Annotated in this window: 58 protein-coding genes, 1 rRNA gene and 2 riboswitches (1 of these 61 running past the window's edge); of the genes, 58 read left to right on the top strand and 1 reads right to left on the bottom strand. The window is 48.5% G+C overall.

What is annotated here, in order from left to right:
- From holB to rsmI, 5 genes are all read left to right on the top strand, one after another.
- Positions 1-639: the 3' portion of a DNA polymerase III subunit delta' gene (holB, locus tag BP95_RS0114695; protein ID WP_021255896.1), read on the top strand. 342 nt of this gene lie to the left of the window's left edge; the window shows 639 of its 981 coding nt (coding positions 343-981); its start codon lies beyond the left edge, outside the window; its stop codon occupies positions 637-639.
- On the top strand, positions 640-1,440 hold the full coding sequence (locus tag BP95_RS0114690; protein WP_021255897.1) for a PSP1 domain-containing protein: 801 nt from the start codon (positions 640-642) through the stop codon (positions 1,438-1,440).
- A gap of 33 nt (positions 1,441-1,473) precedes the next feature.
- Positions 1,474-1,857 carry a DNA replication initiation control protein YabA gene (gene yabA, locus BP95_RS0114685; RefSeq protein ID WP_021255898.1) on the top strand — a complete coding sequence of 128 codons (384 nt, stop codon included), beginning with the start codon at positions 1,474-1,476 and terminating at the stop codon, positions 1,855-1,857.
- 164 nt (positions 1,858-2,021) lie between these two features.
- Complete coding sequence (locus tag BP95_RS0114680) at positions 2,022-2,795, top strand: tRNA1(Val) (adenine(37)-N6)-methyltransferase (protein ID WP_028532550.1); 774 nt, start codon at positions 2,022-2,024, stop codon at positions 2,793-2,795.
- Position 2,796: 1 nt separating this feature from the next.
- Entirely contained in the window at positions 2,797-3,690 is an 894-nt protein-coding gene (rsmI, locus tag BP95_RS0114675) for a 16S rRNA (cytidine(1402)-2'-O)-methyltransferase (RefSeq protein WP_028532549.1), read from the top strand.
- A gap of 175 nt (positions 3,691-3,865) precedes the next feature.
- Here the strand turns inward: rsmI and BP95_RS0114670 are convergent, their stop codons facing one another.
- Positions 3,866-4,120, bottom strand: a complete 255-nt coding sequence (locus BP95_RS0114670) for an AbrB/MazE/SpoVT family DNA-binding domain-containing protein (protein WP_005545514.1) — start codon at positions 4,118-4,120, stop codon at positions 3,866-3,868.
- 307 nt (positions 4,121-4,427) lie between these two features.
- On the opposite strand from BP95_RS0114670, the gene BP95_RS0114665 reads away from it, so the two are divergent.
- The 53 genes from BP95_RS0114665 to BP95_RS0114410 form a co-directional block, all read left to right on the top strand.
- Positions 4,428-5,711, top strand: a complete 1,284-nt coding sequence (locus tag BP95_RS0114665; protein ID WP_021255901.1) for an HD domain-containing protein — start codon at positions 4,428-4,430, stop codon at positions 5,709-5,711.
- Positions 5,712-5,746: 35 nt separating this feature from the next.
- A complete protein-coding gene (locus tag BP95_RS0114660) occupies positions 5,747-6,514 on the top strand; it encodes a TatD family hydrolase (protein ID WP_028532548.1) in 768 nt (255 codons plus the stop codon).
- A gap of 193 nt (positions 6,515-6,707) precedes the next feature.
- Positions 6,708-6,911, top strand: a riboswitch (cyclic di-AMP (ydaO/yuaA leader).
- A 318-nt stretch (positions 6,912-7,229) separates the two neighbouring features.
- A complete protein-coding gene (locus BP95_RS0114655) occupies positions 7,230-8,357 on the top strand; it encodes a 3D domain-containing protein (protein WP_021255248.1) in 1,128 nt (375 codons plus the stop codon).
- Between the two features lie 166 nt (positions 8,358-8,523).
- The gene (gene rnmV, locus BP95_RS0114650; protein ID WP_028532547.1) at positions 8,524-9,090 is read left to right on the top strand and encodes a ribonuclease M5; all 567 of its coding nucleotides are present in this window, start codon (positions 8,524-8,526) and stop codon (positions 9,088-9,090) included.
- 5 nt (positions 9,091-9,095) lie between these two features.
- On the top strand, positions 9,096-10,007 hold the full coding sequence (gene rsmA, locus BP95_RS0114645; RefSeq protein ID WP_021255246.1) for a 16S rRNA (adenine(1518)-N(6)/adenine(1519)-N(6))-dimethyltransferase RsmA: 912 nt from the start codon (positions 9,096-9,098) through the stop codon (positions 10,005-10,007).
- 72 nt (positions 10,008-10,079) lie between these two features.
- Positions 10,080-10,985: a sporulation peptidase YabG gene (gene yabG, locus BP95_RS0114640; RefSeq protein ID WP_021255245.1), complete on the top strand. Its 906-nt coding sequence runs from the start codon at positions 10,080-10,082 to the stop codon at positions 10,983-10,985.
- A 158-nt stretch (positions 10,986-11,143) separates the two neighbouring features.
- Positions 11,144-11,419: a biofilm formation stimulator Veg gene (gene veg, locus BP95_RS0114635; protein ID WP_021255244.1), complete on the top strand. Its 276-nt coding sequence runs from the start codon at positions 11,144-11,146 to the stop codon at positions 11,417-11,419.
- Between the two features lie 215 nt (positions 11,420-11,634).
- Entirely contained in the window at positions 11,635-11,811 is a 177-nt protein-coding gene (locus BP95_RS0114630) for a small acid-soluble spore protein (alpha/beta-type sasp) (RefSeq protein WP_021255243.1), read from the top strand.
- 166 nt (positions 11,812-11,977) lie between these two features.
- Positions 11,978-12,832, top strand: a complete 855-nt coding sequence (gene ispE, locus BP95_RS0114625; RefSeq protein WP_021255242.1) for a 4-(cytidine 5'-diphospho)-2-C-methyl-D-erythritol kinase — start codon at positions 11,978-11,980, stop codon at positions 12,830-12,832.
- 149 nt (positions 12,833-12,981) lie between these two features.
- Positions 12,982-13,812, top strand: a complete 831-nt coding sequence (gene purR / locus BP95_RS0114620; protein WP_021255241.1) for a pur operon repressor — start codon at positions 12,982-12,984, stop codon at positions 13,810-13,812.
- A 37-nt stretch (positions 13,813-13,849) separates the two neighbouring features.
- Positions 13,850-14,233: a RidA family protein gene (locus tag BP95_RS0114615; protein ID WP_021255240.1), complete on the top strand. Its 384-nt coding sequence runs from the start codon at positions 13,850-13,852 to the stop codon at positions 14,231-14,233.
- Between the two features lie 137 nt (positions 14,234-14,370).
- Entirely contained in the window at positions 14,371-14,655 is a 285-nt protein-coding gene (spoVG, locus tag BP95_RS0114610; RefSeq protein WP_005545528.1) for a septation regulator SpoVG, read from the top strand.
- A 123-nt stretch (positions 14,656-14,778) separates the two neighbouring features.
- Positions 14,779-16,173 carry a bifunctional UDP-N-acetylglucosamine diphosphorylase/glucosamine-1-phosphate N-acetyltransferase GlmU gene (gene glmU, locus BP95_RS0114605; RefSeq protein ID WP_021255239.1) on the top strand — a complete coding sequence of 465 codons (1,395 nt, stop codon included), beginning with the start codon at positions 14,779-14,781 and terminating at the stop codon, positions 16,171-16,173.
- A 151-nt stretch (positions 16,174-16,324) separates the two neighbouring features.
- On the top strand, positions 16,325-17,278 hold the full coding sequence (locus tag BP95_RS0114600) for a ribose-phosphate diphosphokinase (protein WP_005545532.1): 954 nt from the start codon (positions 16,325-16,327) through the stop codon (positions 17,276-17,278).
- 171 nt (positions 17,279-17,449) lie between these two features.
- Positions 17,450-18,010: an aminoacyl-tRNA hydrolase gene (gene pth / locus BP95_RS0114595; RefSeq protein WP_021255238.1), complete on the top strand. Its 561-nt coding sequence runs from the start codon at positions 17,450-17,452 to the stop codon at positions 18,008-18,010.
- An 87-nt stretch (positions 18,011-18,097) separates the two neighbouring features.
- A complete protein-coding gene (locus tag BP95_RS0114590; RefSeq protein WP_021255237.1) occupies positions 18,098-18,328 on the top strand; it encodes an anti-sigma-F factor Fin in 231 nt (76 codons plus the stop codon).
- A 135-nt stretch (positions 18,329-18,463) separates the two neighbouring features.
- Positions 18,464-21,994: a transcription-repair coupling factor gene (gene mfd / locus BP95_RS0114585; protein ID WP_028532545.1), complete on the top strand. Its 3,531-nt coding sequence runs from the start codon at positions 18,464-18,466 to the stop codon at positions 21,992-21,994.
- Entirely contained in the window at positions 21,981-23,045 is a 1,065-nt protein-coding gene (locus BP95_RS0114580) for a peptidylprolyl isomerase (protein ID WP_021255235.1), read from the top strand. Before mfd ends, BP95_RS0114580 begins: the two co-directional genes overlap by 14 nt.
- Before the next feature lie 624 nt (positions 23,046-23,669).
- Entirely contained in the window at positions 23,670-24,212 is a 543-nt protein-coding gene (spoVT, locus tag BP95_RS0114575) for a stage V sporulation protein T (RefSeq protein ID WP_021255234.1), read from the top strand.
- 300 nt (positions 24,213-24,512) lie between these two features.
- Entirely contained in the window at positions 24,513-26,150 is a 1,638-nt protein-coding gene (locus BP95_RS0114570) for a putative polysaccharide biosynthesis protein (RefSeq protein WP_028532544.1), read from the top strand.
- A 63-nt stretch (positions 26,151-26,213) separates the two neighbouring features.
- A complete protein-coding gene (mazG, locus tag BP95_RS0114565; RefSeq protein WP_028532543.1) occupies positions 26,214-27,734 on the top strand; it encodes a bifunctional methyltransferase/pyrophosphohydrolase YabN in 1,521 nt (506 codons plus the stop codon).
- A 187-nt stretch (positions 27,735-27,921) separates the two neighbouring features.
- Positions 27,922-28,194: an HU family DNA-binding protein gene (locus BP95_RS0114560; protein ID WP_021255231.1), complete on the top strand. Its 273-nt coding sequence runs from the start codon at positions 27,922-27,924 to the stop codon at positions 28,192-28,194.
- Positions 28,194-28,472 carry an RNA-binding S4 domain-containing protein gene (locus BP95_RS0114555; protein ID WP_005545548.1) on the top strand — a complete coding sequence of 93 codons (279 nt, stop codon included), beginning with the start codon at positions 28,194-28,196 and terminating at the stop codon, positions 28,470-28,472. Before BP95_RS0114560 ends, BP95_RS0114555 begins: the two co-directional genes overlap by 1 nt.
- Before the next feature lie 255 nt (positions 28,473-28,727).
- A riboswitch (PreQ1 riboswitch) is annotated at positions 28,728-28,771 on the top strand.
- Between the two features lie 164 nt (positions 28,772-28,935).
- On the top strand, positions 28,936-29,703 hold the full coding sequence (gene queC, locus BP95_RS30415; protein WP_036667098.1) for a 7-cyano-7-deazaguanine synthase QueC: 768 nt from the start codon (positions 28,936-28,938) through the stop codon (positions 29,701-29,703).
- The gene (gene queD, locus BP95_RS0114545; protein WP_028532542.1) at positions 29,700-30,188 is read left to right on the top strand and encodes a 6-carboxytetrahydropterin synthase QueD; all 489 of its coding nucleotides are present in this window, start codon (positions 29,700-29,702) and stop codon (positions 30,186-30,188) included. The genes queC and queD overlap by 4 nt, the downstream gene beginning before the upstream one ends.
- Positions 30,185-30,910, top strand: coding sequence for a 7-carboxy-7-deazaguanine synthase QueE (queE, locus tag BP95_RS0114540; protein ID WP_021255228.1), 726 nt, complete (start codon positions 30,185-30,187; stop codon positions 30,908-30,910). The genes queD and queE overlap by 4 nt, the downstream gene beginning before the upstream one ends.
- 122 nt (positions 30,911-31,032) lie before the next feature.
- Positions 31,033-31,524: a preQ(1) synthase gene (queF, locus tag BP95_RS0114535; protein WP_028532541.1), complete on the top strand. Its 492-nt coding sequence runs from the start codon at positions 31,033-31,035 to the stop codon at positions 31,522-31,524.
- A 158-nt stretch (positions 31,525-31,682) separates the two neighbouring features.
- Complete coding sequence (gene yabP, locus BP95_RS0114530; protein ID WP_021255187.1) at positions 31,683-31,970, top strand: sporulation protein YabP; 288 nt, start codon at positions 31,683-31,685, stop codon at positions 31,968-31,970.
- On the top strand, positions 31,967-32,611 hold the full coding sequence (yabQ, locus tag BP95_RS0114525; RefSeq protein ID WP_028532540.1) for a spore cortex biosynthesis protein YabQ: 645 nt from the start codon (positions 31,967-31,969) through the stop codon (positions 32,609-32,611). The genes yabP and yabQ overlap by 4 nt, the downstream gene beginning before the upstream one ends.
- A gap of 44 nt (positions 32,612-32,655) precedes the next feature.
- Positions 32,656-32,988 (top strand): FtsB family cell division protein, encoded by a 333-nt coding sequence (locus tag BP95_RS30410; RefSeq protein ID WP_021255189.1) that lies wholly within the window; start codon positions 32,656-32,658, stop codon positions 32,986-32,988.
- Between the two features lie 129 nt (positions 32,989-33,117).
- Positions 33,118-33,591 (top strand): S1 domain-containing RNA-binding protein, encoded by a 474-nt coding sequence (locus tag BP95_RS0114515; protein WP_021255190.1) that lies wholly within the window; start codon positions 33,118-33,120, stop codon positions 33,589-33,591.
- Between the two features lie 445 nt (positions 33,592-34,036).
- The gene (gene spoIIE, locus BP95_RS0114510; RefSeq protein WP_419181959.1) at positions 34,037-36,559 is read left to right on the top strand and encodes a stage II sporulation protein E; all 2,523 of its coding nucleotides are present in this window, start codon (positions 34,037-34,039) and stop codon (positions 36,557-36,559) included.
- A gap of 150 nt (positions 36,560-36,709) precedes the next feature.
- Positions 36,710-37,477, top strand: coding sequence for a vWA domain-containing protein (locus tag BP95_RS0114505; protein WP_028532538.1), 768 nt, complete (start codon positions 36,710-36,712; stop codon positions 37,475-37,477).
- Positions 37,431-38,498 (top strand): protein kinase domain-containing protein, encoded by a 1,068-nt coding sequence (locus BP95_RS0114500; RefSeq protein WP_081677014.1) that lies wholly within the window; start codon positions 37,431-37,433, stop codon positions 38,496-38,498. The genes BP95_RS0114505 and BP95_RS0114500 overlap by 47 nt, the downstream gene beginning before the upstream one ends.
- Before the next feature lie 305 nt (positions 38,499-38,803).
- A complete protein-coding gene (tilS, locus tag BP95_RS0114495) occupies positions 38,804-40,396 on the top strand; it encodes a tRNA lysidine(34) synthetase TilS (RefSeq protein WP_021255194.1) in 1,593 nt (530 codons plus the stop codon).
- 90 nt (positions 40,397-40,486) lie between these two features.
- A complete protein-coding gene (gene hpt, locus BP95_RS0114490) occupies positions 40,487-41,032 on the top strand; it encodes a hypoxanthine phosphoribosyltransferase (RefSeq protein WP_021255195.1) in 546 nt (181 codons plus the stop codon).
- Between the two features lie 91 nt (positions 41,033-41,123).
- The gene (gene ftsH / locus BP95_RS0114485) at positions 41,124-43,277 is read left to right on the top strand and encodes an ATP-dependent zinc metalloprotease FtsH (protein WP_028532536.1); all 2,154 of its coding nucleotides are present in this window, start codon (positions 41,124-41,126) and stop codon (positions 43,275-43,277) included.
- A 508-nt stretch (positions 43,278-43,785) separates the two neighbouring features.
- Positions 43,786-44,556, top strand: a complete 771-nt coding sequence (locus tag BP95_RS0114480; protein WP_021255197.1) for a type III pantothenate kinase — start codon at positions 43,786-43,788, stop codon at positions 44,554-44,556.
- 64 nt (positions 44,557-44,620) lie between these two features.
- Positions 44,621-45,553, top strand: coding sequence for an Hsp33 family molecular chaperone HslO (gene hslO, locus BP95_RS0114475; RefSeq protein ID WP_021255198.1), 933 nt, complete (start codon positions 44,621-44,623; stop codon positions 45,551-45,553).
- Between the two features lie 57 nt (positions 45,554-45,610).
- Complete coding sequence (locus BP95_RS0114470; protein WP_021255199.1) at positions 45,611-46,552, top strand: SurA N-terminal domain-containing protein; 942 nt, start codon at positions 45,611-45,613, stop codon at positions 46,550-46,552.
- Between the two features lie 204 nt (positions 46,553-46,756).
- Positions 46,757-47,695, top strand: coding sequence for a cysteine synthase A (cysK, locus tag BP95_RS0114465; protein ID WP_021255200.1), 939 nt, complete (start codon positions 46,757-46,759; stop codon positions 47,693-47,695).
- Between the two features lie 230 nt (positions 47,696-47,925).
- Positions 47,926-49,569: an anthranilate synthase component I family protein gene (locus tag BP95_RS0114460; RefSeq protein ID WP_021255201.1), complete on the top strand. Its 1,644-nt coding sequence runs from the start codon at positions 47,926-47,928 to the stop codon at positions 49,567-49,569.
- Between the two features lie 49 nt (positions 49,570-49,618).
- On the top strand, positions 49,619-50,194 hold the full coding sequence (gene pabA, locus BP95_RS0114455) for an aminodeoxychorismate/anthranilate synthase component II (protein WP_021255202.1): 576 nt from the start codon (positions 49,619-49,621) through the stop codon (positions 50,192-50,194).
- Positions 50,194-51,078, top strand: coding sequence for an aminotransferase class IV (locus BP95_RS0114450; protein ID WP_021255203.1), 885 nt, complete (start codon positions 50,194-50,196; stop codon positions 51,076-51,078). The genes pabA and BP95_RS0114450 overlap by 1 nt, the downstream gene beginning before the upstream one ends.
- Before the next feature lie 124 nt (positions 51,079-51,202).
- Positions 51,203-52,069, top strand: coding sequence for a dihydropteroate synthase (gene folP, locus BP95_RS0114445; RefSeq protein WP_028532534.1), 867 nt, complete (start codon positions 51,203-51,205; stop codon positions 52,067-52,069).
- Between the two features lie 44 nt (positions 52,070-52,113).
- Positions 52,114-52,527: a dihydroneopterin aldolase gene (gene folB, locus BP95_RS0114440; RefSeq protein WP_028532533.1), complete on the top strand. Its 414-nt coding sequence runs from the start codon at positions 52,114-52,116 to the stop codon at positions 52,525-52,527.
- A 54-nt stretch (positions 52,528-52,581) separates the two neighbouring features.
- On the top strand, positions 52,582-53,142 hold the full coding sequence (gene folK, locus BP95_RS0114435) for a 2-amino-4-hydroxy-6-hydroxymethyldihydropteridine diphosphokinase (RefSeq protein ID WP_028532532.1): 561 nt from the start codon (positions 52,582-52,584) through the stop codon (positions 53,140-53,142).
- Positions 53,100-53,300, top strand: a complete 201-nt coding sequence (locus BP95_RS0114430) for a helix-turn-helix domain-containing protein (RefSeq protein ID WP_021255207.1) — start codon at positions 53,100-53,102, stop codon at positions 53,298-53,300. Before folK ends, BP95_RS0114430 begins: the two co-directional genes overlap by 43 nt.
- 89 nt (positions 53,301-53,389) lie before the next feature.
- Positions 53,390-54,391 (top strand): tRNA dihydrouridine synthase DusB, encoded by a 1,002-nt coding sequence (gene dusB / locus BP95_RS0114425; protein ID WP_021255208.1) that lies wholly within the window; start codon positions 53,390-53,392, stop codon positions 54,389-54,391.
- 301 nt (positions 54,392-54,692) lie between these two features.
- A complete protein-coding gene (gene greA / locus BP95_RS0114420) occupies positions 54,693-55,169 on the top strand; it encodes a transcription elongation factor GreA (RefSeq protein WP_021255209.1) in 477 nt (158 codons plus the stop codon).
- A 226-nt stretch (positions 55,170-55,395) separates the two neighbouring features.
- Complete coding sequence (lysS, locus tag BP95_RS0114415) at positions 55,396-56,901, top strand: lysine--tRNA ligase (RefSeq protein WP_028532531.1); 1,506 nt, start codon at positions 55,396-55,398, stop codon at positions 56,899-56,901.
- Between the two features lie 110 nt (positions 56,902-57,011).
- Entirely contained in the window at positions 57,012-57,134 is a 123-nt protein-coding gene (locus BP95_RS34265) for a hypothetical protein (protein WP_269321455.1), read from the top strand.
- Positions 57,135-57,589: 455 nt separating this feature from the next.
- Positions 57,590-57,671 (top strand): 16S ribosomal RNA (locus BP95_RS0114410); the annotation flags it as partial.

The raw sequence follows: 57,671 nt of genomic DNA, 5'->3' as shown, positions 1-57,671 counted from the left end.
CAGGCGGAGAAGATGACCGTGCAAGCGGCCAACAGCCTGCTTAAATTTTTGGAGGAGCCAACAAGTCCTGCAGTGGCTATTCTGATTACAGAGAATGGACAAGCGATGCTGCCAACCATTCAATCCCGTTCACAGATGGTGCCATTTACACCGCAGGATCCGAACCTTATCTGTCAAACGTTAGTAGCAGAGGGTAGTCCTGCTATATTAGCTCGTGCAGCTGTCTATCTTGTAAACGGCCTAGAAGCTGGGCGTGAGCTATGTGGACAGAATTGGTTTGCAGAAGTGAGAAACGTAATGTTACAATTAGGAAAGGAGTGCGAAGCAAGACTTCCTTCCGCACTTCTAACCGCACAGCAGAAGTTGTTTAAGACCGAGCTTGCTGAACATACGGACATGTTGTTCCGTTTGTTCCATCTCTGGTTTCGAGATATGTTGAATTACCAATACAACCGGCAGGAGAGTCTCGTCTTTATCGATCAGCTTGATACAATCAGCAAGCTGGCCTGGACGAAGTCGGCTGAAGGATGGATTCGGTGCATGGATGCGGCGACGGAGGCGCAGAAGCGGGTGCGCGCCAATGTAAGCCCGCAACTTGCTTGCGAGCAGTTTCTGGTTGGAATCCAAGGAGGTACTTGATTGTATAATGTAGTCGGCGTCCGTTTTAAGAGAGCGGGCAAAATATACTATTTCGACCCGGTCGAATGGCCGGTCCAGAGGGACCAGCATGTGATCGTCGAAACGGCGCGCGGCATTGAGTACGGCAAAGTCGTGATTGGTCCGAAGACCGTCGGTGAGAACGATGTGGTGCTTCCCTTGAAGAAAGTCATTCGCATCGCTAATGAAGCTGACGCTACATTGGTGGATGCGAACCGGCAAGCTGCGAAGGATGCGTTCGCAACCTGTATGGACAAGATTAAGGCGCATCAATTGAAGATGAAGCTTGTAGATGTTGAATATACGTTTGATCGGAACAAAATCATCTTTTACTTTACGGCAGAAGGGCGCGTGGACTTCCGCGAGCTGGTGAAAGACTTGGCCAGCGTATTCCGGACACGGATTGAGCTCCGGCAGATTGGTGTACGGGACGAGGCGAAAATGCTTGGCGGCATTGGGCCTTGCGGGCGCGTGTTATGCTGTTCCTCATGGTTAGGTGATTTTGAACCGGTATCTATTAAAATGGCAAAAGACCAGAACTTATCGCTGAATCCTACGAAAATATCCGGTTTGTGCGGTCGCTTGATGTGCTGCCTGAAATACGAGCATGACAATTATGAAAGCGTGAAAGAAGAGCTTCCTACAGTCGGCAAGTGGGTTGTTACCTCGATAGGAGAGGGCAAGGTCGTCGGTATTAATGCCGGTGAACGTAAAGTGCACGTCCAATTAGCGGATATCGGCAAGGTGAAAGATTTTGCTTTCGACGACGTTGTCGTAAAATAAATAGCGGACATTTTCACGCTCTGGGGTGGGAACTTGGAGAAGAAAGACATTTTTGCGCAGATTCATGAATTGGAAACGCATATGGGAGACCTTCATCAAGAGCTTGGTGCGCTGAAACTCGTCGTCAAAGAGCTGCTGGAAGAGAATCAACGCTTGTGGATGGAGAATCAGCAGCTGCGCAAAGTACTGCACCACGAGCATCACGAGCACTTGGAAGTTGAACCTGAGGTGAAGGGAGACTCGGCACCCGCAGTAAATCCTGATCCAAATGGAGATTCCAAAGAGAACGTGGTTGGCGAAGGGTATGATAATTTGGCGCGGCTGTATCATGAAGGGTTTCACATTTGCAACGTGTATTATGGACATTTGCGGACGGAAGGTGACTGTTTGTTCTGTCTGTCCTTCCTCAATAAATAACCGCGGCCGTAGGTCAGTGGGAACCGATAAGAGGGTTCCCCACCTACGGCTTTTCATCATATTAGGGGCCATTTACAGCATAGCTGATGAGGAAGTCCCTTATGAAACGTTAAAGATATAGGTGTAAGTAGTACTTAAATGAAGATGATAAAGGCAGGGGCGTTATGGAGAATAGAAACGATGTGATCGGGCTGCATCCATCTGAGAGGCTCGACGATTTGCTCACTCATCAATTACGAATTATACAGAGCTCAGAGGTGTTCAGCTTCTCCATGGATGCTGTCCTGCTGGCTCGTTTCGCTTCCGTGCCAACGCGTGGCCGGATTATGGATCTGTGTACAGGCAATGGGGTAATCCCACTGCTGCTGTCCACACGGACTAATGCGCAAATCGATGGATTGGAAATACAGCCAAGACTTGCGGATATGGCCAGCCGCAGCGTTCGGCTAAATGGCTTGGAAGAGCGAATACGCATTATCGAAGGGGATTTGAAGGCATTTACACCAGATGCAGAGCGTCCCTTTTACGAAATGATTACAGTAAATCCTCCCTATATGCCGTTGACGGCGGGTGATGTGAAAGAGAACGAGCATTATGCACTAGCTCGCAGTGAGGTCGCCTGCACATTGGAGGATGTGATTCGCACGAGTGCTAAGCTGCTGCGAACGGGCGGGAAGCTTGCCATGGTTCACCGTCCTAGCCGATTGACGGATATCATAGCGCTTATGCGGACATATCGATTGGAGCCGAAGCGCATTCGCTTCGTTCATCCACGCGAGGAAGTAGAGGCCAATATGGTACTGATTGAGGCCGCGCGAGACGGCAAGCCGGATGTACGGCTATTGCCGCCGCTTATCGTATATAATGATGGAAATGAATATCGTGAGGAATTAATGGATATCTATTATGGGAAAGCCTCGCAGCTGAAGGATGGGTAATATGCAATTGACGGAACAATATAGCTACCAGCAACAAAACAAGGAAAATGTAGGGGCATTATATCTTGTAGGGACGCCGATTGGAAATCTGGAAGATATGACATTCCGGGCTGTACGCATACTGCGGGAAGCTGATATTATTGCGGCGGAAGATACACGTGAGACAAGGAAGCTGTTGAGTCATTTCGAAATTACAGGGAAGACGCTGTACAGCTATCATGAGCATAACAAGCAGGCAAGCGGACCTGAACTTGTGCGTATCATGGAAGAGGGCAAGCGTATCGCCCTTGTGAGCGACGCCGGGTTACCCGCGATATCAGATCCGGGTGCAGATCTTGTTCAACTGGCTGTAGAAGCGGGCATTCCTGTTATTCCGATTCCTGGACCAAATGCGGCTTTATCTGCCTTAATTGCGTCTGGGCTGCCAACGAATCGTTTCACATTCGTAGGTTTCCTTCCGCGGGAGAAGAAGCATGCAGATGCGGTGCTTACCTCACTCCGAATGGAAGCGGGAACGCTGTTATTCTATGAGTCACCACATCGTATTGCGAAGACGCTCGATCGGCTTGCTTCCGCATACGGAGACAGCCGCCGGATTACGATTGCCCGCGAACTGACGAAGCATTACGAACACTTCATCCGGGGTACGGTTGGTGAATGCATTGCCTTTGTAAGCGAGCATCCTCCATTAGGAGAATGTTGTATCGTCGTCGAGGGCGCTGATGAGAATGGAACTTCTCAAGATGCGGGACAAGCATGGTGGCAGGAACTGACGGAAGAAGAGCATGTTGCGCATTATGAACGTGAACAGGGAGTATCACGCAAGGATGCAATGAAACTGGCAGCCAAGGATCGTGGTGTATCCAAACGGGATATCTATCAGGCATTGTTATAGAACAAGAATGGATACAATGGATCATAAGCGAAACATGCAGAATATAGAGGGAAAACCCTTGCTGTAAAACAAAAAAAGACCTCCATGGTTGGGTTCAAAACCATGGAGGCATCAAGGAAGATATAAAAAGGTTAGAATTAACATATGTGATTAGAGCTATTATAACCTATTTTTTTTATTTTGTCACAGGTTGTGGTATTTCTGATATACATTCGTGACAAACAATTTTTCCTTTAAAGTATGTAACGTTCTCTGCATTGCCGCAGAAGATGCATGCTGGCTCATATTTCTTAAGCATGATGCGCTCTCCGTCAACGTAAATTTCTAGCGCATCCTTTTCACCGATACCAAGGGTGCGGCGAAGCTCGATCGGAATGACGACACGACCTAGTTCATCTACTTTACGGACGATACCAGTGGACTTCATCATAGTTCAACGCTCTCCTCTTTGCTTTAGCATGAAATGTCATATTTCGACAAAATTCTTTTTGGCTGATTCTTATCGTACCAACCATTCCCAAATTAGTCAACCTAAAAAATGTATACTTGGCGTGCTAATTTATGGATTTTAGGTTTTTTTTAGCTTATATTAAGCAGTTTTTAACGACGTAGCGTACACTTTTACACTCGTATGGTATTTTTTATGCAAAAATAAACAGAAACAAGAATAAACCAAATCTTTTCGACAATAAGGCAGACTATGTCGAAAAGGTTCGAATCGAAAGGAGTGATTTTCAATGTTATTAGAGGAAAAAGTGTTCAAGGATCCGGTTCACAATTATGTGCATGTTCAAGATCGAACAATTTGGGATTTGATTAACACAAGGGAATTCCAGCGGCTCCGCCGCATTCGCCAATTAGGAACTTCCTATTTAACATTCCATGGGGCAGAGCATAGCCGCTTTTCTCATTCTCTGGGCGTATACGAGATTACTCGGCGGATTATTTCTCAATTTGAACGAAACCAATACGAGGACTGGCCGCAAGAAGAGAGGCTGGTTGCCTTATGTGCTGCACTGCTTCATGATGTGGGCCATGGACCATTCTCTCATTCCATTGAAGAGGCCTTCGATATGTTTCATGAAGATTGGACATACCGCATTATAATAGAAGATACCGATATCAATCGCGTGCTGAGACAAGTAGACCCCCAGCTCCCAACCAAGGTGGCATCAGTGATTCGCAGGACATATGAGCGGCCGATTGTCGTGAATTTGGTATCCGGCTCCCTTGATGCGGATCGTATGGACTATTTGCTGCGGGATGCATATTTTACCGGTGTTAATTACGGTACATTCGATATTGATCGTATTCTAAGGGTGCTGCGACCGCTTAAGGATCGGATAGTAGTCAAAGAGAGCGGCATGCACGCAGTAGAGCATTACTTGCTAGCTCGATATGAGATGTACTGGCAAGTTTACTTCCATCCGGTAACCCGAAGCTCGGAGATGTTGCTTCGCCTGATTTTCAAACGAGCCAAAGAATTATATTTGGGTGGGTACACTTTCCAATATTTCCTCTCTCCTCTAGATGCTTTATTTGAAGGAACGATTACGACGGAACAATATATCCAAATGGATGAGGCATTTGTACAGACCGCATTTATGCAGTGGACAAGGGAGAAGGATGAGCGTCTCGTTGACTTGTGCCAACGATTCATGGAGCGTAAACTATATAAATATATTGAAGTCGAACAGATGGATGAAGATTTACAGGAACGATTGCGGGCAGAGTGGTCGCAGATTGGGCTTGATCCGAACTATGAACTTATGTTCGATTCTCCCTTCGACAAGCCCTATGATGTATATCGAAAGGGGGATGCCCGTTCACAGCAACATATTATGCTATGGGGGCGGGATCAGCAAATTGTAGAGCTGTCCAAGAAATCGGATATTGTACGTTCCATTAGCGGCATTCGCCGTGGAAAACACTATATCTATTTCCCAATGGACAAGCTTCTGGAAGTCTCGAATCACCTTACGGAAGATACAAGGCGTATGTTTATACGCCGCAATCATTAGATCGATTTACAAGAAAGAAAAAGGGGCGCATAAACGTGTTATTTGATACACATACGCATTTAGACAGCAGCAATTTTGATGAGGATCGCGATCAGGTTATCGCACGGGCCGTTGAACAAGGGGTGACCCGTATGGTTAACATCGGGTTCAATCGAGAGACGATCCCGACGACGATGGCGTTGGCAGAGAAATATGATTTTATCTATGCAGCCGTGGGCTGGCATCCGGTAGATGCGATAACGATGAAGCCGGAGGATATAGACTGGATCGCCAAGCTAACGGAGCATGAAAAGGTTGTGGCGATTGGCGAGATCGGACTGGACTATCACTGGGATACGTCTCCGAAGGATGTTCAGCACCGTGTATTCCGCGAGCAAATTGGGTTGGCGCGAGAATTGAAGATGCCGATCATTATTCATAATCGTGAAGCGCACGAAGATGTAATCCGCATCTTGCGCGAGGAGAAGGCTCACGAAGTAGGGGGCATCATGCACTCCTTCTCAGGTAGCTGGGAAACAGCGAAGATGTGCCTGGATATGGGCTTCTACCTTTCATTTGGAGGACCTGTTACTTTCAAAAATGCAAAACAGCCGAAAGAAGTACTTGTTAAGGTTCCGAATGATCGACTGCTTGTGGAGACGGATTCTCCCTATTTGACTCCTCATCCGTTCCGAGGCAAGCGCAATGAGTCCGCATATGTTCGTCTTGTTGCAGAGGTTGCAGCAGAGCTGAAAGGTATGGAATTTGAAGAATTTTGCAGAATGACGACTCAAAATGCAATGACATGTTTTGACATCGCGTGAAAACGGGCCAAAAACAAGTGAAAAAAAGACATTGGCCATAAAATAAGTGGATTTCATTATGAAAAACGGATTAAGTTACATTTTTTTAACCATTTTTCGCGAAAAACGGAATTGCTACTGTCTTTACAAGAAGATTGCAAACACGATATGATTTCTCACAGATGTTATTACACAATTCAATATTGTTCCAACTAATTCAGTATCGCTTAATCTCCATGAAGTGGAGAGCGGGGGAACCAGAGTGTGAACGACATGACATGAGTACATGTTCAATCACACGGATTAATTCCTTGGGGTGAATTAGGGACGACCGAGCCATGAGCCGGTTGGTTCCGATAGGGCGACTCTCAAGCCCGAACCCGACAGCTAACCTCGTCAGCGTACCGAGAGAGGGTTCCTCGCGTCCTGCACTGTTGACGTTTGGGTTTCTATTACGGAAGCCGCGAAAGAGTCTCCTCTTACGAAGGGCTTCTTTTGTTTACTCTCAAACATTCTTTTTTTTGAATAATGAGAATAAAGACGTCATAGGGTGTAAGAAATAGGAGGTGGGAGCAGCCAATACTGAAACGTTGGTACGGAGATTTCGGCATTGTCTTGAACGATTACATGCTCGTTTATGGCAAGTGAAGTCTCTCGTAAACATTCTTGAAATAGTCGCGTCAGATGGAATCATGCAGAGCACTCGACGGCGGGACTATGTAAGGAGGACCGAGAAATGGGACAGATCGTGAACAACGAAACCCATGAACCCCGATCATCCAGCATGTCACTCGCATTGCGATGGAAGCATGAAAATGTGCGTGTTATCACCGTTATTGCAGCTGTAGCAATCGTGATCACATTAATAGCAGTCTTGACTTGGTATAATGTAACGAAGAAGACAGTGGCTGTGCTCGTTGATGGACAAGAGCGTTCAGTCGAAACTCGCCTAGATACGCTTCGCAATGTTTTGGATGAGCATGCGATAGCGCTTGGGGCATACGATGTAGTATCGAAGCCGCTTGATGCAGAAATTGCTGATGGAGATCGAGTTATTATTGAACGCGCTTTGCCTATCCAAATTACAGCGGATGGGAAGAAAGAAACACAATTTACGACGAAGAAGTCGGTGCATGATGCACTGAGTTCGCTGCAAATCCAAGTGAACCCTGAAGATAAGGTATTCCCTTCTAAGCGTGCCTCTATTTCGAAGAACATGGATATTCGTATCGTCCGTGTCAGCAAGAAGATGGAAGAGCGTAAAGTGAAGGTTCCTTATCAAGTGGTGAAGCAGGCAGATGCTACTCTCCTTAAGGGGAAGACCAAGACGGTTCAAGATGGAAAAGAAGGCTTGGTTGTCCAGAAAGTACAGAAAACGTACGAGGATGGTAAGCTCGTATATGCGCAGATGGTCGACAAATCCGTTCATACAAAACAAGTGAATCAAGTGATAGCCTATGGAACGAAGAAGGAACCGGAAGTTGCTGTTCTGTCAGTGAACGCGCAGGAAGACGATTCTGACAATGTTTCCAGTGGCGACAAAGATTTTAACTATAAAAAAGTGCTGAAGAACGTTCAACTGACGGCGTATACGGAATCTGAGGGATCGGCTGGTGCGAAGACGGCATCTGGCGCAATAGTATCAGAAGGTCGTACTATCGCGGTTGATCCGAAGGTCATTCCGCTCGGCTGGTGGGTATATATCGAAGGGATTGGATTCAGACGTGCTGAAGATACAGGTGGCGCGGTCAAGGGGAAAATTATCGATGTATACTTCGACAGCAAGAAGGCGGTCAGCAAATTCGGACGCAAGAAGGGGTACACCGTATACGTGGTTGGCCCAGTAAAGCCGGAATCGAACTAACGCACAAGGTATGCAGCCATGTGTAATTAGGATATAGTAATGAATAATGATTTATGTCATGCTAAGAAGAGGGGACACCCTCTTCTTTTGTTGTTTATTTATGAATGGAGAGCATGAGAAGGATGCGGAATTAGGAAGCAGCCTTGTGGTGAGAGGAGCAAGCATATTGATACGTGAAGTGATAGTTGTAGAAGGCAAAGATGATACCGTTGCCATTCACCGTGCCGTTGAGGCGGATACAATTGAGACAGGTGGATCGGCGATTAATGATACAACGATAAAACGCATCGCATTGGCCCAAGAGCGTCGAGGGGTTATTATTTTCACGGATCCAGATCATGCGGGAGAGAAAATTCGGAAGACGATAGCAGAACGTGTACCTGGGTGCAAGCACGCTTTCCTGCCTAGACATGAGGCGATAGCCAAAGGGGATCTTGGTGTGGAGAATGCAAAGCCAGAAGCGATTCGCCGTGCCTTAGAGCAGGTTCGCTCAGAGATGCCAAGCATGACGTCAGAGCTGACGTGGACGGATCTCGTCGAAGCGGGATTAACGACGCATGCAGGCTCTGCAGAACGCAGACGGCAGTTAGGTGAAATATTGGGCATTGGATACTGTAACGCGAAGCAGATGCTCAAGCGCTGCGGTGTGTTTCAGATCGGACGAGAGGAATTTGAGAACGCCTTGCGGAAGCTGAACCAATTCGAGCAGGAACAATGTGCAGAAGGAGAATAGATGGAATGACGCAGACGAGAATAGATATTGCAACACCGAACCGCACGAAAGACATTATACGCAAGCATGGGTTTTCATTTAAGAAAAGCTTAGGACAGAACTTCCTAATTGATATGAACATTTTGCGCCGTATTGTGGATGCTGCAGAGCTGGATGATGTGACAGGTGCCCTGGAAATTGGGCCTGGGATTGGTGCGCTTACGGAGCAGCTCGCTAAGCGCGCTCGTCGTGTAACAGCAGTCGAGATCGATCAGCGCTTGCTTCCGATATTAGGGGAAGTGCTGGAGCCCTATGAACATGTCCATGTTGTACATGGGGATGTATTGAAGGTGGATTTGCATGAATTGTTCCGCGAACAGTTCCAGGATGTCGATCGGGTAAGTGTTGTGGCTAACTTGCCGTATTATGTGACGACCCCGATTATGATGAAGCTTCTGGAGGAGCGTCTGCCGCTCAAGAACATCGTCGTCATGATTCAGAAGGAAGTTGCAGAGCGAATGGCAGCGAAGCCAGGAGGCAAGGATTACGGCAGCTTAAGTGTGGCTGTTCAATATTTTGCAGAGCCGGAGCTTGTATGCACCGTGCCGCATACGGTGTTCATCCCGCAGCCAAATGTAGAGTCTGCAGTAATCCGTCTACGTGTGAGACAGACTCCACCTGTGCAGGTGAAGGATGAGCCGCTGTTATTCGATGTTGTACAGGCTTCGTTCGCTCAGCGTCGCAAGACGATTTGGAATAACCTGAAGGCTCGCTATGCCAGCAAGTGTGGTACAGACAGGCTGACAGAAGCGCTTGCTTCAGCACATATTGAACCGAATCGCCGAGGGGAAACACTCTCGATTGAGGAGTTCGCTGCTCTGTCCGATGCGATCGGCCAAGCCATTGCACGTGCAGAAGAAGAGGATCAAGCGGAGTAACATAATTTTAAGGCTTAGGCATCACCAATTTATGCGTTTGCCCATAGGATAGTCGGAGAGGTGATTGATCCTATGAACGAACAAGTGAAGCAAGGAGATTTGGTCGTACGCAAGTCGTACGGTGGCGATATTACATTCCGTGTGGAGGAGATCTTCCGACAGACGGCGATTATTAAGGGGACGGATTACCGCTTACTGGCGGATTCCCATGTTGAAGATTTAGTTAGTGTACCGAAGGCAACGATTGCGCGCCGCACGGAACAGGCTCATATCAAGATGTTGGAGTCTGTCGAGGTGCTTGAGCAGCAGCGTAGGCAGCTGCATGAGCGCAGGCGGACGGAGCTTCCATTTGCAGAGATGCCGAATTCCATTTCAACCTTTGATATGCCGGGAACGGTACTCCATCTGGATGGGGATCCCGGGTATTTACAGAAGAGCATGGCGATATATAATCAGCTCAACGTGCCGGCAGAAGGCCATTATGTGAATGAACGCAATATGGCAGATACGTTGTATCGGCTGCTGCCGCGAGTGAAGCCGAATATAATCGTCATTACGGGACATGATGGTGTATTGAAGAACGGCAGGTACCGTGATCTGTTAAATTTGCAGAATTATAAGAACTCCCAGAACTTCGTTAATGCAGTACAGACGGCAAGGCAGTATGAGCGCCATCTTGATTTATTGACTGTAATTGCCGGGGCATGCCAATCTCACTTCGAGGCGCTTCTGCAAGCAGGAGCCAACTTTGCAAGTTCACCGGGCCGAATTATGATTCATGCCCTTGATCCAGCTTACGTAGCGGTTAAGGCCTCATATACCTCAATTCGTGATACCGTACAGATTGGGGATATTGCGCCTCATATGGTCAGTGGCATTGACGGGGTGGGAGGCATTGAGACAAAGGGAAGTTATCGCGTGGGCATGCCGAAGTTGAAGGATTTATCGACATTGAACGTTACACCAACCGTAATATAAGCGGCCTATGTATAAAATACAGAAAAAAGAACCATTTTAATAAATTTGGGCAAAAAAACACATTGACACGAAAACGGTGTTATTGTTATAATTATTCGTTTATTTGACAACACCTCTTGAATTGGTTATAATGGACAAGGAAAGAGGTGGTAGCTGTAATGGCGAAAAACGCGCTGTTTGAAATTCGTCGTTGTCTTGAAGCACATGTCGGTCAGAAGATTCTGCTCCGCGCCAATGGCGGTCGTCGGAAAACGATTGAGCGTACGGGCGTGTTGGAAGAAACCTACCCTTCTGTATTTATTGTTAAGTTGGACCAGGATCAGAACGCGTTTAAGCGGGTATCCTATAGCTATGCAGATATATTAACAGAATCGGTTCAAGTGACCGTATGCGCCGATAACGGCGAGTTGAAGATTGAATATGTTCGCGGTTAAGCGACATGACGGCAGCCTGTGAGGGCTGCCTTTTGTTTGGTTTGAAGGAATGACATGAGCACGCACGGTCATGGTTCTCCCAGATGCTCCCCCATAAATCGGAACAGGAGTGAACGTATAATGGAGGTGGCTTCTACTTACATTAACGGTAGGCCGATGATTATGTCGTGCTTGCTGATGATATGAACTTTAAGGTAAGCGTGGGAGGTGCAGTGATGAGCCGAAGAAAGCGCAGCTTCATGTCTGAAGATCTGAAGGTGGAATTGGCTAAAGATCTTGGCTTCTACGATACGGTGTCCAAATACGGATGGGGTGCTATCCGTGCGAAGGATGCTGGCGATATGGTCAAGCGGGCCATTCAACTTGCCGAAGAGGCAGCCTCGAAAAAATAACGAGTCAAGATCCTCCTATCCAGCGAGCATCGGATCTATTCCGCTCTGTTCGCTTTTTTTATTACGAAATCATGTTCATTGCCTGTATACGTACACATATGACTTGCACCATAGAGTCTGTTATAATAACGTAAGCGATCCGTAGGATAAAGAAGGGTGAACGCGAGTGAAAGTGTACGAGAAGGCGCCTGCCAAAATAAATTTGCTGTTGGATGTGCTGCGTAAGCGCGAGGATGGGTATCATGACGTCGAAATGGTCATGACGATGGTAGACTTAGCGGACCGTCTCGAGATGGAGGAACTTCCTCGAGATACGATTATCATCTCCAGCCAAGCAGGTTACATACCGTTAGATGAGAAGAACTTGGCGTTCCAAGCGGCAAAACTAATTAAAGAACGTTATGAAGTGAAGCAAGGCGTATATATTCATTTAGATAAAAAAATACCAGTAGCTGCCGGACTAGCCGGTGGAAGCAGCGATGCTGCTGCTACACTGCGAGGCTTGAATCGTTTATGGAAGTTAGGGATTCCTGATGAGGAGCTGCAGGTGCTTGGTGCGGAACTTGGTTCAGACGTCCCGTTCTGCGTGACGGGAGGGACTGCAATAGCTCGCGGCCGCGGAGAGGCACTTGAGATGATTGAGCAGCCACCTCAATGCTGGGTTGTGCTTGCCAAGCCGCCGATTAATGTATCGACGGCTGATGTCTATGGGCGCCTTAGAGCGAGTCAGATTACGGAGCATCCATCGCTGGATCAAATGCGCAGAGCGATACAGGCCCAAAGCTTCCAAGGGGTGTGTGAATCGCTTGGCAATGTGCTGGAGGATGTCACGCTGCCGCTCCATCCGGAGGTGCAGCAGTTGAAGGATGCTATGCTTCGGCTCGGTGCTGAAGGAGTGCTGATGTCGGGCAGCGGTCCGACGGTATTCGGCCTCGTGTCTAAAGAATCTAAGATCGCAAGGATCTATAATGGACTGCGCGGTTTTTGCAAGGAAGTGTACGCGGTACGCTTGTTGGGATAACAGGCTTAAATAGATTAACATGTATCAAGAAGGCGAAATGGTTACAATTCAAGGATTGTTTGACTTGACAAGTGGCCATCATCTTGCTAACTAGCGTACATTCATGTAATATCTACAATATAATATTCGGTTTTGAGCGAGGAGTAATCATGAAAAAATTGAAGCGAAGCGCCCGTCTGGTTGAGATGACCCAATATCTGATGTCTAAGCCGCATACGCTCATACCGCTCACGACATTTGCAGAACGTTACGGTGCAGCCAAGTCTTCCATTAGCGAGGATTTGGCTATTATTAAAGAGGTGTTCGAGAGCGAAGGGACGGGAGATTTACTGACGCTGGCTGGTGCTGCAGGCGGAGTGAAGTTTATTCCGAAATGCACGCCTGATATCGCACTTCCTGTCATTGAGTCTTTATGTGCATCAATGGGGCATCCAGACCGGGTGCTTCCTGGGGGATATTTCTATATTACTGATATTTTAGGCCAACCAGCCTTGATGAACGATGTAGGTCGAATGTTCGCATCTGCCTTTGCAGGCTGCAATATTGACGTCGTGATGACGGTAGAGACGAAGGGGATTCCAATTGCCTATGCGACTGCTGCTCATCTGAACCTGCCAGTGGTGCTAGTACGTCGCGACCATGTTGTGACAGAGGGATCGGCCGTTAGCATTAACTATGTATCAGGATCGCAGAAGAGCATCCATACGATGACACTCGCACGGCGTGCCTTGAAGGAGCGCTCACGTGTATTAATCGTGGACGACTTCATGCGTGCCGGTGGAACGATTCACGGCATGATGGATCTGCTGAAGGAATTCGATGCCACAGTAGCGGGTGTTGGTGTATTGGTAGAATCGGAGGATGTATCGAACGAAGAACGGCTGCTGACAGACTATGTGTCCCTCATTCGCGTTGGGACTGTAGATGCGCGGACTCGTCATATTGTGGTGAAGCCGGGGAACTACTTCGATAAGGAATAAGCGATAGAGAACAACATTGATTCGGGAGGGTATTCAAATGTCTCATGAATTAGAAGCAATTGCAACGAATCAAGCGCCTGCGGCCATTGGCCCATACTCACAAGCAATGAAGCTGGGCAACCTCTTGTTCACTTCGGGTCAAATTCCGTTGACTGCACAAGGTGTGCTCGTGGAAGGCGGAATTGAGGAGCAGACACACCAAGTGTTCTCCAACTTGAGGGCTGTGCTTGCAGAAGCAGGTACTTCTTTCGATAAGGTAATTAAGGCTACTGTTTTTATCAAGGACATGAATCAATTTGCTCAAATCAATGCTATCTATGAATCGTACTTCGGTAATCACAAGCCTGCACGCTCCTGTGTAGAGGTAGCGAGACTCCCGAAGGACGTACTTGTCGAAATTGAACTGATCGCAGCGATATAAATCGAAGCTTGTCGAATCCGTTAAAGACAGGCATAAATTTTTAAAAAAAGTTAAATTATTGGCAAATTTAAGAAGGATTTTTCATGCGCGTGTGGAATTATACACCAAGTCTCGATGGAAAAAGGTGGTGAACACACGTGCAAATTACTGATGTAAGACTCCGCCGCGTCAACACAGAGGGGAGAATGAAGGCAATCGCATCGATTACGATCGATAACGAGTTTGTCGTTCATGACATTCGTGTAATCGACGGCAACAATGGCATGTTTGTAGCGATGCCGAGCAAGCGGACTCCAGATGGCGAATTCCGCGATATTGCTCATCCGATTTCTTCGGCGACTCGCGAGAAGATTCAAGCTGCTGTATTGGCTGAATACGAACGCGCTGCTACGGAAGAGGAAGTTATCGAAGAGGGCGCGTAGTTTTATGATTTTATAATTGGGGTTGCAAAGAAAGAGAGCCAATCATAGGGGCTCTCTTTTCTTTTTCTCCATAATGAGATATATTCTTCTATGGAGTAAAGGTAGAGCAGGAGGTCGGACGCTTTGAAAAGAATGGCCATTGTGCTTGCTGCCGGACAAGGCAAACGCATGAAGTCAAAATTGTACAAAGTGCTTCATCCCGTATGCGGGAAACCAATGGTAGGGCATGTTCTTGATGCTGTCGAAAGTGTGGATTGTGAGCGCACCGTCGTCATTGTAGGACATGGAGCAGAAGCAGTACAGCAATTCCTGGGGAACCGTGCCGAGTACGCCTTGCAAGCGGAACAGCTTGGTACAGGACATGCGGTTAAGCAAGCGAAGGCGCTTCTTGATGGTGAGGAAGGAACGACACTTGTCATTTGCGGCGATACACCGCTAGTGACACCAGAAACGTTGGCTCAGTTGATGGAACTGCATAACCGCGCTCAGGCGTCAGCGACGATTTTGACGGCTGAACTGAATGATCCGACAGGTTACGGTCGCGTCATTCGCGCAGAAGACGGTTCGGTCTTGAAAATTGTCGAACAAAAGGATTGTACGACCGAAGAACAGCTCGTGAAGGAGATCAATACGGGCACGTATTGCTTCGACAATGTGAAGTTGTTCGCGGCGCTGGAGCAGATCAGAAATGATAATGCCCAGCAAGAGTATTATTTGACTGACGTAATCGGCATCATGAAGGCACAAGGAGATACGGTGCAAGCATATTGTACGCCGGATAACAGTGAGGCAATCGGCGTTAATGATCGCTTGGTGTTGTCTGAAGCGGAACGCTTCATGCGTGAGCGTATCAACAAGCGCCATATGCTGAATGGTGTAACGATTATTGATCCTGCCAATACGTATATTGAGTCTGGTGTTGTCATCGGAGCGGATACGATCATTGAACCAGGGACAAGCCTGCGTGGCAGCACGACGGTTGGCGGCGAATGCGTTATTGGGCCGAACAGCGAGATTGTTGATTCAACAATCGGCGATCAAGTGCATATTAAGCAATCTGTACTCTGTGAAGCGATTGTAGGCGACGAGAGTTCAGTTGGTCCATTCGCTTATTTGCGTCCAGGCGCACGTCTTGGCAAGCAGGTGAAAGTCGGCGACTTCGTGGAAATTAAAAATGCGTCGCTTGATGATCAAACGAAAGTATCGCACCTCAGTTATATTGGCGATGCCGAAGTAGGGAAGAATGTAAATATTGGATGTGGCGCGATTACGGTCAACTATGACGGCTTCAATAAGTCGCTCACTCAAATTGGCGATGACGCGTTCATTGGCAGCAATGTCAACTTGATTGCACCTATCCAAGTGGGCACTGGCGCTTACGTCGTTGCCGGATCAACGATTACACATCCTGTACCAGATAATGACTTGGCCATCGCTCGTGAGCGTCAAGTAAACAAGCCAGGGTATGCGGAGAAGATTCGTGCCCGTGCAAAAGCAAAAAAAGAACGAGAAAAGTGATCGATAAGGTTGCACTTTTCATTCAATATCGTTTAGCATGGTATTGAGAGCCTTTTTAGTTGAGACCATGTAGGGATAGACTAAGCAGCACCATTAACGGACAGTATAAAACAACGATGAACAAGAACCGGCACGGAGGGTTTTTAATATCATGACGTATTGTGATTCCAAGTTGAAAATTTTCACTTGCAACTCCAATCCTAATTTGGCGAACAAGATTGCAGAATACATCGGAATTCCGATGGGAGATGCAGAAACGAAGAGCTTTAGTGATGGAGAAATCCAAGTTAAGTTGTCTGAAAGTGTACGCGGTTGTGACGTTTACGTCGTTCAATCGACATGCGACCCGGTCAATGACAATTTGATGGAGTTGCTTGTAATGGTGGACGCATTGAAGCGTGCATCGGCAAAGAGCATTAACGTAGTTATCCCTTACTATGGCTACGCTCGCCAAGACCGTAAAGCGCGTTCGCGCGATCCGATTACGGCGAAGCTTGTAGCGAATTTGATCGAGACAGCAGGAGCTCATCGTGTTATTACGATGGACTTGCATGCCACACAAATTCAAGGATTCTTTGATATTCCTGTGGATCATATGCTGGGTGTTCCAATTTTGGCACAATATTTCCGCTCGAAGCAACTCGAAAACGTTGTTGTCGTATCGCCTGACCATGGTGGTGTGGTACGTGCGCGCAAATTGGCTGACTTCCTGAATGCACCGCTTGCCATTATCGACAAGCGTCGTCCAGAGCCGAACGTTAGTGAAGTTATGAATATTATCGGGGATATTAAAGGCAAGACAGCGATCATTATCGATGATATTATCGACACGGCTGGTACGATTGTGCTTGGTGCGAACGCATTGGTTGAAGCAGGGGTGAAGGAAGTCTACGCTTGCTGCACGCATCCAGTATTGTCCGGACCTGCGATGGATCGTTTGGAGAAATCGCCATTTAAAGAGGTTGTTGTAACGGATACAATTCCGATTACACATGAAAACCCATCTAGCAAGTTACACGTACTGTCGGTTGCACCGTTAATGGGTGAAGCGATTATTCGTGTTCACGAAGAATTGTCTATCAGTAAATTGTTTGAGATTGAATAAAGCATGGGTCGAGTGACCTGAGCTGCACATTACGGAAGGGTTACGTCTTCGGTCTTCGCCGGAGAAGTAACCCTTATCGGCATTTGAATGTGTCTGCGAATCAGGTGCGGATGCATGCCAAAAGCAGTTCAATCATCATATCGATGATCAATAAGGAAGGATGTAGCGCTCTTGAAGTGGATTGTAGGATTAGGTAACCCGGGAACCGAATATGCCGCAACCCGCCACAATATCGGCTTTATGGCAATTGACTCTCTTGCGGATCGCTTCGGCATTCAGGTACGTGAGAGCAAATGCAAGGCGTTAATCGGAGAGGGACGCGTTGGAACAGAGAAGGTTGTTCTTATCAAACCCATGACGTATATGAATCTGTCTGGAGAGGCTGTTCGCGCATATATGGATTACTATAAGGCGGATATTGAGGATTTTATCGTTCTATATGATGATATGGATACAGAGCTTGGGAAGATTCGCTTGCGCTATCAAGGGAGTGCGGGTGGTCACAACGGGATTAAATCGCTCATCCAGCATCTGGGGACGCAATCCTTCAATCGAGTTCGGATGGGGATATCTCGTCCGGAGCCTGGTCGGTCTATTGTAGATTATGTGCTGTCTACGTTCCCTAAAGCGGGTATGGAAGACTTGAAGCAGACAGTTGAGCGCACTTGCGACGCTGTCGAATTCTCGCTTAAGAATTCGTTCGAGCAGACGATGGCGAAATTCAATGGATAATATGATCTGATCAAAACTGATGTTGGGCTAATGTGCCTTTCTTTTGGACATACTGAACGGTATAATCCAAGAATGGGAGGCATATACATGTCTGTGAATTACGTGTGCAAACATTGTCATACAATGATTGGGCGCATCGACGGGAACGGGATTGATGAGGAACGCCTCGGCTTCCACCGTCTTACCCCAGACGAGCGCCAACAATATATTGTCGTTCATTCCAATGGAGATGTAACCGTGCGGATGACATGTGAATATTGTACAGAAGCGATTCAGATGCATCCCGAGTTGTCTTTGCTTTCCTCCCCCTTGCAATGAGGGTGGATGGGCAATGGGAGTTAGCGTCAGCCTTGGCTTGTCAGCCGAGGCTTATTTTGGATGAGGGTAACGTATATAACCTTACTAGTTATACCTTGTAGTATTTATTGTGGGTGAGAAAGAGGTGCCTATCTTTTGTTGAATGCACTCATGCAAGCTTTATCAGAAGAACGTGATATTGAATCGATTGCTGCGGGTGTCCGTGCAGGAATGAAGGAGCAATTGGTATCCGGCTTGTCCGGTTCGGCTCGTCAGGTGATGATGGCAGCACTTCAGATGCAGTTGGATCGTCCAGTACTCGTCGTCACACACAACATGTTTTCTGCACAAAAAGTAGCTGATGACCTGCAGGAATGTTTGTCGGCGGATCAAGTGCTCTTATACCCAGCCAATGAGTTGGTAGCTGCGGAAGCAGCGATATCAAGTCCAGAAGTGATTGCACAGCGCATTGAGGTGCTTACCCGGTGTGCACGTGGATTCCGTGGGATAATCGTGACGCCGTATGCGGGATTGCGGCGCTTTTTGCCTGCCCGTGAGATGATGGCTGAGGCTGGCATATCTCTATCGTTAGGCGATGAGCTTCCACTGGAAACCTTCCTGGCAGAGATGGTTGCGTGCGGCTATGAGCGTACAGAACGGGTCGAGGCCAAGGGAGAGATGAGCGTCCGTGGTGGGATAGTAGATATTTATCCAATCACAGCTCCTTATCCATATCGAATTGAATGGTTCGATGATGAAATTGACTCCATTCGTTCATTCGACACACAGGATCAACGTTCTATCGATAAGTTGAAGCAATTGACGATACTGCCTTGCAAAGACTTAATTGCAGACGAGACACGCTTCGCCGCTGCGGCTGAGGCGACTTTTGCACGTCTCGAAGAACAACTGGGCAAGATGTCCGATCGCCAAGTAAAGGAGAAGCTTGAGCGGGAAATTGGGCATGATATCGAACGAATGAGAGGTTCCGTTTATTTTACAGAGCTCTATAAATATGTGGCGCTGCTCTATCCAGAGAAGCACACATTATATGACTATATGCCGAAGGACACGCTGCTTGTCGTAGATGAGCCTGCTAGAGTCATGGAGACAGCCAAACAGCTTGAACGAGATGAACTGGAGTGGAGCACACACTTGTTGTCGAATGGCAAGACATTGCCAGCGCTTCCTCTAGGAGTGACATCTGACGTCGCAATGGGCAAGCGCCCATTCCAGACCGTATTTATGGCGCTGTTCCTCAGACAGGTTCCTCATACGCAGCCGCAAAATATCGTGAACGTCATGTGCCGCTCCATGCAGAACTTCCATGGACAAATGAATGTCTTGAAAGCAGAAATGGAACGGTGGAAGAAGTCGGGCGCCAACGTCATTATGCTGGCGAACGGTGATGAACGAATTGAACGGATGCGTCGTGTGCTTCAGGATTACGCAATACCTGAGCCTACGATTTTAAAGGGCAACCTACAGACAGGCTTTGAGCTCCCGTCCATTCACCTTGTAGTTATTACTGAGGGTGAGATGTTCTCCGGCAAGCAGCGGAAGACACGCCGCACGGAACTGAACGCGAAGGTGGACAATGCGGAACGGATTCGCAGCTATACGGAACTGAAGGTCGGCGATTATGTCGTCCATCAGAATCATGGCATTGGTAAGTATATCGGAATTGGGACGCTGGAGATTAACGGTATCCATAAGGACTATCTGCATATTTTGTATGCGGGTGGGGATAAACTATCTGTCCCAGTGGATCAGCTTCATCTCATTCAGCGTTATGTGAGCTCGGAAGAGAAGGAGCCGAAGATCTATAAGCTGGGTGGCACCGAGTGGACGAAGGTTAAGAGTAAAGTTCGTTCCTCCGTGAAGGACATTGCTGACGACTTGATCAAGTTGTACGCAGCAAGACAAGCATCTAGCGGTTATGCCTTCGAGAAGGACACACCAGAGCAGCGGGAATTCGAGGATATGTTCCCCTATGATGAGACGCGAGATCAACTGCGTGCCATCGAAGAAATTAAGCAGGATATGGAGAAGGCGAGTCCGATGGATCGTCTATTGTGCGGTGACGTAGGGTATGGCAAGACGGAAGTTGCGGTTCGAGCTGCCTTCAAGGCTGCAATCGAAGGCAAGCAGGTGGCGATACTCGTACCAACAACCATCTTGGCACAGCAGCACTATGAGACGTTCCGTGAGCGATTTGCCGACTATCCATTTAATATTCAGGTTCTTAGCCGATTCCGTTCCCGCAAGGAACAGAACGAATCCATGAAAGGGCTAAAGTCGGGTGTTGTCGACGTCATTATCGGCACTCACCGCCTGCTCTCTCAGGATGTTGTTTTCAAAGATTTAGGATTGCTGATTGTCGATGAAGAGCAACGTTTTGGCGTAACGCACAAGGAGAAGTTGAAAAAGCTGAAGATGAATGTCGACGTGCTGACACTGACGGCAACACCTATTCCGCGTACCCTGCATATGTCCATGCTCGGCGTCCGGGATTTGTCGGTTATCGAGACACCGCCAGAAAATCGATTCCCTGTTCAGACCTACGTGCTTGAATACAGCGATAATTTAGTTCGCGAGGCAATAGAACGAGAGCTGGCAAGAGGCGGGCAGGTCTACTTCCTGTTCAACCGAGTGCAGGGGATTCATCAGATGGCCGACCATATTAAAATGCTCGTGCCGGATGCCCGTGTGACGGTAAGCCATGGGCAAATGTCTGAGACAGAGCTGGAGAAGACAATTCTCGACTTCTTGGATGGGGAATACGATGTGCTCGTCAGCACCAGTATTATCGAGACAGGCGTAGACATTCCGAACGTGAACACGCTCATCGTTCATGATGCGGACAAGATGGGTCTGTCGCAGCTGTATCAGTTGCGTGGGCGAGTCGGCCGCTCGAACCGGATTGCTTATGCTTACTTCACTTATCAGCGCGACAAGGTACTGAACGAGGTGGCAGAGAAGCGGCTTCAGGCGATTAAGGAGTTCACCGAGCTTGGTTCCGGATTCAAAATTGCGATGCGCGACTTATCCATCCGAGGGGCGGGTAATCTGCTAGGTGCGGAGCAGCATGGATTTATTGCATCTGTTGGATTTGATCTATACTCGCAGATGCTTGCAGATGAGGTGAGCAAGCGCAAGGCGGAGATTGATGGTGTCGCTATTGAGGACCAGCAGGAGCTTACAACCCTCATCGACCTGAACGTAGATGCGTATTTGCCGCCGAATTATATTTATGATAGTATTCAGAAGATTGAGATTTATAAAAAGGTAGCGGGACTTGCTACATTGGATGAAGTCGAAGAACTGCGGGATGAACTCATCGACCGCTTTGGTGAACCACCTCTTGCTGTCCTTCAATTACTCGCTGTCGCTAGGCTGAAGCTTCATGCGAAGCAGTATGGATGGGAGTCAATTGTACAGCGTGGAGATGTGGTCACGATCAAGGTCCATTCTTCGGCGGATCCGTGGTTAGACCGCAAGAAGATGGCTGCTGTTGCATCTAAACTCGACAGACGGATTAATGTCGATCAAGAGGCTTGCGGTGCTGTGAAGTTCAATGCACGAGGCGTTGATGCGCTGCAGCTGTTAATGATACTAGAGCAATTCATGCAGGAAGCTAAGGGTGCCATCAAATCGAAGGGAGAATTGCAGAATGTTGCAAAATAACAAGACGCGTTCCAAGAAGTGGTTGTTGCTGGCATTGTCTGCGGTACTCGCAATATCCGTATTAGCCGGATGCGGCAACAAAGACGAGAAGTCAGCGGGCAAGGCAACCGACAACAGTAAAGTCGTTGCTACGTATGAGGGAGGACAGATTACACAGAATGATTTCGACAAAGAAATCTCGAACATGCTGTTCTTCTATCCGGAATACGAGCAGATTATTAGCATGGATCAATTCCGCGACTACTTCGTGAAGCAGCAAATCGCGTATCGCTATTTGGATGGCAAAGCACCGGAGAAAGCAAAGCAAACCGGTAAAGATAAAGCCAAAGAACAAATTGGCTTGATGAAGAAGCAAGTCGGAGACAAGCAGTTCAAAGAAATGCTGGACAAGCGCAAACTCACGGAAGAGGAAATTACGGAGTATATGGCGCGCATCTTGACAGTTGTACAGGATTACAACGGCAAGGTAACGGAAGATCAGCTCAAGGCTGAGTTCGAGAAGAATAAGAAGGATATGACAACTGCTTCCGTTCGTCATATCCTCATTGGATTCAAGGACAAAGAAGGCAAAGAGCGCAAAAAAGAAGATGCTCTGAAGATGGCTAAGGATGTACAAGCTCGTCTGAAGAAGGGTGAAGACTTCGCGAAGTTGGCTGAGACAACGTCTGACGACCCAGGTTCCGCTAAGACTGGTGGTCTGTACAAGGACGCTGCTGTAAGTCAATGGGTACCGCAATTCAAGGAAGCTGCCTTGACATTGCCGCTTAACCAAGTGAGCGATCCAGTTGAGACAGACTACGGCTACCACGTTATGCGCGTGGAAGATCGTAAAGAGAAGGAATACAGCAAGTTGACAGAAGAAGAGAAGGAAGCATTGCGTACGCGTGCAGCTTCTGAGCTGATGAACAACTTCATGCAAAAGGATCTGGATAAGCTGATCAAGAAAATCGACCTTCCTAAGACGGAGACAAAGCCGGAAGAGAAGAAGGACGAGAAAAAAGATCAGAATACAGAAGCTCCTAAAGATACAAAAGCAGAATCAGGCAAGTAAAGGCATGCCGCGAGATGATATGTCATCATCTCGTGCCGTAGCCCTTTCCCCTCAAGGGGAAGGGGCTATTTTTCGCGGAAGGTATGGAAACGGAATGAAATATTCATAAAAACAATAAAAAGTTTTCATTTCCGGTTTCATCCTCTAAAAATACGTTTATTTACATTTGTCATGGCTTGGGGAAAATTAGACATACTATGTTAGCGGCTATTCAAATTACTACCGGTCGTAATTTGGATAGTGTGATCTTTTCACTGTGTACACAGAAGTAAAATCCAAAAGTACGATAATGAAGTTTGATACTAAAGCAAATCCAACATTTCGCATTGATGTCGAAAAAGATAAGCTTTGTTTCGACAAAATCAGAGGAAAAAACTAAAAAATTCCGGTATATTGATGTAAAATGTGAAAATTTTAAGAATTCGTTCTAAAAAAATGTCGGTTAGTGTCGAAAAATGTGATTTTTTTTGCAACTTGGATGGCATTACCTACGTATGATGTGTATGTATAAGAACTTGGGAGCAGATGAATACTATGGTCAGTATTACAAACCATTCCGCATCCCTCCTAATTAACAATAATACAGTAAATCGAAAATACTTACTGAAAGCGGGGCAACTCATAATGAAAGCTACTGGAATTGTACGTCGTATCGATGACCTCGGACGTGTTGTAATCCCTAAAGAAATTCGTCGCACTTTGCGCATTCGCGAGGGAGATCCTCTTGAAATTTTCGTTGATCGTGATGGAGAGGTTATCCTTAAGAAATATTCCCCAATTGGTGAATTGGGCGACTTCGCTAAGGAATATGCGGAATCCTTGTATGAGAGCACAGGACATATCACAATGATCTCTGACCGTGATACTGTAATCGCAGTTGCTGGCGGATCGAAGAAAGAATACATGGACAAGCAAATCGGGATGTTGCTTGAAAACTGTATGGAAAACCGCAAGACAATGATCGAAACGAACGCAGGCAATTATGAAATCGTAAAAGACAGCCAAGAAGCTTTCTCTTCTTTCGTTGTTGCTCCAATCGTTGCTGGTGGAGATCCTATCGGTACAGTTGTTATGCTTAACAAAGACGACAGCGTGAAAATGAGCCAAATGGAAGTGAAAATGTCGGAAACGGCTGCTGGCTTCCTTGGTAAGCAAATGGAGCAGTAATCCGAAATTTGCTAACGAAAGTCCCTGCTCATACAGGATGCGTGTATACGCAGCTTGAGCGATGCAGGGGCTTTTTTTGTGCTCTGAGCTCTAATATCCAGTTATCCCTACGCCGTTGCAGAGGCATATTGTTAGCCGCATTTTTTTCTTGTTGGGCAGGAGCGCTGAAAATACGAAATTGCAGTAATCATAGACGGTGCTGCAGCTTCTATGCATGGAGCTTGCCCAGGCAAGGAGGAATTGGCCTGTCTTGATATGCTATAATACGTTACGAATGTTAGAGATGGGCGGGGATGACGGTTGAATAAACGAACCCCCCGAGTTGCGGGGCAAGTTATGTCCGGCGCTTTATTGCTAGGCATGGCGACGATAGTGTCGAAGGTAATCGGAACACTGCAGAAAATCCCGCTGCAAAATATCGGGGGAGACGGTGTATTCGGCATATATAACGCGGTATACCCATTCTATGTGCTGCTAGTAGCGATAGCTAGTGCGGGTATTCCAGTTGCGGTAGCACGGCTCGTGGCAGAATGCGAGGCAGCTGGGGATGAGGTAGGCTCTGAACAGGTGCTTCTAGCATCCAGCCTGCTCATGACGGTTACTGGGATTGCCGGGTTCTTCGCTATGCTGGCTGGCGCAGAACAGATCGCCAGTTGGATTGGCAATCAACATACGGTGGCCGCTATCCAGAGTGCTGCCTATGCGCTGCTTGTAATGCCGCTTGCCGCTGCTCTCAGAGGCTACGATCAGGGCAGTGGACGGATGACGTCAACAGCTGTATCGCAGGTTATCGAGCAGACAGGACGCGTAGCGGTCATGATTGGGCTTCTGCTGTACTATAGTCGTCTGGGCGCAGCGGATGAGACAATCGCTGCAGGAGCTACGTTTGGATCATTTGCGGGTGGTCTATGCGGGTTGCTAACTATGATGATCTTCCGCTGGAGGGAGAAGCGTAGAAGCCACAGTCGACTACGGAATAAACCGCAATTAGGGATGAGGCAGCAGGCAGGCGCCATCTGGAGATGGATTCGGAAGCTGACATGGACTGCCCTGCCAATTTGTTTAGGTGCAATTGTGCTGCCAGCGGTAAATGTAGTGGATGTATTTACGGTGCCTCGGTTTCTGCTGCAGCAAGGGTGGAGTGAGGCAGAGGCTCTCGCACAGTTCGGCGTGTACAGCCGGGCGTATCCTCTTGTGCAACTTGTCACAATGGTGGCGAGCTCACTTGCTGTGGGGGTCGTCCCGATGGTGGCGTCGCTCATGCGCAGAGAGGGTACTGTCGGTCTTGCGCCGACTATTAAGATAGCTCTTCGCTGGTCGTGGATGCTTGGTCTTGCTGCTACCGTCGGGCTCGTCGCCTTGGCGGAGCCGCTCAATGTGGCGTTATACACGGACAGCGCGGGAACGCTGACGTTCGTGCTGGTGGCATCCACGGCTGTAAGCGGCATATTTCACGCCGTGTCAGCCGCGCTGCTGCAGGGCATGGGCGCGGTGCGTGCGCCAGCCGTGCATCTTGTATGCGCCGCAATCGTGAAGGCGGCGCTGAATGTATGGCTGATCCCGGCCTACGGCATTGCCGGGGCAGCCATCTCTGCTGCGGCCTCGCTTGGTCTGGCTGCAGCATTGAATGCGCATGCGCTCGCCGTCGCAAGCGGCGTGCACTTCGCCGCCTGGGGCGCTCGCAGCGCGCGCCTTGCGCTGGCGCTTGGCGGCATGGCTGCAGGCGTCAGCCTGGCCGCGGCCGTTCCGGTATGGCTTGGCGCTTCTGGCCGCTTAGCGGCCGTGCTCGCCGTAGCCGTAGGCGTGCCGCTTGGCGCGGCTATATTCGCCCTGCTAGCCATCGCACTCGGTGCAGTTCGGCCGCAGGAACTGGCCGAGCTGCCGCGCATCGGGCCGAAGCTTGCTTCATTCGCTGCGCGATTCTCGCCCCGCATGTGATTCTGTGAGCAGAAGTGTGGGGAATAATACACAGTGATGCAACAATCGAAGGGAGATTCATTCATGCCTGGAACCATTACTATCGTCGGGCTCGGCTCCGGCGATGAAAGCCAATTGACGTTAGCCGTATGGAACTTGCTGCGCGAGGCGAAGCAATTGTACGTACGCACGGCTGACCATCCGGTAATCGCATATTTACAACAGAATGATGTCGCATTTCGCTCGTTCGATTCCGTATATGAAATGCAAGACGATTTCCCATCGGTGTACAAAGAAATTGTTCGCCAATTGATAGCAGCTGCTGCTGTCAGTCCCGAGAATCCGATTGTGTACGCGGTTCCTGGGCATCCGATGGTCGCAGAGTCAACGGTTCGCTTGCTGCGGGATCAATGCTCGGAACAGGGCATTGAGCTGCGAATTATCGGGGGAGAGAGCTTCCTGGATCAGGCGTTCCTACGTTTCGGATTCGATCCGATTGAAGGGTTCCAACTGCTTGATGCCGCTGGGCTGCAGGCTGATGGCTTGAACCCAAGGTTGCACACCGTGATTGGACAAGTGTATGATACGTTTACAGCATCTGATGTGAAGCTGGGACTGATGGAAGTATATCCGGAAGACTATGAAGTCGTAGTAGGCCATGCGCTTGGCGTAGAAGGCATGGAGCATATGCAGCGTATTCCGCTGTATGAGCTGGATCGCATTGAAGGATACGGCAATCTATCCCTAATTTGGGTTCCACGCACCGACAGTGATGAAGTGCGCAAGCGCACATTCGGTCGCCTGCATGAGATTGTATCGATCTTGCGAAGCCCTGGAGGATGTCCATGGGATCAAGAGCAGACACATGAATCGATTCGCAAAAATCTGATCGAGGAGACGTATGAAGTACTCGAAACGATTGATGACGATGATCCAACTGCGATGCAGGAGGAGCTCGGCGATTTGCTGTTGCAAATTATGCTGCACTCCCAAATGGAGGAAGAAGTGGGTACATTCAGTGTATACGATGTCATCCAATCATTGAATGAGAAGCTTATTTTCCGCCACCCGCATGTATTTGGTAATCAGCATGCAGAAGATGTCGAATCCGCGCTTGGAACATGGGAACAGATGAAGGCAGAGGAGCAGCAGATCAAGGGAATTGCGGACGCGAGACCTTCCGTACTGGACGGTGTGCCGCGTGACTTGCCTGCGCTCATGAAGGCCTATAAGCTGCAGAAAAAGGCGGCTAAAGTCGGATTTGACTGGGACAATGCCAAGGATGTACTTGACAAAGTGGCCGAAGAATTGCAAGAATTGCGAGAGGCGATACGAGATGCGGGATCGGATCAAGACGATGCCGTGAAGGATGAAGAGCTGGATCATGCGCGCGAGGAACTCGGCGATCTATTATTCGCTGTCGTGAATGTATCTCGGTTCATTGACGCCGATCCAGAAGAGTCGTTAACATATACGAACCGTAAATTTGTACGCCGATTTCAATACATCGAAGAACAACTTCGTATAAAGGGTAAATCTTTTGACCAAACTGATTTACTAGAAATGGAGCAATGGTGGCAGGAAGCGAAGCGCTTAGAGCCATAATGCTTGGGGTGCAGCGGACTACTGCTCTCTATTTTTCGTCAAAATATGAAAAAATGCCGCACCCGGGAAGGAATTTGGTGATGAAGCAAGAATACATACAAGCATCAACATTCCAAGGCTCGGGCAAGCGCCTGTAGACCATTATTCATTTCAACTATGAAAAAGAGGAATTGGGAGGACAATACACATGAACAAAACAGATTTGATCAACAACATTTCCACAAAAAGCGGTTTGACTAAGAAGGACGTTGAATCCGTACTGAACGGCTTCTTTGGTGAAGTAACAGACGCTTTGGCTAGTGGCGACAAAGTTCAATTGATCGGCTTCGGCACATTCGAAACACGCAAGCGCGCTGGCCGCACAGGTCGCAACCCGCAAACAGGTAACACAATCGAGATTCCTGAATCTACAGTTCCTGCATTCAAAGCGGGCAACAAGCTTAAAGAAGCTGTAAAATAATGCGTCTAGACAAGTTCCTGAAAGTATCGCGGCTCATCAAGCGGCGTACTGTCGCGAAGGATGTGTCCGAGCAGGGGCGTGTTGAACTGAATGGCCGTGAAGCGAAGCCGAGCACGACAGTGAAGGTCGGCGACGAGATTACGGTACAATTCGGGCAGAAGCTCGTCACCGTCCGAGTAGAGCGTCTCCAAGAGACGACGAAGAAGGAAGAGGCGGCGGGCATGTATACGCTGCTGAAGGAAGAAGCAATTCCAAGAGACAACGGATTGAACTGGTAACAGCCAGTCCATTGCGATAGAAATGCATATTCCAACGAGCAAGGAAGCGGTTATCCGTCTGAGAAGACGGAACCGCTTCTTTTGATTTGCGAGGAAACATTCAGTGGTGTGTAGCAGTTTTATATAGGTCTCTCCTTGATATAGAGCATTATGGGTATTCGGTCATGGGCTATCATGCGGAGGACATACGCGCTATAATGGAATAAGCAATCCCACTGAGGTGGGATTCAACATCATAACATTCCGTGCTTCAGCACGGGAGAGGTTCGCAATCTCCCTCTATAAAAAACTAAGGCTGACAGCATCCTACAGGGCTATCTTTCCTTAGTGCTGTCTTTTTTTGTGCTTACAGGGGCTGTATATCGGCTATAGCCAACGAACAGCCAACCTGAGCAAGCACAGGCCTTCTGTCTTAGGAGACCCTTTATAGGGTTGTGAGGGGACAGGAAAGGATGAAGAATACATGAAGCAAGTAAATGAACAAGTATGCAACAACCACGTTTCCTCAGCCGGCGAAGCAGCTTGGAATGCAGATTCCCATAGCCAAGCGCATGCAGGACGGAAGCAAGGCAAGGCTGTCGTCGTCTTTAGTGGCGGGCAAGACAGCACAACCTGTCTGTTTTGGGCACTGCAGCGATTTGAGGAAGTCGAGACGATCACCTTTGACTATGGACAACGCCATAAGTCAGAGCTGGAGCATGCGAAGGCGATTGCCGGTAAGTTGGGTGTACCGCACCGGATCCTCGATATGTCCTTGCTCAATCAACTGGCTCCCAATGCGTTGACGCGAGACGACATCGCGATTGAACAGGAAGAAGGCGAACTTCCGAGCACCTTTGTGGAAGGACGGAACTTATTGTTCTTCTCCTTCGCTGCTGTCTATGCGAAGCAGATTGGAGCACGCCATATCGTTACAGGAGTATGTGAGACGGACTTCAGTGGTTATCCAGACTGCCGCGACGTATTTGTCAAATCGCTCAATGTTACGCTGAATCTGGCAATGGATTATGGATTCGTACTGCATACCCCGCTGATGTGGCTGGATAAGGCAGATACGTGGCGTCTTGCTGACGAACTTGGTGCCTTCGACTTCGTTCGTACCGAAACGGTAACTTGCTACAACGGACTTCCGGGAGATGGATGCGGAGAATGCCCGTCCTGCAAGCTGCGCAAGGCAGGACTTGAACGTTACCTGATGGAACGTAAGCAAGAGGAGGGGACAAGCCGATGAATACTCCTGGGCCATTCCGTATCGTCGATAAGCTGCAAGTGCTGGGAGCCGACATTTCACAGGATTCGCTGCGTTATCACCGTCATCGGGTACTTGTGAGCAAAGAGTTTACCTTCGATGCTGCCCACCATTTACATGCTTATGAAGGCAAATGTAAAAACCTTCATGGGCATACGTACAAGGTTGTTTTTGGGTTAAGCGGATTTGTAAATGAAATCGGGCTGGCGCTCGATTTTGGAGATATAAAGGAGATTTGGAAGGATAGAATCGAGCCTTATCTCGATCATCGTTACTTGAATGAAACACTCCCACCGATGAATACAACGGCAGAGAACATGGTCGTGTGGTTGTATGAACAAATGCAAGTTGCATTGCAAACTGAACCTTACACAGAGCGATGCGAAGGGGGAAGGGTAGAATTTGTTCGGCTCTATGAGACTCCGACCAGCTATGCGGAAGCACGACGGGAGTGGATGGAGCAATGACGATTCCTGTTCTCGAAATATTTGGCCCTACTGTGCAGGGAGAAGGGCTTCTAGTTGGCCAGAAGACGATGTTCGTCCGTACAGCAGGCTGTGATTACCGCTGCTCTTGGTGCGATTCTGCCTTTACATGGGATGGTTCTGCCAAAGACGATATCCGTCAGTTGACGGCAGATGACGTTATTGCAGAGCTAGATCGTCTGGCTGAGGGACGCTATGGGCATGTTACGATATCTGGCGGCAACCCAGCCTTGCTGGAATGTATGGGCGAGTTGGTCCAACGTCTCGGCGAACGCGGGGTTCGCACGGCTGTAGAGACACAGGGATCACGCTGGCAGAACTGGCTCTTGGATATTAATGATGTCACGCTGTCTCCGAAGCCACCAAGCTCTGGGATGGGTACAAACTTCACACGCTTGGATGAGATCGTAGGCAAGCTATGGAATCGGTCTGCACGCAAGGGACTATGCCTGAAGGTCGTTGTGTTCAATGAAGATGACATGCAGTATGCGATAGAAGTCCATGAACGCTACCCTGAGATTCCATTCATCATGCAGACGGGGAATGAGGATGTCCATAGCGGAGATGACCAGGAGTTGGTACAGAAGCTGCTTCGGCAATATGAATGGTTGATCGATAAGGTTGCCTTAGAACCGCGCTTGAACCAGATACGTGTGCTGCCCCAGCTGCACACATTGGTGTGGGGCAACAAGCGTGGCGTATAGCGCGATGTCTATCTTCTGCCTACACAGGTGGAATGGAGTTCTAGATACAAGTATGGCTCGTACAACTCATGCAGGATTACAGGTTATCCTACGAAAATGATACAGAGGGAGATTCAATGACGATGGCAGGAAGAAATGAAGCAGAATTGCATTTGAAGCAGCTTGGATTGAAGACGGAGTACCCGTCAGACTATGCACCAGACATTTTGGAGTCATTCGACAACAAACATCCTAACCGGGATTATTTCGTCAAATTCAATTGTCCGGAATTTACAAGTCTATGTCCGATTACGGGACAGCCAGACTTTGCGACCATTTACATCAGCTATATCCCGGGTGTGAAATGTGTGGAGAGCAAGTCGCTCAAGCTGTATTTGTTCAGTTTTCGCAACCATGGCGACTTCCATGAGGATTGCGTGAACATCATAATGAATGATCTGATTAAGCTGCTTGATCCGAGATATATCGAGGTATGGGGCAAATTTACCCCGCGTGGCGGCATCTCGATTGACCCGTACTGCAACTATGGCCAGCCGGGTACGAAATATGAAGAGATGGCTGCTCATCGACTGATGAACCATGATATGTATCCAGAGAAGGTAGACAACCGCTAAGGTATAAGATGCTGGCAACGACTGAGCAATCACAATAAATAGAGCAAGCGAAGAGAGAGAGTATACGTTCATAGTATAATCCTCTCTCCTTGCTATAGTTGCAGTTCTAATCTTCAATCTCCTTCATAAGCTAGTGTTGAGAAGGAGGGGTACATGCCATGGTTGATTTCAATAAGCCAGCGGCCAAGCGCCAAGAAGTGAAGATGATGAACCGCAAGCTCCTCGAGATTAGCGGAGTGAGCAAGGTAGAGAGCTTCGACAGTGAGGAGTTCCTGCTTGATACAGAATGCGGCTTCTTGACGATACGCGGCCACAATTTGCATATTAAAAATTTGAGCCTGGAACAAGGCTTGGTTGCCATCGAAGGTACGGTCAACTCCCTGACCTATTTGGATGCGAATGCGCAGGACAAGTCGAAGGGCTTTTTCGGTAAGTTATTCAAGTGAACCTCCACACTCAATGGATGACCGTGATGCTCATGATGATGAGCGGACTTGCGCTTGGTCTGGTGTTCGACAGCTACCGTGTCGTCGCAGGCCAATTCAAGTTTCCACGGTGGACGCTGCCTGTATTCGATCTACTCTATTGGCTGGCAGCGACGCTATTCGTGTTCCAAATGCTCGTGAAGGGCAATCAGGGAGAATTAAGATTTTATGTGCTGCTTGGTCTAGCAGCAGGCGCATGGCTGTATGCTGTCTTTCTTAGCAGAATAACCGTTATGATTGTGAAATGGGTAGTTGCCGCCATAAAGGCCATATGGCACTTCGCAATGCGGTGTGTGTATGTGCTTATTGTACTGCCGTTCAAAGGGATATGGGCAGGAATAAAAGCACTTACATTATTTTTCATATCGTCTGCTATGTTCCTCCTCAAAATTGTGCTACAATGTTTACGACCGCTCTGGCTGCTCATCGCATGGTTGTTCAAGCCGCTTGTCATGCCGCTATGGAACCGATTCAGAATGACGGAACGGTGCAAGGGCATATGGCAAGGGGTGATATCAGCCGGCAAGCGCATTTCCGCGTGGCTCATTGGTGTACGTTGCCAGATGAGGCGGTTCCTTGACCTGTTTAGACGCAAGCGTTAGCGGGTAAGGTGTATCGTGAGCTACTGATACAAGGGGGTGCACGTATGTCGGTGTCTAAATCCCGAAGACATACTCCAAGCCGCAACCAAGATAACAAAATAGCGGGAGCCAAGCGCAGATTGCGCATGTGGCTGATCTTCATGGCGTTGTTTATAGGGTGGGGCACGTATACGTACTTCAGTCAATTGAACACGATGGAAGAGCTTCGCTCAGATTTGAAGGCGCGTGAGAAGGAGAAGGGCGAAGTCGAACAGGTTCGCAACGATCTGCGTCAAGAGGTCGATCGGCTCAATACAACGGAATACATACTGCAATTGGCGCGAAGCCGAGGTATGGTGCTTCCGGACGAACTCCTCATCCGCAAACACGACGAATAGAGCGTAAAATCAGGACAACCGTCGGTTGACCAATGTTGCGCCATTACAGTATAATCACGACATAAGCATTGCTTTTTTGCTTTTGAGCAATGTTCCGTTTAACATTTTAAGGGAGGAACATTTTATTCTATGACAATTGAAGTGGGCACCAAGTTAGAAGGCAAGGTGACAGGGATTACGCATTTTGGAGCGTTCGTTGATCTGTCGGGAGGTGTCACGGGACTGGTTCACATCTCTGAAATTGCCGATAACTATGTCAAGGACGTGAATGACCATTTGAAGATTGACGATACAGTCACGGTCAAAGTTATTAACGTCGACAAGGACGGCAAGATCGGCTTGTCTATTAAGCAAGCAGTCGATAAACCTGTAACGGAACAGAGACCTCCAAGAGGACCTCGTCCGGACCGTCCTCCAGGAAGAGACGGGGGCAATAGCAGGTATGGACACGGGAACCGGGATCGAGGGGGACGCAAGTCGCCTAGTTTCGCTTCTTTTGAGGATAAGATGTCGCGCTTCCTTAAGGATAGTGAAGAACGCATTTCTTCTTTGAAGAAGAATACGGAATCCAAGCGTGGAGGCCGTGGAGCACGCCGCATGTAATCGTCCATGACGACAACGTAATTAAAGCCGCAAGCCGGGCAACCGGTTTTTGCGGTTTTTTTGCGTGTGCAGATAAGCAAAACATGTAGACATCCGGACGCCATGATCTGACGGGATCGTCGTTTCCTTGCCGCACAATTGCTGGAAAAACTTTTTTTGTCGTGTCGGCCTGCCTGTACGACAGGTTCTTACGCCTTTCCGTATGCTTTATTGTCAAATGACCGTCGACCCTAGCGGATGGACGACAAAAATATGACATCTTCTCTTCAAAGCTGCTTAAATGGAAATCGGCCAAACCCCTGATACGCCGCACATATTCCGCACTGGAAAGCGCTCGCGACGCTTGTCGGAAAGTTTTTTTGACCCCTTTCCTTTTTATGACAAACTATTTCTATCACCTTTTCTATAATGAGAGGCACACAATTCATAGAATAGGTGGTGCCAAATGATGAGTAAGACAAAGATCATTCCATTTCCAAAAAGAGGCTGGCAGGATATCAAGGAAGAAGGAACCGGATGGATGAATGTGCCTAGCAAATGGCGTCTGGACGGATTCCAACGTATGCTAGGTACGCGCAAATGGACGATTATGTTCGTCCTGATCGGCTTCCTTCTTGGTCGTGCCATGATCTTGAATGAATTATTCCCGTTTGCGGCTGCCTTTTTTGCGGTTGTATATTTCTCGCGCCGGGAGCTGGCTACGTGGGTGGGAACTGCATTGTTAGCCGGAAGCTTGTTCGCTCCAGAGCAAATTACAATAATGATGGGGATGCAGCTGCTGCTCATTGTCCTCATGTATCGTGGATGGAAGGCTTATGATAGACGTTCAGATATGAACATCGCACCATTGATGGTGTTTGCGGCTAGTCTTATTGTGAAGCTGCTCGTCACTTTTCTATCACACTCTTTTACTTGGTATGCCCTAGCAATGGATGTTACAGATGCGGCGCTTGGCTTCGTCTTAACGCTCGTATTTGTTCAAGCCCTACCCGTACTAACGATGAGTAAACGCAATTATACGCTTCGTGTGGATGAAATGATTTGCCTAATGATTCTGCTTGCTTCTATGATGACAGGTGCTGTCGGCTGGAGTGTACAGGGCATGCAGCTGGATCATATTTTATCACGCTATTTCGTTCTTCTGTTTGCCCTAGTTGGCGGAGCGCCGTTAGGCGCATCAGTAGGCGTTGTGCTAGGACTAATCCTTGGTCTTGCAGAGCCGAGCTCACTATCGCAAATGAGCGTACTAGCCTTCTCTGGTCTGCTTGCAGGACTGCTGCGGGAAGGGAAGCGCTGGGCAGTTGCCTTCGGTATGCTGCTAGGTACGGCAATCTTATCGGTCTATATTGGTCCTCCTGAGCAGGTCATGGTATCGACATGGGAGACGATAGCCGCAGCCGCCCTATTTCTGCTTACTCCCAAATCCATATGCCGCACATTGGCTAAGTATGTCCCAGGGACGAGTGAGCATACGAATTCACAGCATGAATATGCGAAGCGCATGCGCGACATGACGGCAGAGCGCGTCCAGCAGTTCTCCAAGGTATTCGATCAGCTGTCACACAGCTTCAAGCAGGCTGCACCTACGACGACTGGTGATGCACCTGCGCAGGCAGGTGAGGAAGAGATATCGGATGGAGTTATTGAGGCTGCATCCGTGGTTACATGCGGGGCATGTCCGCGAAGGCAGGCATGTTGGGGCCGCAAGTCGATCCAGACGATGACGATGATGAAGCAAATGCTCGTGAAGGTGGAGGGGAACCCGGAGTTCGCATGGAAGGACAAGCCGCTCCCTCACTCTTGGAAGACACATTGCCTGCGGGCGCATCAGATGCTTACGGTGCTGCGAGATCAGCATATTCGGAACATACATGAGGAACATTGGCGCAGGCAGCTGCAGGACAGTCGCCAGTTTGTAGCTGAGCAATTATCAGGGGTTTCGCAGGTCATGGACGACTTAGCGAAGGAAATTCAGCGCGAGGGCAGAGAACTGTTCATGCAGGAGGAGCAGATCCGTCAGGCCGTAGAAGATCTAGGATTGTCGGTTCACCGTGTAGATATCATGTCACTGGATCCTGGGCGTGTGGAGATTGAAATGGTGCATTCCTTCACGGAAGGATATGATGAATGCCGCAAGCTGATTGCCCCGCTGCTGTCAGATATATTGGGCGAGCATATTGCCGTACGGGACGAATCCATTACCAGATCGGAAGGGCAGGGGGTTGTCTCCTTCGTAACCGCGAAGGCCTTCGAGGTTGATACAGGGATGGCGGGTACTGCCAAGGGAGGTGGAATGCTGTCGGGAGATAGCTTTAGTGCGCTCGAGCTGGGCAGCGGCAAGTTCGCTGTTGCTTTAAGTGACGGAATGGGGAATGGAGAGAGGGCGCGTTTGGAGAGCAGCACGGCACTTCACTTGCTTGCTCAGCTGCTTCAGGCAGGAATTGAGGAGCAGTTGGCGATCAAGTCCGTCAATTCGGTGCTGACCCTTCGATCTCCTGATGAAGTGTACGCTACACTAGATTTAGCAATTATTGATTTATTCTCTGCCAAGACGATGTTGATTAAGAGTGGTTCAACGCCAAGCTTCATTAAGCGAGGCGAAGAAGTTCATTTAGTTTCCTCGAACAATTTGCCGATAGGTATATTACAGGATATTGAAATTGAACTGGTTGACGCCTCTCTATCACCGGGTGATATCGTGGTAATGATGACAGACGGGGTATTTGATGCGCCTGGGTCGGCCGTTAATAAGGAATTATGGATGAAGCGGCTCATCCAGGAGCTCGAGACCGACGACCCGCAGGAAATTGCTGATCTCCTGCTAGAGACTGTCATCCGGCATTCGGGCGGACGTATTGATGATGATATGACCATTGTTGTCACGCGTGTAACGAGACATCGACCACAATGGGCGACTTTGCACTGGAGTGGGGGTGATCGAATCGAACGGCCAATGCCTGTCAGTTGATTATCCATGAACAGACAATGAACGATTATTCCTCATTTGCTTCTCAGACTTCTCCCGAGAGGGGAGGACTCACACTATGGTTAAACTCTCCTATTATGGGGCACACTAGAACTATATTCATAGTGACCATAGGGAGATGAATGAAGGATGATGAAGCAAATTCTTCTCATTACGGATGGATGCTCCAATGTAGGCATTCAGCCAGCCATTGCCGCCGCGGAGGCAAGGGAGAACGGAATAACGGTCAATGTAGTCGGCATTGTTGATTATGGTACAATTGGACAATTGGGTGCTTGCGAGATTGAGGAGATTGCTAGTGCAGGCGGTGGTGTAAGCCGCATCGTGCAATCGCATGAGCTGTCACAGACGATTCAGATGATGACACGTAAGACGGTAGTGCAGACGATACAGCAGGCTGTGAATAAGGAATTGAAGCTAATTCTGGGTGATGCTGCAACTGATGGCGTGCAAGCACTTCCACTGGAGAAACGTTCTGAAGTGGTTCGTGTCATGGACGAAATGACGGAACAGTCAGCGCTTAAGGTGGCGCTGCTCATTGATGCTAGTGCAAGCATGAAGCCGAAGCTGGCCGCAGTCGAGGAAGCGATACGAGATTTAATGCTTAGCCTGCAAGCTCGAAGCGGCAAGAGTGAGCTGTGTGTATTTCATTTTCCTGGCCCATATGGGGGAGAGGAAGCAGTACAGGACTTGGAGTGGACGGATGAAATCACGCGTGCGAAGAAGTTGTTCCAGCGACTGAATATGCGTGGGACAACACCGACTGGCCCGGCTTTGCTGCAAGTCATAGATTATTATCGTGCGGCACCTCGTACTGTGAACAAGGAAGCAGAAGTGGTGCCTATTAATCATCATGAAAGAATGGAAATGGACGGGGTATGGAGTGACTACATCGTTTAAGGAAAGGCGACAACTCAATAGATCATCCCAAAAATCCCAAAAGGGAGACTCCCATCACCAGTTGCGGGCAGGCATGGTGCTGGATGGGGTATGGAATCACCGTGCCTATCGGATTGAGCGTCTTCTTGGAAGTGGCGCCAATGGGGTAGTCTATCTGGTGACGATGCTGTCGGCCCCTAATGATGGACGTGGGGGAACGATAGGCACCTTTGCGTTGAAAATAAGCGCCAACGCCGTTGATCTCCAATCGGAAGTGAATGCCCTTGGCAGTCTGGAGAAGCAGCGGCGAACATCCTCCCGATCATCAGCTCACCAAGACAATCGCCCCTTCCTTGTTGATGTAGATGATGCAGATATGAATGGGGAGCGTATATCCTTTTATGTAATGCGCTATGTTCCAGGTGAAAGTATTAAAGCTTACATCCGGAAGAAGGGCCCCAGGTGGTACGGTATAGTGGGGAGCAAACTGCTGGCGAAGCTGCATAATGTACATCGGCATGGATGGGTATTCGGCGATCTTAAGGCGGAAAATGTCATTGTAGGTAATGGCGGAGAGGTTGAGCTTGTTGATTATGGAGGATTAACGAGCAGAGGGAAGAGCGTAAAGCAATTCACTGAAATGTATGATCGGGGGTATTGGCATGCAGGCTCGCGTACAGCAGATGATGGATATGATCTGTTCTCATTTGCCATATTGACGATTCAAGTGCTCGGGGGAAAGGAGTTCCGTGAGCGCATGAAACGAGCATTGCCCCAAACGCGGGAAGTAAAGGAAGTACTGGAGCTTGTTCATACTCATCCTGTCCTGCGGCATTATGAGTCATGGCTTGTCCATGCGTTAAAGGGGACATTTGCAAATTCGGAAGAAGCATGCCGGATGTGGGATGAATTAAGTCGCCGCTTGCATCGATCGGGGATGCGGCCATACCGGCCAACTCCGCTATGGATGAAGTGGTTTTTTGCTGTATCTGTTATTTTGTTTGCAATTAGTATCGTATGGTGGACAGGAAGCTTCTATTAATTTTATAGCCTAAATTGTGGTATATTGGTAACAATCATATGCATCTTATCCGTAGGAACAACGTAGTTATACATACATACTTATTAAGAAGATGTTCGAAATGGAGGCAGTTGAGCTCAATCGACTTCCGATGGATGCAGTGCAGGCTTCACGGGCTCGATTGGTAGCACGCTGATTTTGAACGTGCTTCATCGATTTGGTATGCTTCATACATAGCAAGACGGGACATGAACCTGCACGTGAGTGGAGCTTTACTGCGGAAGCATGCAGGTGCTTGAATGAATGCCGGGAATCGGGGATGAATAATGACAGCAGGACAATCATCGGACGGTGAGCAATTCAATACTTGGGACAAATGGATAGAGCGATTGGAAGCCGATTGGTGTAAGAGAGGTCTCTGGGGTGCAGGTGCTGTAATGGTAGTAGCTGTATCAGGCGGTCCGGATTCGATGCTGCTTCTACATGCATTGGCTGCATTGAACGAACGAAGTGACTGCAAGCCGGGCAGGCTCATTGTTGCCCATGTTCATCATGGATTTCGCGGGCAAGAATCAGATGAAGAGGCCAGATTCGTCGAGCAGGAAGCGGCAAGATTGGGGCTTCCATTTGAGATGATCCGGGTCGATGCTCCTGGTTTAGCGAAGCGGGAAGGACTTAATCCTCAGGCGGCAGCAAGGCAGCTTCGATATGAGTTCCTCATCCGTACTGCCAGTCATTATGGAGCTACTCATGTTGCGCTTGCTCATCATGCGGATGACCAAGCCGAGACCGTACTTATGCGCTTAATAAGAGGATCAGGCAGCACGGGGTTAGCTGGAATGGCGTGGAGCCGCGAAGAAGAAGGGCTGCTCTTTGTTCGGCCATTGCTAATGCTGCGTAAGATGGAAGTGCTCCATTGGTGCTCAGTGCGGGACATTCCATATGTGAACGACAGCAGCAACACCAAGCGCAGTTATTTTCGCAATCGGATGCGACTGGATATTATCCCTCAGCTTGAGGAGGAGAATCCGAGACTTGTTGAAGCGCTCTGCAGGATGGCGGACTCACTGCGTGATGAAGATGATTATATGGAAGCGGAGACCCGCAGGTTGTTTCAACGTCACGTAAAGGCGGTAAACGATGGTAGGTCCGGTGACAGCAATGCCGCATTATTTATTCCGCATGTGCAGGCGGGATATATTCTTGATCGGAACACCTTTCTAGGATTACATGTTGCTTTACAACGCAGGTTGATTAAACTAATATTAAATTATCTTACACGAGGTTCGGATCAGATTGATTTTGAAGCCGTTGACTCAGCAAGAGTGAGGGCAGCAGGCGAGTGTTCGACTACGTGGAGGGTGGATGTTGCTCAAGACATTGTATTTGCGCGTGAATATGAGCGTTTGCTATGGCTTCGGATACACCATGATTCTACAGAAGGTGCAGACTGCAAGACTGGCTTTACGATACATAGAACCGATGCAATGGGGCAATTGTCATTACCGAATAACAATAGCACACTGCGGTGGACGACTGTGGCAGAAGTGAAGGCTGGCAGCGATGCCGGAAGGAGCGAGAGCTTTTCAGCGGGTCAACATCATCACGGACAGGCTTGGGAAGCTTCATTTGATGCTGAAGAGCTGTGTTGGCCGCTTGTTGTTCGTACTCGGCAGCCAGGAGATCGGATGCGGGTGCAAGGACTAAATGGCAGCAAAAAAGTGCAAGATATGTTCGTTGACTTGAAAATCGCGCCGTCATTGCGTGACACGATTCCTCTTGTTGCGGACGCGAACGGACACATTGTGTGGATACCTGGAGTGCGGCGTTCTAATGCGGCATATGTGCAGCCTTCGACACAAGCGGTCGTTCATTTTGCACTGGAGGGCGGAGCCCATGAGCGATCTGTCCATCCATGAGGTAACGAACACATAGCCGGTCATTGGGTTGCCGCATGGAACGATTAACGTTCACATAAGATTGAGTATTCACAATAGGAGGGCCCATCATTGCATAACGACATTGAGAAGGTAGTATTTAGCGAGGAACAGCTTCAAGCAAAAGTACAGGAATTGGGTGAACAGATTAGCCGCGATTACGCTGGTAAATGTCCGCTCGTTATTTGCGTGCTCAAGGGCGCGTTCATTTTTATGGCCGATTTGGTCAAGAATGTTACAGTACCGTTGGAATTGGACTTCATGGCGGTATCCAGCTATGGCGCATCGACGAAGTCTTCGGGCGTTGTGCGCATTATGAAAGATTTGGATGTATCGGTTGAAGGCCGCGACGTTCTCATTGTGGAGGACATTATTGATACAGGGCTGACCCTCAGTTACTTAATTGAGGTGCTTCAGGGCCGCAAGGCGAACTCGATCCGTGTAGTTACTCTGTTCGATAAGCCAGCGCGTCGCACCACTAATATGGAAGCAGACTACAAAGGCTTCGTTTTGCCGGATGAGTTCATCGTTGGGTACGGACTTGATTTTGCTGAGAAGTATCGCAACCTTCCATACATTGGCGTATTGAAGCGTGAGATTTATTCCGACGAGGTGTAGAATCATTCATTCTCATCGCTTAGATGGTCAAGTTGTGATGGCAATACGTGCTATGATACAATAATTTCGTGTCTTTGAGAGGAGGTTGGGGATGAATCGCTTTTTTAAGAACTCTGGTTTTTATCTGATTCTTTTTCTAGTCGTGGTCGGCATTGTCCAATTCATTGGCAACGGCGGAGAAGCCACGGAAACCCCGAGATATGACCAGTTTCGCAAAGAGTTAGCGGCCAACAATATAGACGAAATGACGATTCAATATGAAGGTCGGGCATATTTGGTCATCGGTAAATATAAGAAAATTCCAGATGGACAGAAATCTCAGCAGTTCGTAACGTATATTCCAGATAGCTCACCAGCTATTGAGGAGATTATGAAGGCCGATACGGCACAGCAATCCCTCAAGCTTACGTGGAAGAAGATGGAGGAGCAAAGCCTATGGCTGACGGTTCTGACTTCCTTCATTCCATTTGTGATCATGTTCATCCTGTTCTTCGTCTTCTTTAATCAAGCTCAGGGTGGCGGCGGCAAGGTCATGAATTTCGGTAAGAGCCGTGCTCGCTTGTATAATGAAGAGAAGAAGCGTGTTACCTTCGAGGATGTTGCAGGGGCGGATGAAGAGAAGCAGGAATTGGTCGAGGTCGTCGAATTCCTTAAGGATCCGCGCAAGTTCGCAGCACTCGGCGCACGCATACCGAAGGGCGTTCTTCTGAACGGTCCTCCAGGTACAGGTAAGACATTGCTTGCACGTGCTGTTGCAGGCGAAGCAGGAGTTCCTTTCTTCAGCATTTCTGGTTCTGACTTCGTTGAAATGTTCGTCGGTGTCGGTGCATCCCGTGTGCGAGACCTGTTCGAAAATGCGAAGAAAAATGCTCCTTGTATTATCTTTATTGATGAAATCGATGCTGTTGGTCGTCAGCGCGGCGCCGGTCTTGGCGGCGGTCATGACGAGCGGGAGCAGACGCTTAACCAATTGCTCGTCGAGATGGACGGTTTCGGCGCCAATGAAGGAATCATCATTGTCGCAGCAACGAACCGACCGGATATTCTCGATCCAGCATTGCTCCGTCCAGGTCGTTTCGACCGTCAAATCACAGTGGATCGCCCTGACTTGAAGGGCCGGGAAGCTGTATTGAAGGTTCACGCGCGCAACAAGCCGCTGAACAAGGACGTGAAGCTGAATACAATTGCCAAGCGTACAACTGGATTTACTGGTGCCGACTTGGAGAACTTGCTGAACGAAGCAGCATTGCTTGCAGCGCGCAAAAACCATAAAGACATTACGATGACAGATGTGGACGAAGCAATCGACCGCGTTATCGTAGGTACAGAGAAGCGCAGCCGCATGATCAGCGATCGAGAAAAACGTATTGTCGCGTTCCATGAAGCCGGTCATACCATTATCGGATACTTCTTGGAACATGCAGATATGGTGCACAAGGTTACGATTATTCCTCGCGGACGTGCTGGCGGATACGTCATCATGCTGCCGAAGGAAGATCGTATGCTTACAACAAAGCAAGAGCTTCTGGACAGAGTTACAGGTTTGCTTGGTGGTCGGGTTGCTGAGGAATTGTTCATCGGCGAAATTGGCACAGGCGCTTATAGTGACTTCCAGCAAGCAACACGAATTGTGCGCAGCATGATTATGGAGTACGGCATGAGCGAGAAGCTCGGCCCAATGCAGTTCGGCAACCGTCAAGGAGAAGTATTCCTCGGTCGTGACCTTGGTCATGAACAGAACTACTCTGATGCGATTGCTTACGAAATCGATCAGGAGATGCAGCGTATCATGAACGAGTGCTACGAGCGTGCGAAGACATTGCTGACGAAGCATACTCGCGAAATGAACCTCATCGCCAATACATTGCTTGAGTTGGAGACACTCGAACTTGATCAAATCAAGCAATTGATCGAGAATGGCCACATCTCCGATAAGAAGTCGGATGGAGATGAGTCTGCCGGCACACCGGTGACAGGCGGCACATCCTCCAGTACGCCAATTATTGAAACTACTGGCGATGTGAAGGTGAACCTTGTTGGCAAGCCAGAGAAGCTTGGCCCTACGCAGTGGGATTCCCCAGCTGATGCTAAGCCGGAAGGCGACATTCCGAACGGAGCCTCACCAGAGGACTTCCGCAGCAATGAGCCACAGGCAGTTGAACGTCCAGATGCTCCTTCCGAGCAGTCAGAGACGAATACAGATGCCACAGGCAATCCGGATGACAACAAGAACAAGAACCAATAGAATAGCCCTCATTCGCCGATTTGGCGATTGTAAAGAGTGCACCATAGCGTGCACTCTTTTTTTATGGCTATTGAAATATTGGCGCAGTCTCGATTGTGAATTGACACAGCCATAGGCGTTGTGTAAATTAAGTGTTAATGACTACAACAAGCGGGAGACCATACGTGCAGATCATTATCACGGTTTTCGTGCCGTACTGCATGATAGATTTTTCACTTGGGTGTGGGAGCTCGTGACTGATGGAATGATGGAATTTCTGTTGGTACGAGCGATACTATAACCTGTCATCGTACAACGTTGCCACCGTTGATGATGCGTCATGCAGGTGTTCTTCTGACCTGCTAGGAGCGTAAAGAATACATCAAGATTGAAGCAACGGGCGAGTTCACACTCTACCGTTCGCGGCAAAGCGTTGATCGGTGTCGATGTCAATTCCGTATAAGCGTTTCCATGGTTATAACGGTCGACATCAATCTTGACTTGAATGCGAAGAAAGAGGGATAGAACTGTGATTCTCGTTATCGATGTAGGAAATACAAATATTGTTCTAGGTGTATATCAACAGGAGACGCTGCAGCATTTTTGGAGGCTGTCCACGAATCGTCAAGCGACAGCGGATGAATATGGTGTCATGATCCACAACTTATTCTCACTGGCAGGGCTTTCGGTTAAGGATATCGATGGAGTTATTATCTCGTCTGTCGTTCCACCGATTATGTCTACGATGGAACTCTTGTGTGAGACATACTTGTACAAGACGCCGCTTATCGTAGGGCCAGGCGTAAAGACAGGTTTGAATATCCGATATGAAAACCCGCGTGAGGTTGGTGCAGACCGCATCGTGAACGCGGTTGCTGCCATCGACCAATACGGTGGTGAGATGCCACTTGTAGTTGTCGATTTCGGTACAGCGACAACTTTTGATGTGATTGATGTGCAAGGCAATTACTTGGGCGGGGCAATCGTTCCGGGGATTGGCATCTCTACTGAGGCGCTCTATCAGCGTGCAGCGAAGCTCCCTCGTATTGAACTGACGAAGCCGAAGTCCGTTATTGGCCGCAATACGGTTCATTCCATGCAGGCAGGCATCATATTCGGATACGCTGGACAAGTTGATGGGATCGTGGATCGCATAAGCCAAGAACTAGGCGCACAACCTAAGGTCGTTGCAACCGGTGGCTTGGCGGAGCTCATTGCAAGCGAATCGCGTACAATTGATACGACGAATCCACTGCTGACCCTTGAGGGGCTGCGTCTCATTTACAATCGTAACCAATAATATAGAGAAAATCGTTGTAAACTGTCATTCGTTTTTAAAATATGTAAGGCAACAGGAGGCACTCATGGAAGAGAGCAAGCAACAACAGAACATCACTCAAGATACCGTGCAGGATTTGCTTATCCGTGGGACTGGATTAGGTGGAAAGGTACGGATTTTTGCTGCGCGCACGACTAACTTGGTTAATGAGCTGCAACGTCGCCACGGTACATACCCAACAGCAACAGCTGCATTAGGGCGTACAGTAACGGCTGCTGCAATGATGGGTGCGATGCTGAAGGGCGAAGAGAAGCTTACGGTGCAAGTGAAGGGTGATGGCCCTATTGGTCAGGTCGTTGCGGATGCCAACGCACGTGGAGAGATTCGCGGCTATGTGACACATCCCCAAGTTCATTTGGCGAGCAACGCCGAGGGCAAGCTGGATGTTGCGGGAGCAGTAGGCCGCAGCGGCTTCATTCACATTACGAAGGATCTAGGCTTAAAGGAACCTTACCGCGGAAGCTCTCCGATTATTTCGGGAGAACTGGGTGAGGACTTTACGTATTACTTTGCAACGTCGGAGCAGACGCCATCCGCAGTTGGGCTTGGCGTACTCGTAGACACTGACAATTCTGTACTACATGCAGGTGGATTCATTATTCAATTGCTGCCAGGCTTGTCTGATGAGGAAATAACGGAGATTGAACAATCGTTAAGCACATTGCCTCCGGTAACAGCCTTGCTTGATCAAGGCATGGAGCTTGAAGAGCTGGTAACATGGATCGTGAAGGATGTTCACATTATGGATCAGATGCCGCTTGTGTTCCAATGCCAATGCTCAAGAGAACGCGTGGAAAGCACGCTTATTAGCTTGGGACAGGAAGAGCTGCGAGCGATTATAAATGAGGATCATAAAGCTGAAGTTGTATGTCATTTCTGCAACGAGGCGTATGCCTTCAATCGTGATGATCTTGAGAAGCTGGCAGCTGCGGCAGTGACGAAGAAGACGCAATCGTAAAGTAAGTGTAAGCACAGGCGTGCTACAAGGAAATATGAGGTAAGGGAAGCAAGCGATATGACGAGAGAAGTCAAGAGCTTATGGGGCTGTATTATTGTATTGTTTGCCTGTGTGATCGTGCTTGCAGGCATACTTATTTCACGGCTCGATGTTCCGGTCGGGCCCCCCGAGCCTGCTTCATCCGATTCCTCATCAGTCGTTGCGTCAGTTGGGTCGCATAAGATTACGCGTGCAGAGTGGAACAGAGAATTGGAGCAGCAGTACGGTGGGTTAGTACTGGAGCAGATGCTGACGAACCGAGCTGCTGAGCAGGAAGCGAAGTCGCTCGGGGTTGAGGTGACTTCTGAAGAAGTCACCCGAGAGATTAAGCGTCAAATGAAGGGTTATGAAAGTGAAGAGGCTTATTACCAAGCGATGAAAGAACAACTAGGAATGAGTCCGGAACAATTAAGCCAAGACATGCGCAATCAACTTCTATTGGAAAAAATCGCAACGTACGGCATTGATATCGGTGATGCTGATATTGACGAGTACATGCGTGAACATAAGGGTGAATACGAGCCAATCAACTCCTATCAAATGGCACATATCACAGTATCGAACATCGCTGACGCGGAAGCAATTATTGGCCGCATTAAGCAAGGCGAATCTTTCGGTTTCCTTGCAGGCGAGCTCTCTCTTGACTCCTTCTCTTCACAGCAGGGTGGGAGAATCGGGTGGATTGATGAGGATGATCCATTCATCGATCACGCGGAACTGAACCAAGTGTCCCTGATGGAAGTAGGCGATACCTCGAATCCAGTTAAGATTAAGGATGGATATGCGATTATCCAGCTTACTGGCAAGAAGGAAGTAAGGCCTGAACACCACGATGAAATGCGTGAGCGTATTCGTAAAGAAATCGCGCTGGAGAAGTCTCCTCCATTAGTACAATGGAGAAAAGCGCTCCGAGAGAAATACGGCGCGGCAATTGCAGATGCAGCCTTTTCATCACAGTAAGTGGTGACATGAATAGCAGTCCGTCCGAATAAGATGATTTATTCGGGCGGGCTTTTTGTTGTTTTTCAGACAGAGAACGAGAAAACTTGGAATATTTTTGAGTAGGTCTATTGACATTCGACTATCGGCTTGCTAATATAAATTAAAACCTAGTGAATTAGTCGGAAATATTTCAATTCCTATTAACCTGTGGGAGGGCTCTCTATGCCAAGAATCGTCAATAGCGTGACCGAACTAATCGGGGATACTCCACTTGTACGCCTGAATCGAATTGTACCGGAAGATAGCGCCGAAATTTATGTGAAGCTGGAATATCAGAATCCGGGCTCCAGTGTCAAAGACCGGATCGCAATAAGTATGATCGAGGTAGCTGAACAGGAAGGCATATTGAAGCCGGGAGATACCATTGTAGAGCCTACGAGCGGCAATACGGGCATTGGACTTGCAATGGTAGCTGCTGCGAAGGGATATAAGGCAATATTGGTTATGCCTGAGACGATGAGCATTGAGCGCCGCAATCTCCTGCGCGCATATGGAGCTGAGCTTGTGCTTACTCCAGGGGCAGAAGGAATGAATGGTGCGGTTCGCAAGGCTGAAGAGCTGGCACAAGAGAACCCTACTTATTTTATTCCGCAACAATTCAAGAACCAAGCGAACGTCAAGATTCATCGGGAGACGACAGGTCCAGAAATTGTCGAAGCAATTCAATCGCTCGATGGCAAGCTGGATGCGTTTATTGCTGGCATTGGCACAGGGGGAACAATCTCTGGCGCTGGTGAAGTGCTGAAGGAGAACTTCCCCGGCATTCAAATTGCAGCAGTAGAGCCAGCCTCATCTCCATTATTGTCTGGAGGCAAGCCGGGCCCGCACAAAATCCAAGGGATCGGGGCAAACTTCGTACCTGATATATTGAACCGTGAGATTTATGATCGAATCATTACGGTTGAGAATGAAGACGCATTTGAGATAGCGCGTCGTGTTGCGAAGGAAGAAGGCATCTTAGTCGGCATCTCCTCGGGGGCAGCGATCTATGCTGCATTGCAGCTTGCGAAGGAATTGGGAGCCGGCAAGCGTATTGTTGCAGTCGTACCAAGCAATGGCGAACGTTATTTAAGCACACCGTTATTTAATTTTGAAGATTAAGGAATGAATACATCCCCTCATCCAACTGTGTACTTGGAAGCATAATGCTTCTGACGATAGCTGAGATGGGGGGATTTTTATATGAAGGAAAATGCAGAAAATGTAAGTGGTTCATCTTTTCATCCGTAGTCTCATTGTTTATACTAATCAGTAATCCGATAATGATTATCATCCAAGGAGAGTTAGGATCGATAAGCAGGGATGATGGACTAGGGTGAAGAGGTGGTCATATGGTTCAATCAACAGTAGCAAGTGGACAGGTGCTTATCGCACAAGAGCAATGGCGCTGTTATATCGATAATCAATACACGATCCTTCCGTACGTGGTTAAGTATGAGTTGAGAGAAGAAAGTACGCACATTCCTTCTTGGGAATCGGCATGGGCAGATGCAGGGCAGAGCACCTTCGTACTGGAGAGCGGGAAGGGTGGACGCTATACGATTGTGGGGTTAGACCCCGTATCGATGATTAGAGGGAAGGGGTATTCTGCACACATCGTCCTGTCAGACGGAAATGAACAGGTACGCAAGGGAGCTCCGTTAGATATGGTGAAGGAATGGATGTCACCTTACCGTGGGCCGCGCATAGAGGGGCTTCCGAAGTTCACTGGGGGATGTGTCGGCTATATAAGCTATGACATTGCTAGATCCATTGAGCGGCTCCCCGAATTGGCGGCGGATGATTTGGATCTTCCCGATTATGTGTTTATGCAAATGAATGAGCTATGGATTGTCGATCATGAGGAACAAGCGCTATACTGTGCGGTCATGACGGAGGTTGATCCATGCGCATCACCGGCGTACAAGCGCCAAATGAAGGAGGATGAGTCCTCCAGTCAGACCGCTGAATCCATATATGAGGAATGGGTATCTAACCACTATGAGCTTGCTCACCAGCGTGCAGATAAGTTGAAGAAGCGCTGGGATGTCTGGTGGGAATCTTGCCGTAGAGATGAGGCGAAGCAGGCCGCTGAGCTTCGTCGCCGCTGTCTGGAGGAAGGCAATCTTCTCGATGTGGATGTGCTGGAAGGTGTACAGACGGCATTTCCGAAGGAGGATTTTGAGGAGGCTGTACGGCAGATTCAGCAATATATTGGTCAAGGTGATGTCTTTCAAGTAAACCTGTCCATGAGACAGATGCGTGCGCTGCGTGAAACTCCGGAACGGCTCTATGAATGGCTGAGGGTGCTTAACCCATCTCCATACATGGGACTGCTTCGTTTCCCTGACTTCCAGCTTGTTTCTTGTTCCCCCGAGCTTCTGGTTGGCCTGAAGGATGGGGAAGTGAGCACTCGTCCGATTGCAGGCACGAGACGGAGAGGGCATACCCCGGAAGAGGATGCCCGCATGGCAGAAGAGCTGCGTACGAATGAGAAGGAGCGGGCCGAGCATATTATGCTCGTTGATCTGGAGCGCAATGATGTTGGACGCATATCGGAATACGGCTCCGTACGGGTGGATGAGTTAATGACAATTGAATATTACTCGCATGTTATGCATTTGGTTTCTGAGGTGAAAGGGAAGCTGGCGGCCGGCAAGGACGCCTTCGACGTGCTGCGAGCGACATTCCCTGGAGGGACGATTACAGGAGCGCCGAAAGTGAGAACGATGGAAATCATCGAGGAATTGGAGCCAGTACGAAGAGGGCCATATACGGGATCATTCGGCTGGATTGACTATAATGGCGACATGGAATTTAATATAATTATCCGCACCATGACCGTGAAGGATGGTGTGGGTCATATTCAGGCGGGAGCGGGCATTGTTATTGATTCTGATCCAGCGCGTGAATATAAGGAGAGCTGGAACAAGGCGAAGGCTTTGTGGAAGGCAGTACAGTTGAGCGAACGCGACATGGTGGAGCGGGGAGACTAGATTAGGTAAGGCATGCCGCCAGGCATGGCCGAGAGAGGATGAGCTTAGCATGATACTTGTTATCGACAATTATGATTCTTTTACGTATAACTTGGTTCAATATTTAGGGGAGCTTGGGGAGCAGGTGGAAGTATACCGCAATGACGAAATCGACATTGAAGGTATTGAGAAGCTGCAACCGAATCATCTGCTGCTGTCGCCTGGACCGTGCACCCCGAACGAAGCAGGAATAACACTTGATGTCATTGCACATTTCAAGGGCAAGATCCCTATCTTCGGTGTATGCTTAGGTCATCAGGCAATTGGACAGGCATTCGGCGGGAAGGTTGTCCGTGCACAGCGATTGATGCATGGGAAGACATCCCCAATCTATCATGAGGGACAGTCGGTGTTTGAAGATCTGCCAAGCCCGTTTACAGCAACTCGCTATCATTCCTTATTGGTGGAGCGGGAGTCGCTGCCAGAATGTCTCGAGATTACGGCTTCTACGGAAGAAGGCGAAATTATGGGGCTTCGGCATAGAGAATATCCGATTGAAGGTGTCCAATTCCACCCTGAGTCGATCATTACGGATCACGGGCATCAGATGCTGCGCAACTTTTTAAAGTCGAAGGCGAGCGTATAATGGATGTTATCGGTTGGAATGGGAAGGTAGTACCTGTTGATCAAGCCGCGGTTTCTGTCATGGACCACGGCTTTTTATACGGCATAACCTTGTTTGAAACGATGCGCACCTACGATGGGAAGCCCTTCTTGTTGGAGCGGCATATGGAGCGGTTGACATCGGCTTGCAGATTGCTTGGTATCGACTATGTAGTGGATATGGGGCAGGTTGAACGTCATATTCGAGAAGTGATGGATGCGAACGGCCTGATGGAGGCGTATATTCGTTACACCGTAAGTGCGGGCGAGAATGGATTCGGCCTGCCACAGGAAGCGTATACACATCCGAATGTGCTAGTGCTTGTGAAGTCGCTGCCTACCTTGCAGGAAGAGCTGTATGAATGCGGCAAGCCATTGCAGCTGCTTCGTACACGGCGGAGTGGGCCCGAGGCAGACGTGCGCTTTAAGTCGGGACAATACATGAATAATATCGTCGCTAAGCGGGAGTTATCACAAATGGATTCATCCGCATTAGGAGCTGAGGGGCTCATGTTGGATTGCAATGGACATGTATCCGAAGGCATCGTGAGCAATGTGTTTTTTGTTCAGGATGGTCGTCTGTACACACCAGATGTATCGACCGGCATTCTGCTTGGTATTACAAGGCAGTGGGTCATGGAACTGGCCGACCAGGCAGGTATGCATGTGGAGGAAGGTAAGTATGGTTGGGGACAGCTATGGAAGGCAGATGAAGTATTCCTGACAACCTCCATCCAGGAACTTGTACCGGTGACGACTCTTGTCGATGCAGAAGGTGAGAAGAGACAGGTGGGCGACGGACGGATAGGTGCTTGTACGCGCGAGCTGCTGAATCTGTATCGCACCTCTACAGTTCACAGGATGTAGGTTAACGAGATTGATTTAGAGAGTGCATGAAACTTGCGAATAGTAAGTTCCGTTATGCCAGGTGATGACGGTATAAGGAATTTTAAGTTGGATCGGCTACGATGGCAGGGAGGGGGATGCGTATATGTTGCAGCCAACATTTTGGAAGCACACGTATAAATGGAATCAAGCAGAATTAATACTGGGCAACCGTACCTTGGTGCAAGGGATATTGAATGTTACGCCGGACTCCTTCTCCGACGGAGGATGTTATGATCGGATTGATCGTGCAATCGAGCATGCCAAGGAAATGGTCGCGCAAGGAGTAGACATTATCGATATAGGCGGAGAGTCAACGCGCCCTGGCCATGAACCGGTCGGAGAAGCAGAGGAGCTGCGCCGCGTTATTCCCGTTATAGAGGCGCTTCATGAGGCAATGCCTCATATCCCATTGTCCATCGATACGTACAAGGCGGAAGTCGGTAGACAAGCGTTAGAAGCGGGAGCTCATATTTTGAATGATATTTGGGGCTGCAAGCGGGAGCCGGAGATGGCACGTGTCGCAGCTTCCTATGACTGTCCCATCATTCTAATGCATAACCGTCCTGAACGGAATTATGAGCAGTATGTGGATGATGTGAAGCGGGATTTGCTGGAGAGTGTGGCGATTGCCAAGGCAGCAGGTGTCGAAGAACGAAATATTTGGCTGGATCCGGGGATTGGTTTTGCCAAGGACTACGAGGATAACTTGGAACTCATGCATCATTTGGATGAGCTTGTTGAGCTTGGGTACCCAGTATTGCTGGGAACTTCACGCAAGCGGTTCATCCGTGAGACACTGCAGCTTCCAGTGGATGCTCTTATTCAAGGGACGGCAGCTACGGTTGTGTTGGGAGTAGCCCAAGGCTGCCAAATTGTGCGGGTACACGATGTATCGGAAATCGTTCAGACCGTTCGGATGTGTGATGCTATGCTGTATCCAAGAGAACGGAATGGAGCCGCAGAGAAGTAATGGTGTGACATTACCCTATTTTGGCATAGAAGGGGAGTATATTCATGGTGAATACGAAAGTATCGAAACCTGACCGTATGCAGTTGCATCGGATTGAATTGTTCGGGCGGCATGGTGTATTCGAAGAGGAACGGAGATTGGGTCAGCGCTGGATTGTCGATCTTGACTTGCAAATAGATCTGCGCACGGCAGGCGAATCTGATCAGCTTGAGCATTCGATCAATTATGCCGAAATCTATAATACAGTGAAGCAGATTGTTGAAGAAGAGTCCTATCAGCTTGTCGAAGCATTGACAGAACGTATTGCAGCCGTCCTATTGGAGCAATATGCATTGATTTCAGAAGCAACAGTACGCGTAACGAAGCCGAACCCGCCGTTCGATATACATTTCCAAGGCGTAACGATTGAGATGACGAGAGTACGGGCGGAATCGAGTTCAAGCGGGAGCGGGGCATAGCAGATGGATGGAATGAAGACGGATTTCTCCGGTAGCGAGCTTGAGAAAGCAGGAATGGATTACAATCCTGTGACACATACTGGAGAGCAGACTGCTTATATTGCACTAGGTGCAAATATTGGTGAGCGGGAGCGGGCCTTGTATGATGCGTTGACACATCTTCAAGCTCAGGAGCAGATTCAAGTTGTGCGATGTTCTGCGATTTACGAGACAGATCCGGTTGGGTATGAGGATCAGCCTGCCTTTCTAAACATGACAGCTTGTGTTCGGACAACGTTGCAGCCTGATGAACTGCTGATGGCGATGCTTGCGATTGAGAAGCAAATGGGGCGAGTGCGGGATATCCGCTGGGGCCCGCGCGTCATTGATTTGGATTTACTATGGATGGGCGATACTTCATGGAATACAGACCTGCTTACATTGCCGCATCCTCGTATGGGAGAGCGGCTGTTCGTACTCGTGCCGCTTGCTGATATTGTTCCGGAGTCGGCTGTCGAATTGCACGCATTCGTTCATCATGCCTTGGGAACACTGGATGGGAAGGAAGGTATTCGGAAGTGGAGTCCTTGCAAGTGGCCAAGCGAATCCGGGCTTTCCGCAAGCTTCGAGGATTGACGCAGCAGCAGCTGTCTGAACGCGTGCGCATCTCAGTATCCGTGCTTGGTGAAATCGAGCGGGGAAATCGGCAGATTGATGAGCAGATAATGAAAGAAATATGCAAGCAATTAAATATTTCACATGATGAACTGGCATCACCGGGTTCCTTTCGGTAAAATGGAACATTGGTAATCCTGTTTTGTATAGATAACCGTGTGGCATATCAGCCATATGGATAGGGATAGAGTTGAAAGGAGTGCGAGCAATGCTGAAAATTGCAAATATAGAAATGAAAAACCAAGTCGTGCTTGCGCCCATGGCTGGGGTGTGCAACCCTGCCTTCCGCCTCATTGCGAAGGAATTCGGATGCGGACTCGTATGCGCAGAAATGGTTAGTGACAAGGCGCTTGTTCACGGCAATGAGCGTACTCGTGAGATGCTGTATGTAGACGATCGGGAGAAGCCGCTTAGTCTGCAGATTTTTGGCGGGGATCGCAAATCACTCGTCGAAGCTGCCAAAATTGTCGATAAAGATTCAAATGCCGATATTATTGATATCAATATGGGTTGCCCTGTACCGAAGGTAACAAAATGCGATGCAGGCGCTCGCTGGCTCCTTAACCCGGAGAAGATCTATGAGATGGTGTCGGCCGTTGTTGATGCTGTAGATAAACCGGTTACGGTGAAGATGCGAATCGGCTGGGATCACGATCACATTTATGTAGTGGAGAATGCCAAAGCTGTTGAGCGTGCTGGTGGTCAAGCGGTCAGTGTACATGGGCGCACACGCGAGCAGCTGTATACGGGTCAAGCGGACTGGAGCTATATTCGCCAAGTTAAGGAAAATGTCTCGATTCCGGTTATCGGCAACGGGGATGTGTTCACTCCGGAAGACGCGAAGCGTATGCTGGAAGAGACGGGATGCGACGGCGTCATGATTGGACGCGGTGCACTCGGCAATCCGTGGATGCTGTATCGCACGATTGAATATTTGACGACAGGAGAGCTGCTCCCAGATCCGTCGGCAGAAGAGAAAGTTCGTATTGCGCTTGTTCATATGGATCGCCTCATTGCACTTAAGGGGGAGCAGGTTGCGGTGAAGGAGATGCGTAAGCATCTGGCATGGTACTTGAAGGGATTGCCTTCTGCCGCGCGTGTGAAGGATGCCATTATGGAAGAGACACGCCGTGATGAGGTTGCCCGCATGCTGGAGGAGTATGTACGTCAAGTGAATGAGAAGCAAGAGGCTGAATCAACGGTTCAGTAATTGCTGCAATAGAAGCTGTTACGGGCGCATGTTCAGGGGATCGAAGCGTTTTCAAGGGCATGTGCGGTCTCATTGACTTTTGCAAATCCATCCCATATAATTCAACAATAGAAAATTGGCCTCGGGCTTGGTGTATATTACACGACTATGTATGACAAAGAACGACCAAGTTGTGGAGTCATGATGTGGCAATCAAGCCATATGATGAACTATAGCATTCGCATCGGCTGCATTCGCATCGATCGTTGTTAGCAGCCCTGAGGCTGGATGCGAAATATATCATGACAGGAGAATCGGTAAGATGAGCGATAAAGAAGTCATTCTGACCCAGGACGGTCTGAAGAAGCTGGAGGATGAGCTTGAAAACCTCAAATCCGTTAAACGTCGTGAAGTGGCAGAGCGGATTAAAGTAGCGATCGGCTACGGCGACATCAGCGAGAACTCCGAATATGAAGATGCGAAGAATGAACAAGCATTCATTGAAGGTCGTATCATTACATTGGAAAAAATGCTTCGCAACGCACGGATCATTAACAACGATGACATTGACACAGATCTTGTAAGCATTGGTTCGACGGTAATCGTTGAGGATTTGGAATTCGGCGACAAGATGGAATATACAATTGTCGGTACTGCTGAATCCGATCCATTGAAGAACCGGATTTCGAATGAAAGCCCGGTAGGCAAGGCAATTTTGGGCAAGCAAAAGGGCACAACTGTGGACGTGAACGTTCCTGCAGGCGTGATTCAATACAAAATTCTCGAGATTAAGCGCTAATTGGGCTGCGGCTAAGCAGCGTGTGGCGTCAAGCATGAGAAGTTTGGGATGAAAGCTTCCATACATGGAAGCTTTTTTCACCAATCGGCGGTGTGAGGAAGTGAGGACATTTTCCCCTCTTTTTCATGAAAAGAAATGAAAGAACGTGAAAGCATAAGTGCCGTTCCCAAGCATTTATCATACATCATGGAATAATGCGATTTAATTATACAAGGAGTGGAGTGTAATGACGGACGTCGTCAATCAAGAAACGGAATTAAGTGAATTGCTGCAAATTCGCCGCAACAAATTGGACGAGCTTCGCAAGCTGGGCGTAGATCCGTTCGGAACAAAATATGAGCGTACAGCAACTGCCAAAGAAGTGCTCGATAAGTATGACGGGATGGAGAAGGATGAGCTCCAAGAAGCAGGTGTAGAGGTTAGCCTTGCAGGACGTATCATGGCTAAGCGCGGCATGGGTAAAGCTAGCTTCGCGCACATCCAGGACTTGTCCGGCCGTATTCAAATTTATGTTCGTCAAGATACAATCGATGAGAAAAAATTTGAAGCTTACAGCCTGCTTGACCTAGGTGACATCATTGGTGTTCGTGGTACGGTATTCAAGACGAAGACAGGTGAATTGTCCATTAAAGTGCTGGAGCTTGAGATTTTGTCGAAGTCGCTCTTGCCGCTTCCAGAGAAATACCATGGCCTGAAGGACGTAGAAATGCGTTACCGTCAGCGCTATGTTGACTTGATTATGAACCCGGACGTTCAGCAGACGTTCGTCACTCGCTCGCGTATTATTCAATCGATGCGTCGCTATTTGGATTCCCATGGATACTTGGAAGTGGAGACACCAACACTCCATGCAATCGCTGGTGGTGCGGCAGCACGTCCGTTCATCACGCATCATAATGCACTCGACATGACACTCTACATGCGTATTGCAATTGAGCTCCACTTGAAGCGCTTGATCGTGGGCGGATTGGAGAAAGTGTATGAAATCGGCCGTGTATATCGGAACGAAGGGATTTCAACACGTCACAACCCGGAATTCACAATGATCGAATTGTATGAGGCATATGCAGATTTCAACGACATCATGAACCTGACGGAAAATCTGGTTGCGCATATCGCGCAAGAAGTGTTGGGTACAACGAAGATCCAGTATCAGAACCACGAAGTTGATCTGACGCCGCAATGGCGCCGTGTATCGATGGTGGATGCAGTTAAAGAAGTAAAAGGCGTTGATTTCTCTGCACAGATGACAGATGAAGAAGCGCATCGCATTGCGAAGGAACATAATGTGAAGGTGGAGCCGCACTACACATTCGGTCATATTCTGAATGCATTCTTCGAAGAATTCGTAGAAGAAACGTTGATTCAGCCAACATTTGTTACGGGCCATCCGGTTGAAATTTCTCCGCTTGCGAAGAAGAACGACAAGGATCCGCGCTTCACAGATCGCTTCGAGTTGTTCATCGTTGCGCGTGAACATGCGAATGCATTCTCAGAGCTTAATGATCCAATCGATCAGCGTCAACGCTTTGAGGCGCAATTGGAAGAGCGTGAGCATGGTAACGATGAAGCACATGAAATGGACGATGACTTCATTCGTGCATTGGAATACGGCATGCCGCCAACAGGTGGACTTGGCATCGGTGTAGATCGCCTCGTTATGCTGCTTACGAATGCGCCGTCTATTCGTGACGTACTGTTGTTCCCTCACATGCGTGAGCGCAGCAACTAAGATAAATGTACAATAGTAAGGATCGCTCCTAGGTTTAGGCCTAGGTTCGATCCTTTTTTAATTCGTTCAGTGGTCACTGATATCTCCATTAGAAAGAAAGTGAAGAGGTTATGGATCATTGGCTTCACTTCTATTACGGAGACTCATATGCGGATGAATCATCACCAGGTGTAGCGATGATAGGTGTAGATATGTCAGGGGATACTGCTGAGGAGTTCGGGTGCCTGGCCTGAATGTAGAAAATGAAAGAAGCATGTATGCTCAATCGAATGAAGATGATAATATGGAAGTTGCTTGTGGTTTAGTGGGGATTGCAGATAGCTGCTATTATTGTGTACAATCATGAATATTGCCTTTAGCTGTGTAAAACAGGGGCGAATAGGGTAGTTATAAGTAAGGCCAATTGAAATATGAATCACGAAAAAGCCTTTTGTAGAGCGGTTTTATGCACAGTTCAATAGGGGAGATTGTATAAAATTGAAATAGTAATTTTTTACCTGTTGCATACTATTGGTGGGCGTGATATATTATATGAGTCGCCGCTGAGAGACGCGGTGAACAAAAGCGAAAGAGGCAATAAGCCGAAGCGCTGGATTGAAGATTGTTCTTTGAAAACTGAACAACGAGCAACGTTTGTGAATGAGGTAGCAATACCTCGTCAAAAGATATGAGCAGTTCAAACTTAACTTTAACGGAGAGTTTGATCCTGGCTCAGGACGAACGCTGGCGGCGTGCCTAATACATGCAAGTCGAGCGGACTTGAAGGAGTG

Source organism: Paenibacillus sp. UNC217MF, assembly GCF_000686865.1.
Classification (GTDB): Bacteria; Bacillota; Bacilli; order Paenibacillales; family Paenibacillaceae; genus Paenibacillus_B; species Paenibacillus_B suaedae.
Note: the sequence above shows the minus strand (reverse complement) of the source record. Positions and strands in the feature narration are given on the sequence as shown.

Coding starts and splice junctions, on each gene's coding strand:
- yabP (WP_021255187.1), top strand. CDS start 31,683: ATGGTTGATTTCAATAAGCCAGCGGCCAAGCGCCAAGAAGTGAAGATG.
- folB (WP_028532533.1), top strand. CDS start 52,114: ATGGTGAATACGAAAGTATCGAAACCTGACCGTATGCAGTTGCATCGG.
- cysK (WP_021255200.1), top strand. CDS start 46,757: ATGCCAAGAATCGTCAATAGCGTGACCGAACTAATCGGGGATACTCCA.
- spoIIE (WP_419181959.1), top strand. CDS start 34,037: ATGATGAGTAAGACAAAGATCATTCCATTTCCAAAAAGAGGCTGGCAG.
- yabG (WP_021255245.1), top strand. CDS start 10,080: ATGAACGAACAAGTGAAGCAAGGAGATTTGGTCGTACGCAAGTCGTAC.
- mazG (WP_028532543.1), top strand. CDS start 26,214: ATGCCTGGAACCATTACTATCGTCGGGCTCGGCTCCGGCGATGAAAGC.
- BP95_RS0114590 (WP_021255237.1), top strand. CDS start 18,098: ATGTCTGTGAATTACGTGTGCAAACATTGTCATACAATGATTGGGCGC.
- queC (WP_036667098.1), top strand. CDS start 28,936: ATGAAGCAAGTAAATGAACAAGTATGCAACAACCACGTTTCCTCAGCC.
- hslO (WP_021255198.1), top strand. CDS start 44,621: ATGGAAGAGAGCAAGCAACAACAGAACATCACTCAAGATACCGTGCAG.
- BP95_RS0114515 (WP_021255190.1), top strand. CDS start 33,118: ATGACAATTGAAGTGGGCACCAAGTTAGAAGGCAAGGTGACAGGGATT.
- BP95_RS0114560 (WP_021255231.1), top strand. CDS start 27,922: ATGAACAAAACAGATTTGATCAACAACATTTCCACAAAAAGCGGTTTG.
- BP95_RS0114615 (WP_021255240.1), top strand. CDS start 13,850: ATGTCTCATGAATTAGAAGCAATTGCAACGAATCAAGCGCCTGCGGCC.
- queD (WP_028532542.1), top strand. CDS start 29,700: ATGAATACTCCTGGGCCATTCCGTATCGTCGATAAGCTGCAAGTGCTG.
- BP95_RS0114680 (WP_028532550.1), top strand. CDS start 2,022: ATGGAGAATAGAAACGATGTGATCGGGCTGCATCCATCTGAGAGGCTC.
- folP (WP_028532534.1), top strand. CDS start 51,203: ATGTTGCAGCCAACATTTTGGAAGCACACGTATAAATGGAATCAAGCA.
- BP95_RS0114505 (WP_028532538.1), top strand. CDS start 36,710: ATGAAGCAAATTCTTCTCATTACGGATGGATGCTCCAATGTAGGCATT.
- spoVT (WP_021255234.1), top strand. CDS start 23,670: ATGAAAGCTACTGGAATTGTACGTCGTATCGATGACCTCGGACGTGTT.
- lysS (WP_028532531.1), top strand. CDS start 55,396: ATGACGGACGTCGTCAATCAAGAAACGGAATTAAGTGAATTGCTGCAA.
- dusB (WP_021255208.1), top strand. CDS start 53,390: ATGCTGAAAATTGCAAATATAGAAATGAAAAACCAAGTCGTGCTTGCG.
- queF (WP_028532541.1), top strand. CDS start 31,033: ATGGCAGGAAGAAATGAAGCAGAATTGCATTTGAAGCAGCTTGGATTG.
- BP95_RS0114655 (WP_021255248.1), top strand. CDS start 7,230: ATGGGACAGATCGTGAACAACGAAACCCATGAACCCCGATCATCCAGC.
- BP95_RS30410 (WP_021255189.1), top strand. CDS start 32,656: ATGTCGGTGTCTAAATCCCGAAGACATACTCCAAGCCGCAACCAAGAT.
- veg (WP_021255244.1), top strand. CDS start 11,144: ATGGCGAAAAACGCGCTGTTTGAAATTCGTCGTTGTCTTGAAGCACAT.
- queE (WP_021255228.1), top strand. CDS start 30,185: ATGACGATTCCTGTTCTCGAAATATTTGGCCCTACTGTGCAGGGAGAA.
- greA (WP_021255209.1), top strand. CDS start 54,693: ATGAGCGATAAAGAAGTCATTCTGACCCAGGACGGTCTGAAGAAGCTG.
- BP95_RS0114555 (WP_005545548.1), top strand. CDS start 28,194: ATGCGTCTAGACAAGTTCCTGAAAGTATCGCGGCTCATCAAGCGGCGT.
- BP95_RS0114580 (WP_021255235.1), top strand. CDS start 21,981: ATGTTGCAAAATAACAAGACGCGTTCCAAGAAGTGGTTGTTGCTGGCA.
- BP95_RS0114470 (WP_021255199.1), top strand. CDS start 45,611: ATGACGAGAGAAGTCAAGAGCTTATGGGGCTGTATTATTGTATTGTTT.
- BP95_RS0114600 (WP_005545532.1), top strand. CDS start 16,325: ATGACGTATTGTGATTCCAAGTTGAAAATTTTCACTTGCAACTCCAAT.
- pabA (WP_021255202.1), top strand. CDS start 49,619: ATGATACTTGTTATCGACAATTATGATTCTTTTACGTATAACTTGGTT.
- rsmI (WP_028532549.1), top strand. CDS start 2,797: ATGCAATTGACGGAACAATATAGCTACCAGCAACAAAACAAGGAAAAT.
- BP95_RS0114460 (WP_021255201.1), top strand. CDS start 47,926: ATGGTTCAATCAACAGTAGCAAGTGGACAGGTGCTTATCGCACAAGAG.
- ftsH (WP_028532536.1), top strand. CDS start 41,124: ATGAATCGCTTTTTTAAGAACTCTGGTTTTTATCTGATTCTTTTTCTA.
- tilS (WP_021255194.1), top strand. CDS start 38,804: ATGACAGCAGGACAATCATCGGACGGTGAGCAATTCAATACTTGGGAC.
- BP95_RS0114450 (WP_021255203.1), top strand. CDS start 50,194: ATGGATGTTATCGGTTGGAATGGGAAGGTAGTACCTGTTGATCAAGCC.
- BP95_RS0114630 (WP_021255243.1), top strand. CDS start 11,635: ATGAGCCGAAGAAAGCGCAGCTTCATGTCTGAAGATCTGAAGGTGGAA.
- rsmA (WP_021255246.1), top strand. CDS start 9,096: ATGACGCAGACGAGAATAGATATTGCAACACCGAACCGCACGAAAGAC.
- BP95_RS0114670 (WP_005545514.1), bottom strand. CDS start 4,120: ATGATGAAGTCCACTGGTATCGTCCGTAAAGTAGATGAACTAGGTCGT.
- purR (WP_021255241.1), top strand. CDS start 12,982: ATGAAAAAATTGAAGCGAAGCGCCCGTCTGGTTGAGATGACCCAATAT.
- folK (WP_028532532.1), top strand. CDS start 52,582: ATGGATTACAATCCTGTGACACATACTGGAGAGCAGACTGCTTATATT.
- BP95_RS0114665 (WP_021255901.1), top strand. CDS start 4,428: ATGTTATTAGAGGAAAAAGTGTTCAAGGATCCGGTTCACAATTATGTG.
- BP95_RS34265 (WP_269321455.1), top strand. CDS start 57,012: ATGGATCATTGGCTTCACTTCTATTACGGAGACTCATATGCGGATGAA.
- BP95_RS0114500 (WP_081677014.1), top strand. CDS start 37,431: ATGAAAGAATGGAAATGGACGGGGTATGGAGTGACTACATCGTTTAAG.